The organism is Candidatus Edwardsbacteria bacterium RifOxyA12_full_54_48 (genome assembly GCA_001777915.1).
Classification (GTDB): domain Bacteria; phylum Edwardsbacteria; class AC1; order AC1; family EtOH8; genus UBA2226.
Map to the genome: position 1 here is coordinate 1 of MFFN01000002.1, position 57,671 is coordinate 57,671.

Genomic DNA, 57,671 nt, shown 5'->3' on the forward strand with positions numbered 1-57,671 from the left:
GTTCTTTCTGGCCCTGAGCGTGGAGTCGGGCATCATCCCCATCCGGGATGTGATCTTCGAGCACCGGATGTACCTGCCCCTGGCGGGCTATTGCCTCATTCTGGCCGGGGTCTTCTATCATTTCAAGGACAGGATCAAGCCGGGGATGTCTGTCATCATCTGGGCGGCCCTGATCATCGGCCTGGGGGCCTCGGCCTATGCCCGCAACCAGGTCTGGCGGGACGATCTGCTGTTGTGGCACGACACCGTCACCAAATCGCCCGACAAGGCCCGGCCGCACCTCAATCGGGGCAATGCCTTTATGAAGCTGGGCCGGTATGACCGGGCTTTGGCGGACTACCAGAGAGCGATCGAATCAGACTCCGCCTATGCCCAGGCCTACTATAACCGGGGTTTGATATATGCTGTCGGCCGGAAATATGATCCTGCCAGGCGTGATTTTGTAAAAGCCATCCGACTGAAACCGGAATATATATCAGCCCTCATCAATCTGGGCAATACCTACAACGACACCGGAGAATACCCCGCGGCGATAGAGTATTATAGCCAGGCCCTGAAAATAGACGCCAACGATGCCAACGCCTTGTGCAACCGCGGCCTGGCCTATTTTCGCATGGGAGATCGGACAAATGCCCTGAAGGATTACAACCGGTGCCTGGCAGCGGACAGCGATTTTATCAACGGCTATCTCAACCGGGGACTCCTGTTCCTGTCAGAGGATCACAATGCCCCGGCCCTAAGCGACCTGGACCGCTATATTTCCGTCAACCAGCATAACCCCCGGGTCTATTATTACCGCAGCCAGGCGCTTCTTAAATTGGGCGACACCGTTTCGGCCAGGGAGGATCTTAAGGTTTATAATTCATTATCAGGAAGCAAATAGGGGACGGATATGGAAACAGTGATACAGATCAAAGATCTTACCAAGGTGATCCAGCCGCACTTCTGGTCTAAGAAACAGATGATACTCCAGGGTCTGGACCTGGAGGTCCATTCCGGGGAGATCTTCGGATTTCTGGGGCCCAACGGGGCCGGCAAGACCACCACCATAAAATCGCTGATGGGTATCATCGGCCCCACCTCCGGGCAGATAAGGATCCTGGGGAGAGGCCCCCGGGATACAGCGGTCAAACAGCAGGTCGGCTATCTCCCGGAGACGCCGTATTTTTACGATCATCTTACCGGGCGGGAATTCCTGAACTTCTGCGGCCGTCTTTTTGCGATCCCCAAAAATGACCTCAGGGCAAAAACCAACCGACTGCTGGCCCTGGTCAAGATGGAGGAGGCGGCCGACCGCCAGCTGAGGAAGTACTCCAAAGGCATGCTGCAGCGGATCGGCCTGGCCCAGGCCCTGATCAACGACCCGAAACTGGTGGTGCTGGACGAACCGCTGACCGGCCTGGACCCGATGGGACGCAAGGAATTCAAGGACATCATTGCCGGGCTTAAGGAAAAAGGGACCACGGTGTTCTTCAGTTCCCATATCCTGCCCGATGCCGAGACCATCTGCGACCGGGTGGCCATCATCAATAAGGGGAAAGTGCTCAGGGTCGGCAGGCTGGACGAACTGCTGGATGCCAAGCTGAGATCGGTCGAACTGATCTGCCGCGGCCTGACGGCCGAAGGTCTGAATAAAATTAAAAAACCGGCAAGCACTTCAAATCAGAACGGCGATGAACATATTCTGACCTTTCCGGAGATGTCTCCCGCGAACAATGCGGTTCGGGAGGTCCTGGCTTCCGGGGGGCAGGTGGTCTCCCTGAACCCGCTCAAGGAAAGCCTGGAGGAATATTTTGCCAGGGAGGTAAGCAAAGATGCCTAAGATATTCGCCATCGCCAGGAATACCTTCACCGAGGGCATCCGGGCCAACACCCTTTATGTGATGATCGCCTACGGCCTGCTGATACTGCTGGGCCTGACCGCCCTGACCCCCCTGGCCCTGGGGGAGCAGGGGCGGATCCTCAAGGACCTGGGCCTGGCCGGCATAGAGGTGATGGGAATGATGGTGGCCATTATTGTCGGGACCACCCTGGTATACAAGGAGATCGAGAAACGCACCATCTATGTGCTGGTATCAAAACCCTTGTCCCGTTCCCAGTTCCTGGCCGGAAAATACCTGGGGATGGAGATGCTGTCCGCCGTGATGGTGGGCCTGATGACGGTCATTTTCTATGCCGGCCTGCTGATGATGCGGCAGGACAAACTGGCGGTATTCATGGTCCCGATATTTCTTATCTTCATCAAAATATCCATCATCAACGCCGTGGCCTTGTTCTTCTCCAGCCTGGCCTCGCCCATCCTGGGGGCGGTTTTCACCTTCTGCCTTTACCTGGCCGGGACCCTCAGCCGGGATATTTTGGAGCTGGCCCAGAGGCTGAGCATTCCCTCCGTCAGCCTGGCCGTGAAGGCGGTATATTACCTGCTGCCCAACCTGGGAAACCTGGATGTCAAGAACCGGATCATCTACGACCAGCAGATAATCTGGCCCCAGATATGGTGGGGGATAAGCTACAGCCTGGCCTACATACTTTCCGTCATGCTGATAACCGTAATGGCCTTTGAAAAAAAGGATTTCAAATGAGATCCCTGCCCAGGACATATCTTTCCCAGACCATATTATGGATGCTGCTGCTGGCATCGGGGCTTTTGGTATTCACCAGCCAGAACAGCCTTGACCGGATGAAGGCCGCCGATGGCCAGCAGGGGGAGCTGCTGTATTTCCCCTCGGCCCGCTTCACCAGGGCCGCCGCCTTCGGTTTCACCAACCTGGCGGCCGACGGGATCTGGCTGCAGATGATCCAGTATTACGGCCAGCATTCTCTGAGCGACCGGGAATACAAGTACCTGGGGCATATGTTCGATCTGCTGACCTACCTGGCGCCGCAATTCACAAAGGCCTACAACTTCGGGGCGCTGTTATTGGTAAGCGATGCCCGCGATCCGGCCGGAGCGTTAAAGTTATTGGATAAAGGGATATCTTTGAACCCGGAGGAATGGTCGATACCTTTTACCAAAGGGTTCATCAATTACATTTTTTTGGGCGATTACCGGGAGGCCGGCCGGTGGTTCACCATCTCCTCCCGCCTATCCGGCGCCCCGGAGATGGCCGGGCGTTTCGCCGCCTTCGCTATGAAAAAAGGCGGAGATATCAACACCTCCCGGGAACTGTGGATGGAGATCTACAACAAGAGCCGGAACCAGACCGAAAAAGAAATAGCCAAGATGTATATAGATGAGATCGACCGGCAGCTGATCATCGAGAAGCTCAACGGGGTCATCTCGGCCTACCATGCGCAAAAAGGCGAATGGCCGGGCGGGCTGCAGCAACTGGTGTCGGGCGGATATCTGAGGTATGTTCCCGCCGATCCCTTGGGAGGTAAATTCATATTGAACCGGGGGCGGGATAAGGTGATCGCCATAGGCGGCAGGAATAAGAAAAATAAGGTTGAATAGTTTTTAGTTATGTAATATCATTACCGGAATAAAACTTGATCAGGAAAGATCCAATCCGCAGATTACGCAGATGAACGCAGATAGATATAAAAGAAGGGATACTGATAAAAGGGATTTAGAGACCTATGCAATAATTGGTGCCGCAATGAATGTTCACAAAGAACTGGGGCAGGGGTTTTTAGAACCGGTTTATCAGGAAGCTTTGGCCATTGAAATGAAAAGGCTTGATATCCCTTTTCAACGTGAATGCACCATTCAGATATTTTACAAGGGCCAGAAAATGGATGCATTCTATCGTGCGGATTTCATTTGTTTTGGATCAATTATAACTGAAGTGAAGGCATTGTCAACTATGAGCGGCACCGAAGAAGCACAGGTAATAAATTATCTAAAAGCCACCGGCCTCAAGAAGTCTTTATTGCTAAATTTTGGCAAACCACGGCTAGATTATAAACGTCTTATCCTGACTAAATAGAATCTGTGCCACTCTGCGAACATCTGTGGATAAAACAAAGAGGTTACTTATGAACTGGAAGATATTCGGAGCGGCTTTCCTGACCCTGTTCCTGGCCGAGCTGGGCGACAAGACCCAACTGGCTGTCATCACCATGAGCGCCGAATCCAAAAGCTGGCTGTCGGTGTTCCTGGGCGGCAGCCTGGCATTGATATGCGTGACCCTGATCGGGGCGCTGTTCGGGCAGGCCATCATCAAGGTCATCCCGCAGAACATCCTGCATTACATCGCCGGGGGGCTGTTCATAGTGATGGGCATCCTGGCCATCCTGGGGAAATTATAAACCTTACCCACTAAAGTACACTAAATAACACGAAAATATATTTATTTTGGTTTTCGTGTATTTCGTGCCTGCGCGCTGAAGCGCTTTGGCGCGCAAGCGTGGGCAAAAAAAGTGGGGAAAATAATAACGGAGAGATATATGAAGTTTGCAGCCAAGATGGAGAAACTGAAGGTCGAGACCGCCTTCGAGATGATGGCCAAGGCCAAGAAACTGGAGGCCGAGGGCAAGAAGATCATCCACCTGGAGATCGGCGAGCCGGATTTTGACACCCCCAGGAACATCAAGGAGGCCGCCAAGAAGGCCCTGGATGCCGGCCAGACCCACTACGGGCCGTCGGCCGGCCTGCCCGAGCACCGTCAGGCCATCGCCCAGTATTACTCCCAGCAGATCGGTGTCCAATACGGGCCGGAGAACGTGGTGGTGACCCCGGGGGCCAAGCCCATCATGTCCTTCGCCATCACCGCCCTGCTGGAAGAGGGCGACGAGTGCCTGGTGCCGGATCCCGGCTTTCCCATCTACCAGTCCATGGTCAAGTTCAACGGCGGGGTGCCGGTGCCGCTGCCGCTGAGGGAATCCAACGATTTCCGGCTGGACGTCAATGAGCTTAAATCCAAGATCACCAAGAAGACCAAGCTGATCATCATCAACTCGCCCCACAACCCCACCGGCGGGATACTGACCCGGGACGACCTGAAGGCGGTGGCCGATATTGCGGTCAACAATAATATTCCGGTGCTGGCCGACGAGATCTACGACCGGATGATCTACGAAGGCCAGTTCGAGAGCATCGCCCAGTTTCCGGGCATGAAGGACCTGACCATCATACTCAACGGCTATTCCAAGACCTACGCCATGACCGGCTGGCGGGTGGGCTACGGCCTGATGCCGGTGGAGCTGGTGGGGCACATGGCCCAGCTGATGACCAACATCAACTCCTGCACCGCCACCTTCAGCCAGATCGCCTGCATCGAGGCCCTCAAAGGCCCGCAGGACGAGGTAACCGCCATGATGACCGAGTTCAAGAAGCGCCGGGATTTCATCGTCGACCGCATCAACCGGATACCAAAACTGTCCTGCCGCAAGCCGGCCGGGGCCTTCTACATCTTCGTCAACATCAAGCAGACCGGGATGGACTCCCGCAAGTTCACCGACTTTCTGTTGAACGACTGCGGGATCTGCGCCCTGGCCGGGGCCAACTTCGGGGCCGAGGGCGAGGGCTACGTCCGCTTCTCCTACGCCAACACCATCGAGAACCTGGCCGAGGCGGCGGATAGGATAGAGAAGGCCCTGTCCAGGAAGTAAATAAACCATCTATTGGGAGGACGAAATGGACGAGTTGACAGCTGTTAAGCTGGCGATACGTATGGAGGAAAAGGCCGCCCTGTTCTACAGCGAAGCGGCCAGGCAGACCAACGATCCCCAGGCCAAAAAGATCCTGGGGAAATTTTCGGAGGACGAAGAGAAGCATGGGCAGTTCCTTCAGACCCTGGTGGATAGCTATTACATCAAGAACGGGAGTTTCGATCCTCCGGATCTGACGGCCACCGAGTATCCAGTCAACAAAGACGGCCCGATCTACGGCAAGAGCATGAAAGAACTTTCCAGCCATCCGGAACCCGTGGCGGCGGCAGTGGAAAAATTCGCCCTGGCCGAGGGGGAGGCCATAGCACTTTACCGCAAGCTCTCCGCCGAGAGCCAGGACAAGGCCCTGTCCGAGTTCTTCGCCAAGCTGGCCGACTGGGAGCAAAGGCACCTGGACCTGCTGCGGAAGCAGGGCGAGTCCTTCAGGGCCCAGCGGACCTGACCAAGCCAGCCGACCGGACAGAAAAAGCTTTGGCCGATTAATTTTTACCGCAAAGACACGAAGATCGCAAAGGGTTTCAAAGAAATACTTTACACTATGGATAAAAATTATCTTTCCTGGTTCAAGGCCCTCGACATCGCCCTGCAGGACCGCAGGGACTGCTTTCATCTGTTGTCCAGCAACGTCTATGAACCGCTGGACATGCTGGAGAATCACATCAAGCAGAACTGGGACGAGCTGCGGCGGCTGCAATCATACAACAACGACTGGGGGCACCCGGTGCTCAAACAGCTGATAGCAGCCCGCTACGGGGTCAAGCCCGCCAATATCCTGCTGACCAACGGCTGCACCAACGCCACCTATCTGGCCATAATCTCCCAGGTCAAGCCCGGCGACACCGTCATCTGCGAGACCCCGGCCTACCAGCCGATGTGGCAGACTGCCGAGCTGTTGGGCGCAAAGGTCAAATGGCTGAAGCGCCGGCCTCCGCACTACGGGGTGGATCCCGATGAACTGGCCGGCCTGATCGATAAAAAGACCAGTTTGGTAGTCCTGACCAACCTGCACAACCCCAGCGGGGCGCATCTATGCAAAAAGGAACTGGCGAAGATAGCCCGGGCGGTGAGACGGAAGAACAGAAAGACCCGGATCCTGATGGACGAGGTCTTCCGCGACTTCGTGCCTGACCAGCCGGCCTGCACCATTGATCAGGTCTACCTCTCCACCGGCAGCCTGTCCAAGGTCTACGGGCTGAGCCACCTGGAATGCGGCTGGATCCTGGCCGATAAGAAGACCATCGATCGCATCTCTCCGTACTTCGTGCTGTCCGATGGCAACGGCTCGCGCTATCTGGAGTCCATGTCGGCGGTGGTGTTTGAATATCTCGACACATACTTATCCCGGTCTCAGGACATCGTGGCCCGCAACCGGAAGGAGCTGGTCAAGGCGGCCGGACCGCTGATAAAAGAAGGCCTGATATCAAACGACATTCCGGAACAGGGCTGCATATGGTTCCCAAAAATTGCCGGTTACAGGAATGCCGGCAAACTGACAGACCTGCTGGCCAGGAGATACCAGGTCTATGTGGTGCCGGGAAAATTCTTCGGCGACGCCGGCAGGATCAGGATCGGCTTTGGGGGTGAGGCCGCCTTGGTCTCCCGGAGCCTGAAAAAATTCACCGACGCCTTGCGGTTGGAAGATAAATCAGTGAGATGAGGTGAAACATGCCAAAGACCAAGGGAACCGGGATCGTCTGGCTGCGCGAACTGATCGAGTACCAGGGGGCGGAGGCCGAACAGCAGGTGGCCAAAGCCCTTTCACCGGAGGATTACAAGAACTACCGGGCCGCCATGCCCATTAACTGGATCTCCGAGGAATCGGCCACCAACATCTACCGGGCGGCGGGCAACATCCTTTTTGCCGAGAAGGCAAATGTACTGGAGGAAGTGGGCCGGGGGATGGCCAAGAACAACATGACAGGGATCTACAGCATCTTCCTGAAACTCGTCACCATTCCCTTCATGCTCAAGCAGGCCTCCCGGCTGTGGAAGACCTACCACGACTCCGGGAAGGCCTCGGTGGAGGAGGCCCAGGGCCAGAACCGGATCACCTTCAAGGTGTCCGACTTTTCCGAACTGCCCAAGGAGATGAGGCAGGTTTTGAGGGGCTATATCCTGGGGCTGTCGGAGCTGGTCAAGGCCCAGAACACCAGGGTGGAGCTTGATGAATCGGATCCCGGTGAATGGCGGTGGGTGATCACCTGGCAATAAAGGTATTTCCAACCGTATAAAATATATTGATAATTGGCCGCAAGTTTGATATCATTACGTTCAGTTGTTAGAACTTAGTTGCTGGATAGCAGTATTTCTTGGCGTGGGGCTGTAGCTCAGTTTGGTAGAGCGGCGCGTTCGCATCGCGTAGGTAGAGGGTTCGAATCCCTTCAGCTCCACCATGTTTAAAAGAGAACCCGGGGCTAACGTAGTTAGCAGGGTTCTCCGCCGGCAGCATATATACTCCAAAGGCAGACAATAGTCCGCCGCAGGAGGGCAGTAATGCTATGGGGTTGGGCGACGGCGGATGCGCCGCAGGCGCAGAATCCCTTCAGCTCCACCAGACTACGCCGTAAAAGCATAAATATTATGCAGGCTTCGTCTGGCGGGCCAGACCTCTCTCTCGATCACTCTCCGCATCGGGGAGGGAAGGGCGGGGTCGGATCAAAGGGATGCAAACTGATAAGGGGTTATATCGGCCTGCATTCGTTGCGATCAGTTTACATTAACAATATATATTTAAGGAGATGGAAATGGCAAAGAGGGTCTACAACTTTTCGGCCGGTCCGGGAATGCTGCCCGAGGCGGTGCTGAAGAAAGCCGCCGAGGAAATGCTGGACTACCAGGGCTCGGGAATGTCGGTAATGGAAATGAGCCATCGCTCCAAGGTCTACCAGTCCATAATCGACGGCGCCGAGAAGGCGATACGAGATCTGATGAACATTCCGGCCAATTACAAGGTGCTGTTCCTGCAGGGCGGGGCCTCCACCCAGTTCGCCATGATCCCCCTGAACCTGCTGAAGAAATCCAACAAGGCCGACTATGTCAACACCGGGGAATGGGCCAGCAAGGCCATCGCCGAGGCCAAGCGCTACGGCGACATCAAGGTGGTGGCCAGCTCCGAGCCGGAGGTGTTCAACCACCTGCCGGAACTCGATCCCAAGGAGTTCCGCCCCGACGCCGACTATTTCCATATGACCACCAACAACACCATCTTCGGAACCTCCTGGAAGAAATACCCCGACACCAAGGGCGTCCCGCTGGTGGTGGACATGTCCTCGGACATCCTGTCAAAGGTGGTGGACATCAGCCAGTTCGCCCTGGTCTATGCCGGGGCCCAGAAGAACATGGGTCCGGCCGGGGTGACCGTGGTCATCATCCGGGACGACATGATCGACTTCTCCAAGCCCGAGACCCCCACCATGCTGAAGTACAAGACCCACGTGGACGGCGCCTCGATGTACAACACCCCGCCCTGCTTTGCGGTCTACATGGTCAAGCTGGTGTGCGAGCATGTGCTGGCCCTGGGCGGTGTGGCGGCCATGGAGAAGATCAACAATCAGAAAGCCGGCCTGCTTTATGAGGTTCTAGACAATTCCAAGCTTTTCAAGTGCCATGTCCAGAAGAAGGAGGACCGCTCCCTGATGAATATCCCCTTCCGGACCCCGTCCGAGGAATTGGACAAGAAGTTCCTGGCCGAGGCCGCCAAGGAGGGACTGACCACCCTCAGCGGGCACCGCAAGACCGGCGGGATGCGGGCCAGCATCTACAACGCCATGCCGCTGGAGGGGGTGGAGAAGCTGGTGGAGTTCATCAAGAAGTTTGAAAAGGCAAATTCCTAGTGATCTGATATTGGACGCTGATCAACGCTGATTCTATCCGATAACTAAGGCTGGAATCTGTTCATAAACCGCCCCGCAAAAGCGGGGCGGTTTATGATTGACTTTTAACGGCCCTTTTGCTAATATAAATCAAGTTTTTATCAAAAGGAAAATAATGTGAAGACAAAACTTAACATGGTGTATTGGAAAAGCAAGAAATTCTGGGTAGGCAAACTAATGGAGTATCCGGAGATCATGACCCAGGGTTTGACCCTGAAAGAGTTAGAAGCCAACATGCGGGATGCCTACCAGGTGATGGTTCTGGACGACATTCCGGCCGAGCATAAGGTGAAGGAACTTGCCCTTACGATATGAAACGGAAGGACCTTATAAGGGTGCTTCATAAAGCCGGTTGTGAACTACAACGGAGCGGCGGTAGGCATGATCTTTACCTGAACCCCTGAACGGGCAAGAAACAGCCCATTCCCCGGCATTCCGAGATTGATCAGAACCTGGCCAAACATATAATCAAAATATTATCATAAACATTCAGGAGGCAACCATGTCCAAGAAGGTATTATTGGCCACCGAAAAGCCCTTCGCCAAGGCGGCGGTGGAAGGTATCTCCAAGATATTCGCCCAGGCCGGCTACGAGCTGGTCAAGCTGGAAAAATACACCGACAAGGCCGACCTGCTCAAGGCCGCGGCCGACGTGGACGCCATGATCATCCGCTCGGACAAGGCCGATGCCGCGGTGATCGAGGCCGGCAAGAACCTGAAGGTCATCGTCCGGGCCGGGGCCGGCTACGACAACATCGATCTGGCGGCGGCCAGCGCCAAGGGGATCTGCGCCATGAACACCCCGGGGCAGAACTCCAACGCGGTGGCCGAACTGGCCCTGGGAATGATGGTCTTCCTGGCCCGCAACAAATTCACCGAGGGCAACGGCTCGGAGCTGAGGGGCAAAAAGCTGGGCATCCACGCCTATGGCAACGTGGGCAGGCTGGTGGCCGGCATCGCCAAGGGCTTTGGCATGGAGATCTGCGCCTTCGATCCCTTCGTGGAAAAGGCCAAGATGGAGGCCGAGGGGGTCAAGGTCTTTGATAAGATGGAGGACCTCTATTCCCAGTGCGATTATGTCTCCCTGCACATACCGGCCAACGACCAGACCAAAAAGTCCATCAATTATGATCTGCTGGCCAAGATGAAGAAGGGTGCGGCCCTGATCAACACCGCCCGCAAGGAAGTGATCGACGAGGAGGGCCTGAAGAAGGCCATGGCCGAGCGGGAGGACCTGAAATACGCCACCGACATCGCACCGGACTGCCACGCCGAGATCGCAGAGAAGCTGGGCAACCGCTATCACGCCACCAAGAAGAAGATGGGGGCCGAGACCTCGGAGGCCAACATCAACGCCGGGCTGGCGGCCGCCAACCAGATCGTCAAGTTTTTGGAGCAGGGCGATAGGACCTTCCAGGTGAACAAATAATCCACCCAACCCTCCCCCGAGGGGAGGGATTTGGGAAAGGTCAAGACAGGGCCAATCGGGTCCTGTCTTTTTTATTGCTTTTTGGGCGATAATTGTCTAATATATACCCTGATCATATAATAGGTAATCTTATCAAAGCAGGCGGATAATGGGCGGATTTTTCGGAAATATTTCAAAGGCCGATTGTGTCCGGGATCTTTTTTACGGCACGGATTACCATTCCCATCTGGGCACCAAAAGAGGAGGGATGGCGGTCCTCACTCCCGGGGGTTTTACCAGGAAAATCCACAACATAGAGGCCGATTATTTCAGGGCGAAATTCGAACCGGAACTGGGTAGATTCAGCGGCAACAGCGGCATCGGAATCATCAGCGATTTCGACGCCCAGCCGCTGATAATAAAATCACACCTGGGGGAATTCGGCATCGTCACGGTCGGGAAAATGAGCAATTTAACCGAGCTGGAAGACCGGGCCTTTAAAAGCCACCAGCATTTCTCCGAAACAGGCGGCAAGGGAACCAGCCCTACGGAGCTGGCGGCCATGCTGATATCCGAGGGAAAAACTTTTGAAGAAGGGCTGGTCAACCTGCAATCCCTGATCAAGGGTTCATGTTCGGTTCTGCTGCTGACCGGCCAGGGCATCTATGCCGCCCGGGACAGATTGGGCAGGACCCCGGTCGTATTGGGCAGAAAGGACGGGGCCTGGGCCGCGGCTTCGGAATCCAGCTCCTTTCATAATCTGGGATACAGCATCGAAAGGGACCTGGGCCCCGGGGAAATTGTTTTGATAACGGCAGACGGCTGTGCCCAAAAGGCGAAGCCGGGCGATAAAATGCAGATCTGCTCGTTCCTCTGGGTGTATTACGGCTACCCCAGCTCGAACTACCAGGGGATCAACGTTGAACAGTGCCGATACAAATGCGGCGCCTTTCTGGCCCGGGATGATGACGCAAAAATCGATTACGTTGCCGGCATCCCTGATTCCGGGGTGGGCTATGCCATAGGATATTCCAACGGGAAACAGATCCCCTATATGCGCCCCTTGGTAAAATACACCCCGACCTGGCCCAGGAGTTTTATGCCCCAGAACCAGGCCACCAGGAACCTGGTGGCCAAGATGAAGCTGATCCCCAATCAGCAGATCATCAGGGATAAAAGCATTGCCTTCTGCGAGGACTCCATAGTCAGGGGGACCCAGCTGCAGGACAACGTTCAGGTTATTTATGATTTCGGGGCCCGGGAAGTGCATATGAGAGTGGCCTGCCCGACCTTGCTTTTCTCGTGCGATTTCCTGAATTTCTCCACATCCCATTCCATCCTGGATCTGGCCGGCAGAAGGGCGATTAAGGAACTGGAGGGGGCCGATGACAAACACCTCGCTGAATATGCATTGAATGGCTCGGAAAGAAATGCCGCCATGACGGAGAAAATACGGCAGCGTTTAAAGCTGAGCACCCTGAAATACCAGAGGATGGATGACCTGGTCAACGCCATCGGGCTTCCCAAAGAGGACCTTTGCACCCACTGCTGGGATAATAGCAGCTATTCTTGATTGCGCTGCATGCCCGCTTCATTTGCACCGATAATCTACCATGGCCTAAACCCAGACCCTTCCCGATGCGGGAAGGGTCTTTTTATAGGTTGAAATTTGGGCGAAAATGTAATAGAATTAACCTTCATTTGATCAAACAATAGTTTAAAATATAAACATCAGGAGCACACATGGCAATCGTTCTACCGTTCAAGGCGGTCCGCCCCAAAAAGGAGTTCGCCAGGGACATCGCCGCGCCGCCCTACGACGTGGTCAACAGCGATGAGGCCCGGGAGCTGGCCCAGGGCAACGACAAGAGCTACCTCCACATCAGCCGCCCGGAGATAGATCTGGACCCCAGGACCGACGAGCATGCCGACCAGGTCTACGGCCAGGGGAAGATCAATTTTGAAAAATTCAAGACCAACGGCTGGCTGTTCCAGGAGCAAAAGCCCTGCTTCTACATCTACAAGCAGATCATGGGCGGCCACCAGCAGATCGGCCTGGTGGCGGTGGCCTCGGCCGAAGACTATGATAAGGATGTGATCAAGAAGCACGAGCACACCCGGCCGGACAAGGAGGATGACCGCACCCGGCACATCGGCACCATCAATGCCAACACCGAGCCGGTGTTCTTCACCTATCCGGCGGTGCCGACCATAGACTCAATGATCAATGACTGGATCAAGCAGACCCCGGAATACGATTTCACCTCGGACGACGGAGTCAAGCACACCCTGTGGGTCTGCGATGACGACCAGGTCATCGAGGCCCTGAGATCCGAATTTGCCAAGATGAAATACATGTACGTGGCCGACGGCCACCATCGCAGCGCCGCCGCCTGGCGGTTGTGGAAGGAGCGTAAGGCCAAGAATCCCAAGCACACAGGGAACGAGGAGTACAACTTCTTTTTGACAGTGATCTTCCCCGACAACCAGATGAACATCATGGCCTACAACCGGGTGGTCAAGGACCTGAACGGCAATTCCAAGGACGAGTTCCTTGAGAAGCTCGGCCGGAAGTTCACCGTAAGCGAGAAGGCCCCGGATGTGCCGGGAGCCAATTTGAAATTTTCCATGTACCTGGACGGCAAGTGGCATCTGCTGGCCGCCAAGGACGGCAGCTATGATGACAAGGATCCGGTAAAACGGCTGGATGCCTCGATCCTTCAGGACAATTTGCTTCATCCTGTCCTGGGCATAGATAATCCCCGCACCGACCAGCGGATCAACTTCGTGGGCGGGATCCGGGGGACCAGGGAGCTGGTCAAATTAGTGGATTCCGGCAAATATGCGGTGGCCTTCTCCCTGCACCCGGTGAACATCAGACAGCTGATCAGTGTGGCCGATTCCGGTCAGGTGATGCCGCCCAAGAGCACCTGGTTCGAGCCGAAGCTGAGAAGCGGGCTGTTTGTGCATCAGTACGATTGACCTTTGCCAATCAACTAAAAGTTCCGATATAAAATTCGGAACTTTGTTGTTTTTATCTTAAAATATAGGCCGGTTTATGGTATAATAAATTTCAAAATTTAATATACCCGCCGGAACACAAATCCCCCGAGCCTATTTTTGTGCATTTAGTGGGGAATTTACTTAAGGATTTTTGAATATGTGCGGAGTTTGCGGGGTCTATAATTTCGACAAGGCTTCCGAGATGCTGTACCTGGGAATTTTTGCCCTGCAGCACCGGGGGCAGGACAACGCCGGGATGGCGGTCTGGGACGGCCGGGAGGTGAGGATCCACAAGGACAAGGGGCTGGTGTTCGACATCTTCAAGCCCGAGGTGCTGGCCGCCCTGCCGGGCCGGGTGGCCATCGGCCATACCCGGTACCCCACCGCCGGGGACAGCTCCCTGGTCAACGCCCAGCCCCATCATGCCGACACCAGGGACGGCCGGATGGTGATCGTCTCCAACGGCGACGTCACCAACATGCTGGAGCAGACCCGCTACCTTAAATCCCAGGGATTCACCCCCTATGGCTCCAACGATGCCGAGGTGATCGTGGCCTCGATCGCCTGCTATTACGAACAGAGCGGGGATGTCGCCCGGGCCATAGAGATGATGATGGACAATGTCCAGGGCAGCTATTCGGCCATTTTACTGTTCCGGGGTGATATGTACGTCTTCCGGGACCCCCTGGGCATCCGGCCGCTTTCCCTGGGGAAATCAGGCGAAGGAATGGTATTCGCCTCGGAGAGCTGCGCCATCGAGACCATGGGGGGCAGCTACCAGCGGGACATCGAGCCGGGAGAGCTGTTCATCGTCAAACCCGGCGGCACCGAGAGCCGGAGGCTTAAAAAGATGCCCAGCTACAAACACTGCGTGTTCGAGCACATATATTTTTCCCGCCCGGACAGCGTGGTCTACGGCGAGAGCGTGGCCCAGAAACGGTTCATGTTCGGCCAGAAACTGGCCCAGGAGAGCCGGGTGCTGTCGGAATTCGTGATGCCGGTGCCGGACTCCTCCAATAATGCCGCCCTGGGCTATGCCGACCAGGCGGGGATCCCCTTCAAGCTGGCCCTGATCCGCAGCCATTACATCGGCCGGACCTTCATCGGCTCCTCCCAGGCCATCCGGGATTTCGCCGTCAAGCTCAAGTTCAACCCGGTCAAGAGCCTGATCCGGGGCAAGAAGGTGGGGGTGGTGGATGATTCCATCGTCCGGGGCACCACCTCCAGGAAACTGATGAAGTTCATCCGGGAGGCCGGGGCGGAGGAGATCCACTTCCGGATAGCCTCGCCGCCCATAAAACATCCCTGCTTTTACGGGGTGGATACCCCCCGAAGGCACGAATTGATAGCCTCATCCCAGTCGGAGGAGCAGATAAAAGAGTTCGTGGGGGCGGATACCCTTTGTTACCTGTCCCTGGAGGGCCTGAAATCATGCCTGAAGGAGCCGGAGAACTACTGTTATGCCTGCTTGGACGGCCGTTATCCCATCGACCCGCCGCCCGACAAATAGTATTTTATATTTCAGGCCGGACCATAGGGTTAAAAAATAAATTTATTATAAAAAAATCTTGACTTTGGCCCCCAATTATGAGAACATTTTCAAAAAGAAGGAGTAAAAGTATGCTCAATCTCAGGAAGCTTGTTTTGTTACTGATTGTGGCCCTGATCCTGCCTGCTACAACATATGCCGGCGGCAAGTGGTATAACTACTACGAGGACGGTCAGAAATACATGAAGCTGGGCAGCTGGGACCGTGCCATTGACGAGTTCCGCAGCGCCGCTTCTTTGGAATTCAAAGATAAACCCCAGTTCCGGATGTACGGGATGCATTTCATGGACTATTTCCCCCACCGGGAGATGGGTATCTGTTATTACAACCTGGGCGACGCGGCCAATGCCAAGAAATCCCTGGAGCTATCCATGGCCTTTTCCCCCTCCAAACGGGCCCGGGAATATCTGGACAAGCTCTCCAGAGGGGATGCCCCGTCGGCCGCCTCGCTTACCCCCTACGTCGACCGGGATGAGGAAAAGCGCCTGGCCCGGGAGAGGGAGCAGATAGAGCGGGAGAAGAAACGGCTGGCCGAGCAGGCCGCCGCCCTGGAACGGCAGAAGAAGGAGGCCGATGAGTCCACCTCCAAGAAGGTGGCCATGGAAGAAAAGCGGATCGCCGCGGAAAGGGAGCGCCTGGCCCGGCTGGAGGCCGAGAAGACCGCCAGCAGATCCAGCGATGCCGGCACCCTGCCGGTGGGGGCCCTGACCTACGACCCCACCCGGGTCACCCAGGTGGGATCCCGGCTCTCCATAGCGGTTCTGCCCTTCGAGAACAAGGGGGGGGATGCCACCATCTCCAGCACCGTCCAGGACAAGATGATCACCTCGCTGTACAGCCTGAAAAGATTCAAGATCATAGAGCGGTCCCAGATCGACAAGGTGATGAACGAGCAGAAGCTGGGCATGACCGGGGCCATAGACCCCGACCGGGCGGTCAAGGTGGGCAAGATGATCGGGGTGGACGCCATTCTGATCGGCTCCATCTCCTCCACCGCAACCGGGGTGGGCATGGATGCCCGGCTGATAGACACCGAATCCGGGGTGATCATCACCGCCAAGGACGCTTACAGCCCCAAGAACTCCCTGCAGGACGTCAAGAACATGGCCACCGACATCTCCATTCAGGTCTACAACGACGTTCCGCTGGTGGAGGGTTATGTCATCAGGGCCGACGTGCCGACCATCGTGCTGGATGTGGGCTCGGCCAAGGGGATGCGCAAGGGCATGAAGATGGTGGTCTACAAGGAGGGCGACGCCATCACCCACCCGGTGACCGGGGAGGTCCTGGGGAAACAGGTCACCAAGATGGGCGAGCTGCTGCTGACCGAGGTCCAGGCCAAGATGTCAGATGCCCAGGTGGTGGAGAAGGAACCGGGCCAGACCTTTACCGTGGGCAACAAGGTGGTGGCCAAGTAGACCTCACCCCTTTGAAGGGTATTCTTCGACAGGATTTACATGATTTCCAAAACCGGGATCAAGGTGTACGTCTTCGTCAGGCTGGCACAATATGTCATTCCACACCATAGGCGCATTTCGGCTATATTGTCATTCCCGTGCAGACGGGAATCCAGTGTCTAAAAAATAATTTTAAATTTATAATTCGTAATTCATAATTAAGAAGGGAGGTGGGGTGCGTTCTTGTTAATGCCGATTAATTTGAAAACTTGGTAATTTAATTTTAATCAAATATTAATCTGGAGGAACTCACAATGCGCAAATTGGGTTTGGTTTTATTTGCATTCGGTTTTCTGTTTGCAAATGCCTACGCTTTGGATCTGAATATATCCGGAGCGGGCGCCCGAGCCAAGGGCATGGGCGGGGCCTTTATCGGCGTGGCCGATGACGCCACGGCCGTATCCTGGAACCCGGCCGGCCTGGCTCAATTGGACAAACCCGAAGCCTCGGCGGTGGGTTTATTCAATATGACCAAATTTACCAACACCTGGGATTATAACGACGGCACTGATCCAACTTGGAACTATAGTGGTGATGATGAAAATTCAGCCAAACATATCGCTCTGAATTTCTTCAGTCTGGTATTGCCCGTTAAGATGGCTGAGAGAAATTTGACCTTTGCAGTGGCCTATCAGCGGATGGTTGACTTCGGATCGGTGGAAAGCGACACTGGAACCAGTGCTTCGGGCCACTGGGAGCAGGAAGATAAGTTTACCGGAGGCATAGATGCCATAACTCCGGCCATTGCGATTCAGATCGTTCCCCAATTATCGGTCGGTTTGGCGGCTAATATCTTGGTCAACGGGGCTACCCTTACCCAGGATAGGGTATATGACAACAGCGCTTATTATTACAATTATGAGGAGTCGATGGACTTCTCCGGTTTCAGTATGAATGCCGGGGCTCTGGCTACTTTGAACAAAAATTTAAGCATCGGCGCTTCCTTCCGCTTTCCCTTTACCATGTCCCGGACCGGCAAATGGTCAGAGGAATGGTCATATATAAGCGGGTCCGGCACCGATGGGGAAAAATTGCTTGATCCCCAAAGAGAATGGACCATGCCAATGATGATCGGCACCGGCCTTGCCTTAAGACCCACCGAAAATCTGACTTTGGCCTTTGATTTTGAACATCGGGGATACAGCGGCACCGAATATACTTACTATTACGAAATTCTGGGCGTTGAGTATGATACCACTTACAATGCCGGCTGGATGAGCACTAATCAGTTCAGGGTCGGCTTGGAATATCTGTTCATAGGGCAAAACGCCATATTCCCGGTAAGGCTGGGCTTTAAAACCAATCCACAATTAGACCCCGAAGTTACTTGGAACCAGACCACCACCGGCTGGTCGGCTGACAGTGCGGCTGTTTCCGGCGCAGCTTTCACCGGTGGTTTCGGCATGAAGATGGGCAAGCTATGGTTCGACCTGGCATACGAAATGGGCATGACCACCACCACCTACGCGGAAAATTATCTGGACAACTCTGTTTACACCGAAGAAACCAAAGAAGTATCGCACAACATACTTGCTTCATGCATATTCCACTTCTAAAAAATAGTGCTGACTATTTAAAAACTTTTCTAATAAGGAGACAAAAATGTTCAAAAAGGTAGCTGCCACAGTAGTTCTAATAACTATGGCCATAGTCCCAGCCATTGCCCAGGACATCGATTTCAATATCATGGGGACCGGCGCCCGGGCCCGCGGCATGGGCGGGGCCTTCATCGGCGTGGCCGACGACGCCACGGCAGTGGGCTGGAACCCGGCCGGCCTGGCCCAGCTGGACAAGCCGGAGGCATCGATGGTGGGTCTGTTCAATATGAAGAAATTTTCCTATGAGTTTACTGTGGATGCTTACCCGGAATTAAATGACAGCTGGGACGAGACAGTAAGCCATATCGCCCCGGCCTTTGCCAGCTTTGTTTTGCCCACCAAAATGGCCGACAAAAACCTGGTTTTTGCCATAGCCTACCAGAGAATGATAGACATGGGCTATGTGAGAAAAGGCGATGATGAATATTGGGACGGCGTAAGCTGGGTTCCCTATGACTACGAGGAAAAGACCACCGGAGGCCTGGACGCCATCTCTCCGGCCCTGGCCCTGCAGGTGACCCCCCAGGTGATGGTCGGCATGGCCGGCAACATCCTGATCAACGGCTATAAGACCGAGTACAACGAGACCTATCCTGATTACCCATCCGATTCGTATGAATACACAATGGAATCCGATCTGTCCGGGTTCAATATGAATGCCGGTTTTCTGGGTACTTTCAATAAGGTGAACGTAGGCGCTATGTTCCGCTTACCATTTACCATGACCGAAAAATATTCAGAGGAAGAGAATTGGAGCTACGGCGGTGTCACCGGCAATTATTCTGAAACCTCCCCGGATATTGAGATCACGATGCCGTTCATGTTCGGTTTTGGCCTGGCCCTTAAGCCAACCGACAAGCTGACCTTTGCTGCAGATTTCGAGCGCCGTCCCTATTCCAGCAGTGAAGTGACCGTTGAAGGCGAAACCGACGAGATCGGGTACAAGGACTGCAACCAGTTCCGGGTGGGCTTGGAATATATCATGTCCGGCACCAATTCCGTTTTCCCTGTCCGGTTGGGCTTTAGAACCGATCCCCGGGTCTACACCGGCATGTACGGCGACGGGACAGATACCACCCAGGTGGTGGGCAAGGTTTTCACCGGCGGTTTCGGCCTGGTGATGGGTAAATTGATGCTGGACCTGGCCTACGAATTTACCATGGCCAATCATGTTGATGCCGAATTTGGCGGTTTTGCCATAAAGTCTGACGAAGCTTCCCACAACATCATGGCCTCGGCCATCATTCACTTCTAATATTTTCCCACGACGGCTTAAGAATTTTTAAAAGGAGACAGAAATGTTCAAGAAGGCAACCATAATCGCAGTAGCTCTTATAGCCCTGGCCGGGCTGTCCCTGGCCCAGGTGGAACAGCAGGTGCAGGGCGCCGGAATGGTGGATTGGACCACCCAGGCCGTCAAGTCCACCGGCATCGGGGCCATCAACCCCAAACTGCCACCCTCGGCCCAGCGCAAGAACGCCCTGCGGGCCGCCCAGCTGGACGCCATGCGCAACATGATGGAGACCCTCAACGGCGTGCTGCTGACCTCCGAGACCACGGTGGAGAACGCCATGATGAGCTCGGACATCATCAAGACCCGGGTGGAGGGCATCGTCCGGAACTTCCGCTTCACCTCCAAGCCCCGCTACATGTCCGACGGCTCGGTGGAGATCGACATGGAGATGCTGCTCAACCAGAAGGTGGGCGACGCCCTGTATCCCGAGACCATGGGCGGCAAGACCCCCACCTTTGCCAACCTGCCTTCCGATTTCAACTCCCAGGAGCCGGAGACCTACACCGGGCTGATCATCGACGCCTCCGGGACCGACGCCGTTCCGGCCATGGTCCCCAACGTGCTGGATGAGGCCGGCGAGGGCATCTACGGCCAGGAGTTCGTTCCCCGCGAGGCGGCCGTCAAGAACGGCGTGGCCATCTATGCCAAGAGCGTGGAGGAGGCCCGCCGCAATGTTGAGAAGGTGGGCACCAACCCGCTGATCATCATGGCCGTCCGCTCCTCGGGCCTCAACAAGGCCGACCTGGTGATCTCCGACGGCGACGTGGAGAAGGCGGCCCTGATCGCCGACAACACCGATATCTATGACAACTGCAAGGTGATCATCGTAGTCAAGTAATTTCCGGATAACCAAATGATTATGGGGAGAAGGCAAAAGGGGACCAAACCTGCTTCTCCCCGTAATTTATGCCAGACATAAATCCATTGGGAGGTTTTAGCGCATGATGAGGAAGCTACTATTGTTCATGGCCGCTGTTGCCATGGCCTTCTCCCTGTCATATGCCCAGGATGAACTGAGGGAGATCACCACCGACGGCACGGCGTCAATACTGAATAACGACAAGGCCATGGCCCGGGATGTGGCCATCCAGGACGCCCTGCGCAATGCGGTGGAGCAGGTGACCGGCGCGGTGATCAGCTCCAGCACGGTGGTGGAGAACGCCATGGTGATGGAGGACAACATCTACTCCAAGGCCAAGGGCTATGTCAAGGCCTACTCGGTGCTCAGCGAGGGCGAGGCCGACAACGGGATGACCTATAACGTCAAGGTCAAGGCCCAGGTCCGGGCCGGGGCCATCAAGGATGACATCGGCGACATCCTGCGGGGGGCCGGCAATCCCCGGCTGATGGTCCTGATCACCGAGCAGAACATCGGCCAGCACCAGTACAGCGGGCTGGATGTCAACCTGAATGTGGCCGAGAACGCCATCATGGAGAATATGCGCAACAAGGGCTTCGAGTTCGTGGACCAGGAGGCCAACGAGCGCAACATGCGCAAGGACAAGGCCCTGGCGGCCATGCAGGGGGACGCTGCCGCGGCTGCCTTCATCGGAGACCGGGCCGGGGCCGAGGTGATCATCACCGGCAAATCCTTTGCCAAGGAGGCCTCCGGGGTCAGCGACATGCTGGGCGGCATGAAGTCCATGCAGGCCACCGTCTCGGTCAAGGCCATCAACACCGACGACGGCCGGGTGCTGGTCTCCAAGAGCCAGAGCGACAAGACCATCCATATAGACGAGGTGGCCGGCGGCACCAAGGCCATCGAGATGGCCGCCAACAAGCTGGCCGATTACCTGGCCGACGAGATCGTCAAGAAGTTCACCCGGGGCTCCAACACCGTCACCCTCAACGTCACCGGGATCACCGATTATCAGATGTACACCGACCTGGTCAACATCCTGAAGTACGAGATCCGGGGCATCAAGGGGGTATCCGAACGGGAGATGGCCGGCAGCACCGGATTGATAGAGGTGGATACCAAGTTCAACAGCGGCCAGCTGACCTCGGAACTGCTTTACAAGACCTTTCCCAATTTCCGGGTCAGGATAATCAGCCGCACCGCCAACAAGATCAACCTGAAACTGGTGGCCCGAAAACAATAAAGGAGAATGGTACATGAAAAGAATCACAGCGATCTTCACCTTCATCGCCCTGGCCTGCGCGCTGGCATCCGGCCCGGCCCTGGCGGAGAAATCCGGCGGACTCAAAAAAAGGGTGGCGGTGGTGGATTTCGAGAATAAGACCGGTCACGGCGGCTGGCACATTGGCACCGGAATGGCCGACATGCTGACCACCGCCCTGGTGAAATCCGGCAGTTTCATGGTCATCGAGCGCCAGCAGCTGGAGCAGGTGATGAAGGAGCAGAAATTGGGCCTGAGCGGCGCGGTCACCCCCCAGAGCGCGGCCCAGGTCGGCAAGCTTCTGGGGGTGGAGCTGATAGTGCTGGGCAGCGTCAATGAATTCGGCCAGAAGGAATCCTCGGTGGGCGGGTCGGTGGGGAGCAAGGTCTCCAAGGGGATGTTCGGCCTGAATAAAGTGGGGGTGGAGACCAAGACCGCCCGGGTGGGGATGGATATCCGGCTGGTCAACACCACCACCGGCGAGATCGTGGCGGCCGACGGTTTTGCCGAGGAGGAGAGCAAAAAGGGGCTGGACGTGGGCACCGACGATTTTGCCTTTTCCAACGATTCCCGCTTTGACCAGACCCTGTCCGGCAAGGCCACCCGCAAGGTGGTCAATAAAGTGGTGGACATGATAACTTCGGCCATGAACAAGCTGCCCTGGAGCGGCAAGATCCTCAAGCTCAACGCCGACAAGACCATGATGCTGAAGCCCGGGGCAGAGGGCGGGGTCAAGGCCGGAGACATTTTCAACGTGTTCTCGCAGGGCGAGGAGATCATCGACCCCGATACCGGGCTTTCCCTGGGCAGCGAGGAGAAGCAGGTCGGCACCATAGAGGTGGTGGAGGCCAAGGACAAGTATGCTACGGCAAAAGTCATTTCAGGCTCCGGGTTCAAAACGGGCGACATGGTCAGGGAGAAATAATTTCCCCGACATAATCAAGGCTCTATTTTTAGGAGGATATTATGAAACATATTAAAAGCAGTTCCAACGGCATCATCTGGCTTTTTCTGATCACCGCCCTGGTGGTGATGGGCATGGTGTCAGGCCAGCTGATGGCCAAGACCTCGTCCATCGCCAAGATCACCTTCTATACCGGACAGGTTGAGGTCCAGAAACCAATGAAAGATGCCTGGAGCAAGGCCCTGTTCAACCAGTCCCTGCTCTCCGGCCAGAAGGTGAAGACCCAGGAGGATTCCCGGGCCGAGATCGGCTTCGCCGACGGCAGCATCATCCGGATAGACGGAAACTCCAAGCTGGACATCATCGACGCCAAAAAGGAGAAGAGCGGGGCCCAGACGGCCACCGCCAAGGTCTGGAGCGGCAAGGTGTGGGCCAATGTCAACAAGATGAGCAAGAAGACCAAGTTCCAGCTGGAATCGCCCACCGCGGTGGCGGCGGTGCGCGGCACCGTCTACCGGATGGCCGTCTCCGACGATCAGACCACCAAGATCGCCGTCTACAGCGGCGAGGTGGCGGTGGACAACAAGCCCCTGGTCAAGTTCATGGAGCAGAAGAAGGCCAAGGCCGGCGGGAAGCAGGGCGAGATCGAGGGGCCGACCCAGATAGCCGGGCCCAGCGAGGTGACCCTGGAGCAGTGGGTGCAGATCGTCAAGGCCCAGATGGAGATCACCATCCACCCCGACGGGAGCTACGACATCGTCAACTTCAATCCCATCATCGACAGCCAGGACGACTGGGTAAAATGGAACCAGGAGCGGGATAAGAAGCTGGGGATAAACCGGGATTAACCCTTATCAACTCTTCAGGGATTTTATGATGAACCGGCTGAAATTATTTTCACCAATAGCCATTGCTGCCTTGATCCTGGTCACCTGCGGACCTTCCACGGTCAGGCTCAAAAGGCTGGAGAGGGCTAACCTGCAGATACCGCCGGTCACCCGGCTGGCGGTGGTGGACTTCGACGACCCCACCCACCGCAGCCTGGGCCCGGCGGTGGGCAACGTGCTGGTATCCCAGCTCAACACCCAGGGCTTCTACCAGATCATGGAGCGGGGCAAGATCCAGTCGGTGATGAAGGAGCATGCCTTCAACATGACCGGCGCGGTGGATCCCGGCACCATCAAGGAGTTGGGCGCCATCCTGGGGGTGGACGCCATCATCACCGGCGAGATCATCTCCTACAACGTGGAGACCAACCGCCGCACCGAGATGGTGGAGCGGAAGACCGGCACCGGACGTTACCAGGAGGTGGAGAAGACCAATCCTTTCACCAAGAAGAAGTACAAGGTAAAAGAGGAGATCATGAAGACGGTGCTGGTTCCCGAGGAGCGCACCAGCAAGAGCGGAACGGTCTCCATCAACTACCGGATGGTGGACATCGCCTCCGGCAAGGTGGCGGTCAGCAAGACCCAGAGCTCCAGCTCCCAGCGCAGCTACAAGGACAACATCCCGGGAGACGAGCAGATATTAAGCGGGCTGCTGAACTCGGTCACCGAGGCTTTTGTCAAGGACATCTCGCCCCATTACATCGTGGTGGCCAAAAGGCTGCTCAAATCCAAGGCCGATCCCAACCAGATGGGCGCCGCCTACGCCAAACAGGGCGAGTGGAGACGGGCGGCCGAGATCTGGGAAAAGCTGTCGGCCGTGAACCAGAAGGACCCGGCCTTGTGGCACAACCTGGGGGTGGCCTATGAGGCCATGGGTGAGGTGGAGAAGGCCGAACTGGCCTACAATAAGGCCCAGGTCATCGAACCCGGCAACCGGCTGTATATCGAGGACACGGCCCAGCTGAGGAATGCCTTCCGCGGGGCCCTGCCGTCGGAGAACCAGCAGGTGGCCGTGGATAACGCCAGCGGGGTCAGATCCGTCTCAGCCGGTGACGGCAAGATCGTGCGGATCGAGACCACCGGTGAGATCTATGTCGACATCGGATCAAAATCCGGGCTTAAGGCGGGCGACCGGCTGCTGGTCTTCGGCCAGAGGGAGATCCGCAATCCGGATACCGGGGAGATCCTGGACGTGGAGCAGGTGGACAAGGCCGAATTATCCGTGACCAAGGTGATGTTAAACTCGGCTCTCTGCCGGACAACTAAGCAGCAGGTCGGTAATAAGTTAGCGCTGAAAGATAAAGTTAAGATCCTGAAAGCAGAAAAGTAATCCAGAACATTAACCTATATTCGATTGTTTGGGGAGATGAAAATCTCCCCATTATTATGTTTTATGAGAATTACATCAGTACGAAATAAAAGCTTGGGGCATAAAGCAGGCCTTCGGCCGATGTTTGACCTGCTTTCCATCAACGGCCATAAGATAAGCGACAACATCGATCTCCGTTTTCACCAGAGCGACGAACTGCTGGAGGTGGTCTATAAAAACAGTTCGGGCAAAATGAACCGCTCGCCGATAGAAAAGAACTATGATGACCAGCTGGGTGTCGTTCTGGAGGAGCCGAAATTTCATTCCTGCGGCAACAAATGCATCTTCTGCTTTGTGGACCAGATGCCGCAGGGGATGCGGCCGGCCCTGTATTTCAAGGATGAGGATTTCCGTCTGTCATTTCTATACGGAAATTACATCACCCTGAGCAATATCAGCCGTTCCGACCTGGACCGGATCAAGCAGCAGCGCCTGAGTCCCCTTTATATTTCGGTCCATGCCACCGATGTCAAGTTAAGGCGGAAGATGCTGGGAAGCCGGGCGGGGGATGAAATTTTAAAGGTCATGAAAGGCCTGATCGCCGGGGGGATCGAAATGCATACCCAGATCGTGCTGTGTCCGGGCATCAATGACGGGCGGCATTTGAAAAAAACCCTGTCCGACCTGTTGAAGCTATACCCCGGAGTAAAAAGCATTGCGGTGGTTCCGGTGGGCCTGACCAAACACCGGCAAAAACTTTTTCCCCTACGGGCCATCAACCGGGAATATTCCCAAGCACTGATCGAGGAGTATCAGGGATTGCAGAAACAGCTAAGGCAAAGGTTCAAAAGAACAATCCTTTACTTTGCTGACGAGTTCTATCTTAATGCCGGACTTGACTTTCCGGCTTCATTTTGGTATGATGATTATCCTCAGCTGGACAACGGGGTGGGGATGGTCAGGGATTTTTGGAATAGCTTTCGTGCCCTGTCGTCCGATCTCCCTGAGAGGCTTAAACGGAGAAAAAAGGTTATTTTCATATCCGGCACCTCCGGAGCCAGGGTGTTGAAGCCGGTGGCAGCCAGGCTCAACAGGATCGGCGGTCTCGACTGTTCGGTTATATTGGTGAAAAACCGGTTGTTCGGAGAATCGGTCACCGTCAGCGGGCTGCTGTCCGGCAGGGATATTCTTTCCTCCCTGAAAGCTGAAGGCAGAGGCTGCGATCTGATGGTCCTGCCGGAGAACCTGTTGAACCGCCAGGGAAAATTCATCGATGATCTGAGCCTGGGGGAACTCGGGAGAAGGCTCAAACCGGTCAAGGTGGTGGTCGGTCTGGAGGCATTGATCAAGGCAATCTGAACTTAATTTATGATTAAGTTGGGATATAAAATATTCCGGCCGGTGGATTGGCTGATGGTGGGTTTTCACCTGCTGATGACCCTGTTGACGCTGATCTTCAGGGAGAACATCGGCGATTGGCGGATCGCTTTCTGGAAGTATTTATTTTCCACTGCCGCCATGATATTGCTCCGGGTGATCAACCATCGTTTTGACCGGCCCGGGCTGAATTTTATCTCGGAATGGTACCCCATACTGTCATTGCCCTGGGTTTACAGCGGGACCAAGTATTTCGTCCACGCCCTGTTTCCCTGGACCATCGACGGCCTGCTGCACCGGGCCGATCTGGCCCTGCTGGGGGGCGACCCGACGTTGTTTCTCCGGAGTCTGGGAAGCCCCTGGTTCAGCGACCTGATGCAGGCCTCCTATTGTTTGTTCTTCGGCCTGATATTCTTCAGCTGTCTGATCCTCTATCTGAAAAAGGGCAGGTGGCAGTTCGAGAACCTGCAGATGATAATCCTCACCGCATTGTACGGAACGTATCTCCTGTTCATTCTGCTGCCGGCCCACAGCCCCCGTTTCATCTATTATCATGGCCTTCCGCTGAGCGGGGGATGGGTCACCGAGCAGGTCGGGATCTTTATAGGCAAAACGGCCCACCGGGGAGGGGCTTTCCCGTCGGGCCATGCCGCCGCCTCGGTGGCCATCTGCGTTTTCATGTGGCGTTACGCCAGGCTTTGGGCTCCATTGTTCATCATCATAACGCTGTTGCTTTTATTATCCACCGTTTACGGCGGCTACCATTATGTGGCCGACCTGCTGGCGGGGTTCGCCTACGGAGGGATCTCCTGCCTCCTGGCGATCCTCTGGAACCGGCACTGGCGTAAGAGCCTGAACGGAAATCTCAAATGAAGGCCGGATGTTCATATTTAAAAAAATAATCAGCGGCATCATAATGCCGTTGCCGGTGGCGATGCTGCTTCTGGCTGCGGGCATTCTGCTGATATGGCCGCTGAAAAAGAAGAGGGCTGGTTGGATCGTTGCCGCGGTATCTTTTTTATCCCTGCTGCTGCTGGGGTACGGCATAATCGGCGACATGATGTTGAGCGACCTGGAGAACAGATATCCCGCGCCGGTCGGCATCGAAACCCACGCCGGCGTCAAATGGGTGGTGGTGCTGGGCGGGGGTATGAACAGCGATCCCCGGCTGCCCGTCACCTCGCAGCTGAGCAACAGCTCGGCGGTGCGGACTATCGAGGGCATCAGGATCCACCGCCTTCTGAAGGGCTCCAGGCTGCTGTTCTCCGGCGGGCCGGTCTTCAACCCGGTCCCGGAGGGCCAGGGCATGGCCCAGCTGGCCCTGGCCCTGGGGGTGCCGCGGGGGGAGATGATGACCGAGATATTATCCCGCGATACCGAGGAGCAGGCCCGGCTGATCAAAGGACTGGTGGGGGCCGACAGCGTCTTTCTGGTCACCTCGGCGGTCCACCTGCCGCGGTCCATGGCGCTGTTCAGGAGGTCCGGGGTGGCCTGTATTGCGGCGCCCACCGACTTTCTGTATAAAAAAGAATTGCAGTTCAACCCCAGCCGATTGTTTCCCGGCTACGGCGGCTTCCGCAAAGCCGAGGCCGGCTGGCATGAATATATGGGGACGCTCTACGGCCGGATCACGGGAAGGATCTGACATCTGATGACACCAAACAGGCTGTTCAGGCATTTTTTAGCCACCACGGCGCTCCTGGTATCCGGCTGTTCTGTCTGCTGGGCCGGCAAAGAAGCCTTGGTGCAGCAGATCAATTCCTGGGGGCTGCCGGGCTGGCTGGTGACCATGATCATTGCCATGCTGCCGATCTTTGAGCTGAGGGGGGCCATTCCGGTGGCCTATCAGCTGCTGGGCATTCCGATCGTTCCGGCGGTGGCTTTTTCGGTGGTCGGCAATCTGATCCCGGTGGTCCCGATATTGCTTTTTTTGGGGCCGGTGTCCGGCTGGCTGAGAAAAGTTCCCCTGTTCGACCGGTTCTTTGAATGGTTGTTCTCCCGCACCAGGAGCCGGAGCGATCTGGTTAAAAAATACGAAATGGTGGGGCTGATGCTGTTCGTGGCGGTGCCACTGCCGGTCACCGGAGCCTGGACCGGGGCGGTGGCGGCCTTCCTGTTTGGTATAAAATTCTGGCCAGCGCTGCTTTTCATCGGCCTGGGGGTGTTGATAGCCGCAGGCATCGTAACTGCCCTGGTGCTGATGGGCATCTGGGGCGCAATCATTGCCGGCACGGTCCTTTCGGCATTGGCCGTTTCGGCCGCCTGGGGATCTTTTAGAAAGAGGAAACATGTCTAACCCAACCGTGGCCATCATCGGCCGCCCCAACGTGGGCAAATCCACCCTGTTCAACCGGATCCTCAAACGCAAGCTGGCCATCGTGGACGACCGGCCCGGCGTCACCCGGGACCGCAACTACGCCCTGGCAGACTGGAACGGCCGGGAGTTCTACCTGATCGATACCGGCGGACTGGTGCCCAACACCGAGGACCGGATGGAGAAGTCCATTAAACATCAGGTGGAGATAGCCCTGGAGGAGGCCGATGTGCTGCTGATGGTGGTGGACCGCCAGACCGGGATCACCGATATCGATTACCATGTGGCCAAGCTGATCCGCCAATTCGGCAAGCCGTATCTGCTGCTGGTCAACAAGGTGGACGACCAGAAGCACGAGGGCGATTCCTACGAATTCATGAAGCTGGGCCTGGGGGAGCCGCTGCTGATAGCGGCCGGACCGGGCCGGGCCATCGGCGACATGCTGGACAAGGTGGTGGAGATGCTGCCCAGAAACAGGGTCGCTCCCCTGGACCCGTCCACCATTAAAGTTGCGGTGCTGGGAAAACCCAACGTGGGCAAATCTTCCCTGATCAACGCCATCACCGGGGAGGAGAGGGTGATCGTGGACTCGGTGCCCGGCACCACCCGGGATTCGGTGGACACCATCTTCGAGTGGCGCAACCAGAAATACATGCTGATCGACACCGCCGGATTGCGAAGGAAAAGCCGGGTCAAGGATTCCCTGGAGTTCTACACCACCCTCAGGACCGAAAAAAGCCTGGAACGGGCCGACGTGGGGGTGCTGGTGCTGGACAGCTCCGAAGGGCTGTCCCATCTGGACCTGACCCTGGCTTCGATGCTGGAACACTCCAACAAGGCGGTGATGGTTGTGATAAACAAATGGGACCTCCAGAAGGACCCCAACAAGGCCAATTATCTGGGCTGGCTTAAGGAGCAGATGCCTTTTTTAAATTTTGCCGAGTTCGTTTTTACCTCGGCCACCGAGGAGCAGGGGATGCCTCAGCTGCTGCAGACCGTGATCTCGGTCTTCTATCTGTGGCGGAAAAATGTCGAGCCGGAGGCCCTGGCCCGGGCCTTCGACCAGGCGGTGGAGAAGAACCGGCCGCCCAGCATCAAGGGCAAGAGGATAGACCTGTACTCCATAACCCAGACCGACGTGGCCCCGCCCCGCTTCCTGATCAAGGCCTCCGAGCCGGAGCTGGTGGCGCCCAATTACCAGAAGTACCTCCACAAGCAGCTTCATGAGGGCCTGGGATTAAAAGGGACGCCCATCCGGCTGATGTTCAAGCGTTCCAAGCCGCCGGCCGACTGGAGCGAACGAAACTATGTGGATTACGGCGGCCGGCCGAGATACCATTCCTCCAAGGGGGAAGACTGACCTAATATGACAACCGCAAGATGAAGGTTGATGATCAAGTGCTGATAAAAATATGTTATATCGTATCGGCCTATCTGGCCGGGGGCGTCCCTTTCGGTTTTCTGGCCGGGAAGGTTTTCAAGAAGATCGATATCCGGGAGCACGGCAGCCGGAACCTGGGAGCCACAAATGTCTTCCGGGTGGTGGGGAAGGGGCCGGGGCTGGCGGTGTATCTTCTGGATGCCCTCAAGGGCTTTACCCCGGTGCTGATATCAAAGATGGTCTGGCCCAGCGCCAGCATTCCCGGCCAATGGTTCTATATCGCAGTGGGGCTGGCGGCCATTCTGGGGCATGTGTTCACCCCTTATCTCAGATTCAAGGGCGGGAAAGGGGTGGCCACCGCCTCCGGAGTCCTTCTGGCCCTGGAGCCGGCGGCCACCTTGATCGCTTTGGCCGCCTTCATCGCCGCATTATCGGCCTTCGGTTATGTTTCGCTGGGATCCATAATTGCCTCCCTGATCTTTCCCATGTCGGCCGCGGTGATCAGAATCGTGCAGAACCAAAATCCCCTGGTTCCCATCGTGGCCCTGGGGTGGTTGATCACGATATTGATAATGCTGACCCATAAGAAAAACATCATCCGGCTGCTCAACGGAACGGAAAATAAGTTCCGTTTCAAAAAAGATAAATTGCCATCGGACAATAAATGACGGGACGGAACAAAAAAAAGAGGGCCGCGGTCCTGGGAGCCGGCAACTGGGGCACCACCCTGGCGGTGATGCTGGCCGAGAAAGGATATGCTGTCCGCCTCTGGGAGTTTCGGGCCGAGGCGGCCAGGAAGATCCAGCAGGAGAGGGAGAACAAAGAGTTTCTGCCGGGCATCCCCCTGCCGGACAACATATCGGTCGATTCCGATATGGGAAAAACCTTATCTGATAACCAGACGGTCTTCTGGGTGTTGCCCTCCAAAGTGCTGCGTTCCGTCTGCCGGAATTCCGCGCTGCTTCTGGGGGAAGAGCGGCTGCTGGTAAGTGCCATCAAGGGGATAGAGGTATCCAGCCTGATGCGCTGTTCCCAGGTGCTGGAGCAGGAACTGGGGCAAAAAGCTTCCCGGCTGGCGGTGCTATCCGGGCCGAATATAGCGCCCGAGATCGCCCGGCATGTTCCCAGCACCACGGTGGTGGCCGCTAAGTTCCCGGAGGATGCCAAGGAAGTACAGGAGATGCTGAGGTCGCACTATTTTAGGGTGTATACCGGGGATGACATCATCGGGCTGGAGTTGGGGGGCTCTCTTAAGAACATCATTGCCATCGCCGGCGGGATAATTGACGGACTGGGCCTGGGGGCCAACACCAAGGGGGCATTGCTGACCCGCGGCTTGGCTGAGATCACCCGGCTGGGGGTGGCGCTGGGGGCCAGGCCGGATACCTTTGCCGGCTTGTCCGGAATGGGGGACCTGATCACCACCTGCTTCAGCCAGCAGAGCCGCAACCGCTCGGTGGGCCAGCAGATAGGGCAGGGACGCAAACTGGGCGATATTCTTAAGCAGATGTCAATGGTGGCCGAGGGGGTGGAGACCACTAAAGCCGCCCACCGGCTGGCCCAAAAGCACGGCATAGAGATGCCCATCACCCAGCAGATGTATAGGGTGCTGTTCGAGGATAAGGATCCAGCCGAGGCCTTAAAAGATCTGATGGGGCGGGATGCCAAGGCGGAACTATGGTGAGATACTGGCAGGTGACCCAAAGATACGGCTGCGATGTGCTGGAATTAAATTTCCTCAACGAATTCGGAATCAATCACGGCCTGGTGATCAAAACCCAAGGGCGGGATATTGACCAGGCCGGGGTCTACCGCTCCCTGTCGGCCCGGCGCAAAACGGTGGTCACCAGCCAGGTCCACGGCTGCGACATCTGCCGGGTGGACTCCAGGTTCGATAAATTCTATCCCGACCGGATCAAGGCCGACGGCCTGATGACCGACCGCAGCGATGTGGTGCTTACCATTCACACCGCCGACTGCCTGCCGGTATACCTGGCATCTTCGGACAGACGCTGCCTGGCCCTGGTGCATGCCGGGTGGAGGGGAACGGCCGCTAACTTTGCCGCCAAAGCGGTTGATGTTTTCTGCGACGAGTATGGACTTAGCCCCAGGGAACTGGTGGCCGCCATCGGCCCCGGCATCGAAGCCGGTTGCTACCAGGTGGGCTGCGATGTGGCCGGAAGATTCCCTCCGGAACATGCCAGCCCCGAGAATAACGGCAAATGGCTGTTGGATCTGCGAAGCGCCAACCGCGACCAATTGTTATCGTCCGGGATGAAACCCTGCAATATCTACGTCAGCGATTTTTGCACCAAGTGCCACCCCGATATGTTCCATTCCTACCGCCGGGAGGGAAAATTAAAAGGTAAGATGATCGCCTTTATGGAGGCCCCAGATGATTGAGCCGGTAGCCCAAAAAAACAAAGAAAAAACAAAGGCCTTAAAACGGTTGCCGGGCACCAAGGTTTATCACAATATCCGTGAGGTGGGCGAAATGACATCCCTGAAGCCCTATGTCCTGAGGTTCTGGGAGAGCGAATTCCCCCAGCTCCGGCCCCGCTTGAGCCGGGGCGGGAGGCGCCAGTATCAGCTGGACGACATCAAAATGGTGCTGATGATCAAGAAGCTGCTTTATGAGGACGGCTTCACCATCGCCGGGGCCAGGACCAGGCTGGCCGAGATCCGGGAGCAGGACCCCGACCAGATGGAGATCCCGTTCAACCAGTTCCGGGAGAGGTCCCAGCTGGGGCAGATAATTGAGGATTTGAGGGTAATGTTAAAATCGCTCTAGCCGGTTCATTTTCTGCTTGCTTTAGGAATGTTTTTACCGTATAATTAACCGGTTGTCGGGGTGTAGCGCAGTCCGGTTAGCGCACTTGACTGGGGGTCAAGGGGCCGGTGGTTCGAATCCACTCACCCCGACCATTTTGATGGATCAGGGCTAAAATTGCGATGATGGCAAAAATCTTAGGTAACTAAGGCTTTTGCCATTTTTACCAGCAGTCATAATAACAGGAGAAGGATGGCTTTTACCGAGTCGGAATTCCTATCCAATCTATGGAAAAAACTCAACAAGGTGCTGATCGGCGGGCCTAAAAATGTGGAGGATCCCCGCATCTTCCACAAGATATCCCTGGTGGCCCTGCTGGCCTGGATCGGGCTGGGGGCCGACGGCCTGTCCTCATCGTCCTACGGACCGGAGGAGGCCTTCCGGGCCCTGGGCAGCCACACCTACCTGGCTATTTTTCTGGCCCTGGCCACGGCCCTGACCGTTTTCATAATCTCCTATTCATATTCCAAGATCATCGAACACTTCCCCCACGGCGGCGGCGGATATATAGTGACCACCAGTACCCTGGGCAGTAGGGTGGGGGTGGTCTCCGGAAGCGCCCTGCTGGTGGATTACGTCCTGACCATAACCGTCTCCATCGCCGCCTGCAGTGCCGCCCTGTTCAGCTTTCTGCCGATGTCTTACCATGTTTACAAGATCCCGTTCTGCGTGGTGCTGATCCTGGCCCTGGTGATCCTGAACCTGCGGGGCGTCAAGGAATCGGTGATCATGCTGGCCCCGATATTCGGGGTGTTCTTGATCACCCACCTGGTGATGATCGGCTACGGCATCTCCAGCCATCTGTTTGATTTCGGCCCCATTGTCAGCAACCTGTCCGCCAATGTCCAGGCCGATATGAAGGCCATGGGGTTGATGGGGATCATGGCGATATTCGTCCGGGCCTATTCCCTAGGGGCCGGAACCTATACCGGCATCGAGGCGGTGTCCAACGGACTGCTGGTGATGCGCGAGCCCAGGGTCCAGACTGGAAAAAGAACCATGTTCCTGATGGCCACTTCGCTGGCCTTTGTGGCCGGCGGGCTGTTCCTGTGCTACATGTTGCTGAATGTTCATCCGGTGCCGGGGCGCACCCTCAATGCCGTGGTGGCCGGCATGCTCTTCGGGCACTGGCCCCTGGGCAACCTTCTGGCGCTGGTGACCATACTTTCCGAGGGAGCGCTGCTGTTCGTGGCCGCCCAGACCGGCTTCATCGACGGCCCCCGGGTGATGTCCAGCATGGCGGTGGATTCCTGGCTCCCCCACCGCTTTGCCTCGCTTTCGGAGCGGCTGACCATGAACAACGGGGTCATCATGATGGGAACGGCCTCTCTGGGTCTGCTCTTTTACACCGGCGGAGACATTTCGGTGCTGGTTATAATGTATTCCATCAATGTCTTTCTGGACTTCTCGCTATCCCAATTAGGGATGACCCGTTATATGATAGTTAACCGCCGCCACATGCCGCACTGGAAGCGCCAGGCGGCTGTCTTTGCCACCGGTTTGATACTGTGCCTGACCATATTGATAATTGCCGTGTACGAAAAATTTGCCGAGGGCGGCTGGATCACCTTGGTGATCACTTTTGTGATAGTGGTGGCCTGCTACCGCATCCGTAATCATTACGACACCGTCCGCCGGGGGGTGCGCAAGCTGGACGAGCTGCTGCTGGAGATCCCCACCGAAGGCACGCCCAATATGGATCCGCCAGATAAGAAAAAAACCACCGCTGTCATTCTGGTTGACGGTTACAACGGTTATGGAGTTCACCTTCTTTTGAACACCATCAGGAATTTCCCCCGGTTCTATCATAATTATATTTTTGCTTCGGCGGCGATAGTCGATACCGGTTCCTTCAAGGGGGCCGAGGCGATCGATGCCCTCAGGGAATCCACCGAGGAATCTTTGAGGAAATATGTCGACCTGGCCCGGCGGTTCGGGCTGCCCTCCGATTACCGGATGGAGGTGGGCACCGAAGCCGTGGAGACGGCCAGCCTGCTCTGCCAGCAGCTGGCCAGTGAGTATTACCGGACCACGGTTTTCACCGGGAAGCTGATCTTCCACAAGGAGAGCCTTTTCCAGCGGGTGTTGCACAACGAGACGGCCTACGCCATCCAGCGCCGGCTACAGTGGGAGGGGATCACCACCGTGGTGCTGCCCATCAGGACATCGCTCTGAGTGAGGTCACTGGGAAAATAATAACAATATCCAGAGTGCAATATCGTAATTGAAGGAGATATCTATGGATCCCAGAGTTAAAAGGCACGCCGAGGTGCTGATGAGATATTCGCTGGCCCTGAAGAAAGGCGACAAGCTGATCATCCAGGGCGAGCATTTCACCCTGCCCCTGATCAAGGAATGCTATCGCCTGGCGCTGGAGCTGGGGGCCCATCCCCAGGTCAAGATATTAAATTCCGAATTATCGGAGATCATGATGAAGCAGGGCAGCGACCAGCAGCTGACCTTCATCCACGAAAGCGACAAAGTGGCCATCAAGACCGCCGACGCCCTGCTGACCCTGATGGGCAGCGTCAACACCAGGATGATGAGCAACGTCGATCCCGACCGGCTCAAGGTCGCCAGCCAGGGCAACGCCGAGATATTCAAGCTATTCTTCGAGCGGATGGCCCAGAACGAGCTGCGGTGGTGCGGGACCATGTTCCCGGGCCAGTCCAATGCCCAGGAGGCCAGCATGTCCTTGTCCGAATATGAGGACTTTGTCTATAACTCCTGTTATTTGAACCTGGACGACCCGGTGGCCAAATGGCGGGAGATCGAGCGGGAACAGAAAAAGATCTGCGATCACCTGGACGCCAAAAAGGAACTGCAGATAATATCCCAGGACACCGACCTGAAGATGACCATCGCCGGGCGCAAGTGGGTCAACTGCTGCGGGCAGGTCAATTTTCCGGACGGCGAGGTGTTCACCGGGCCGGTGGAGGATTCGGTCAACGGGCATATCCGGTTCAGCTTTCCGGGCATCTATTCCGGCCGGGAGGTGGAGAACATCCAATTGACCTTCCAGAACGGCAAGGTGGTCAAGGCCACGGCCGACAAGGGAGAGGAGCTGCTGAACAAACTGCTGGATACCGATGCCGGCGCCCGTTTGGTGGGCGAGATCGCAGTGGGCACCAATTACAACATCACCAAATTCACCAGGAACATGCTGTTCGACGAGAAGATCGGCGGCACGGTCCACCTGGCCATCGGACGCTCCATCCCGGAATCGCTGGGCGTCAACCAGTCGGCCATTCACTGGGACATGCTGTGTGACATGAAGCTGGGCGGCAAGATACTGGCCGACGGCCAGATCATCTATCAGGACGGAAAATTCACAATTTAGAGCCGGCAATTTATTGAAAAAGCACATCTTTTTGATGTGCTTTTTTCTTTGAAATACAATAGACAAACCGGCAGGAATAAGTTATAATAAAATGTTATGAAAGTGTCTGTAATAATACCGGCTTACAACGCAGGAGACACCCTGGGAGATCTGCTGGCCGAGGCCGTTGAATGGGTGGATTTATGCGATGTCATGGTGGTCAATGACGGCTCGGATGACGCTACTGCTGCCATTATAGAAAGATCCCCGGTCATAAGCCTGGCCCATGTCGCCAACTGCGGAAAGGGCAGGGCACTGAGGACCGGGTTTGCCCATGCCCTGTCTTTGGGCTATGATGCGGTGATAACCCTGGATGCCGACGGCCAGCATGATCCCAGGTATATTCCGTCGATGATTGAAATTATGGATGCTGGACATTGGGACATTATTGTTGGTTCCCGCAGGAATGAGTTTGGAAGAATGTCATTTGCCCGTTACTTAAGCAACAACATCACCACGGTGGTGGTGTCGCTTTTGGCAGGTCATAAGATCGAGGACAGCCAGTGCGGCTATCGGCTTATCCGGCGGGAGGTGCTGGAAGCAATTGTTCTGGAAACTGACGGCTATCAGATGGAGTCCGAACTGCTGGTCAAGGCCGGGCGGAGGGGATTCACTATCGGGCAAGTTCCGATAGATATCAGAAGCTCTGCCACCAGCCATATAAGGCATCTGAGCGATACCTGGAAATTTGTGGTCATGGCAATAAAGTTACTTTGAACTTGATTTTAAATAGATGGATAAGTGCTCTGTCATTCCCGCGCAGGCGGGAATCCATGAAAAGACTGGATTCCTGCTCCCCGCCTCCGCGAGGACAAGCTTCGCAGGAATGGCGATTAATGATAATGTAATAAAACTATCAATGAAAATAAATAAATTCACCCTGATGAAGAAGAAACCCTTGATCCTGATCACCAACGATGACGGCATTGACGCCGCGGGCATCAAAGCTTTGCGCCTGAGCTTAAACAAGATAGCCCGGACCGTGGTGTTCGCCCCCCTGTCCGAGAAGAGCGGGGCCAGCCATTCCTTCTCCCTGCGCAAGCCGCTGGAGGTGGTGTGGCGCAACCGGACCACCGTGGCGGTGGATGGCACCCCCACCGACTGCGTGATGCTGGCCATTCGCGGACTGCTGAAGGAGAGGCCCGATCTGGTGGTGTCCGGCATCAACCACGGCCCCAACCTGGGCGACGATGTCACCTACTCCGGCACGGTGGCCGGGGCCACCGAGGGCACCCTGCTGGGCATCCCGTCCATCGCCGTGTCCTGCACCTCATGGAACGGCTGTAATTTCCAGGCGGCCGCCCATTATGCCCGCCGGGTGGCGGCCACCGCCCTCAAGCATGGCCTGCCCAAGAACACCCTGCTCAACGTCAACGTGCCCAGCCTGCCGATCTCCAGGATCAAAGGGGTCAAGATCACCAAGCTGGGCAAGCGGATCTACCGCGACGTGATAGTGGAGCAGAAGCACCCCGACGGCCGGCAGTATTTCATGATCGACGGGGCCGACCCCGACTGGGAGCGCCAGCCCAGGACGGATTTCGAGGCCATCGAGCAGAACTACGTCTCCATCACGCCGTTCCACCTGGACTGGACCAATCACCGGGCATTGGCCAATCTTAAAAAGTGGGAAACGATTCTGGCCAAAGATCGTCCGGGAAGATAATGTTAGCGGCAGTCAGTAATTTCGCCAGCGAAACTTTTTCCGCCCTGCGGGTGCGCAATTACCGCCTGTACTTCATAGGGCAGGGGATCTCCTTGAGCGGCACCTGGATGTCTACCATCGGCCAGGCCTGGCTGGTGCTCAAGCTGACCGAATCCGGCACCGCCCTGGGCCTGGTATCGGCCTTTCAGTACCTGCCGGTGCTGCTGCTGGGCCCGCTGGGCGGGGTGGTGACCGACCGGTTCCCCAAACGGAAGCTGCTCTATTTCACCCAGGGTGCTTTCTGCCTGCTGGATCTGATACTGGCGATACTGGTGGTCACCGGCAAGGTCCAGTTATGGATGGTCTACAGCCTGGCCCTGTGTTTCGGGCTGCTGGTGGCCGTAGACAATCCCACCCGCCAGTCATTTGTGCACGAGATGGTAGGCAGCAAATTCCTCCGAAACGCGGTCACCCTGAACTCCATGGAGATCAACCTGGCCCGGGTGATAGGTCCGGCCCTGGCCGGGGTGCTGATCGCCAGCGTTGGGATGGCTTCCTGTTTCTTCATAAATTCGTTTTCCTTTCTGGCGGTGCTGATCTGCCTGTTCCTGATGCGGAGCAAAGACCTTCATCCCATCCCGCCCATCCGGCAGTTCAAGGGGCAGTTGAGCCGGGGGTTCGCCTACATGTGGAAGACCCCGGTGATCCGGGAGGTCCTGATCATGATGGCCATCGTGGGCACCCTGACCTATGAGTTCCAGGTAAGCCTGCCGCTGATAGCCAAATATACCTTTCACGGCAATGCCCGGACCCTGGCCCTGTTGACCTCCGCCACCGGAATAGGATCGGTGCTGGGGGGTCTGTTCACCGCCAGCCGGGGGAAGGCCGGGACCTTTTGGGTGGCCTGGGCCAGCCTGGGCTTCGGCACAGCCATCCTGGCGGTTTCTGTTTTGCCCACTTTGGCTTTAGCCGCGACGGCCATGGTGATCGTCGGGATCTTTTCCATTGCCTTCAATTCGCTGGGCAACACCACCCTGCAGTTGGAATGCACCCCTGAAATGCGGGGCCGGGTGATGTCCCTGTGGGCGGTGACCTTCATCGGCTCCAATGCCATAGGCGGCCCGGTCATCGGCTGGGTGGGGGAACACGCCGATCCCAGGTGGAGCCTGGCCTTAGGCGGGATCGCGGCAATAGTTGCCGGGGTTTACGGGTTGATATCATCCAAAAAGGCCTATTCCAAAATAGATCTGGCTGTCGAGACGGCTTAATAAATTCACCACCACAACAGCCAAGGTTCGAAACGATAGATAATGTTAGCCGCCCTAAATAATTTTACCAAGGCCACCTTTTCGTCCCTGCAGGTGCGCAACTATCGCCTTTATTTCATCGGGCAGGGCATTTCGATGTGCGGCACTTGGATGCAGTCCATCGGCCAGGCCTGGCTGGTGCTAAAGATCACCGGATCAGGCACGGCCCTTGGCCTGGTGACGGCTTTTCAGTTTCTTCCGGTATTGCTGCTGGGGCCGATGGGCGGGGTGGTGACCGACCGGTTTCCCAAAAGAAAACTGTTATATTTTACCCAGACCGCTTTCAGCCTTCTGGCCCTTACCCTGGGGATCCTGGTGGCGGTGAACCGGGTTCAATTGTGGATGGTCTATCTGCTGGCTCTGGGCTTCGGCCTGCTGGCCGCCATCGACAACCCCACCCGCCAGTCCTTTGTCCACGAGATGGTCGGCAGCCAGCTGTTGCGAAATGCGGTGACCCTTAACTCCACCGCCATCAACCTGGCCCGGGTGATAGGGCCGGCTTTGGCCGGAGCGCTTATTGCCGGCGTCGGACTGGCCTCCTGCTTCATCATAAATTCGGTCTCCTATCTGGCGGTTTTGATCTGCCTGCTTATGATGCGCGACAGTGAGCTTAACGCCGCTCCTCCGATACGGGCCATGAAAGGGCAGCTGCTCAAGGGGTTTGCCTACATGTGGAAGACCCCGGTGATCAGGGATATTTTGATAATGATGGCGATAGTCGGGACCCTGGCATATGAATTTCAGGTAAGCCTGCCGCTTCTGGCCAAATATACTTTTCACGGTACCGCCGCCAGTTTTGCCATGCTGACCTCGGCCATGGGAATGGGGGCGGTATTGGGCGGGCTTTTTTCAGCCAGCCGGGGAAGATCCCGCCCGGTGTGGGTGGCCTGGGCCAGCCTGGCCTTTGGGACAGCCATTTTGATCGTTTCCTTGTCTCCCGGTCTATCTTTTGCCGCTATTGCCCTGGTGGCGGTGGGAATATTTTCGATACTGTTCACCTCTCTGGGGAATACCACCCTGCAGCTGGAGTGCCAACCGGCCATGAGGGGGAGGGTGATGGCCATTTGGACCGTGGCCTTTATGGGGTCTACCCCCATAGGCGGTCCGATCATCGGCTGGGTGGGGGAACATGCCAGCCCCCGGTGGAGCCTGGTGGTGGGCGGACTGGCGGCCCTTTTGGCCGGGGCCTATGGATTGATGTCCATCAGGAAAAATTATTCCAAAATAAACCCGGCCGCCGGGACGGCCCAAGATGGTCAATAAGATGCGGGTCGGCAGAAGAAAAGACTTTTAATGATAAATTATTTTTACGGACAGTAGATGAATTACGAGCTTTCACGAAAACAGATGGTGGATCAGCAGATCATCCGCCGGGGGGTGAACGATCCCAGGGTGATCGCCGCCATGCAAAAGGTGCCCCGGCATCTGTTTGTGCAGGAAGCCCTGCAATACCGGGGTTACGACGACAATCCCCTGCCCATCGGCCAGGCCCAGACCATCTCCCAGCCGTATATCGTGGCCCTGATGAGCCAGAACCTGAACATCAAGGGCGGGGAGAAGGTGCTGGAGATAGGCACCGGCTCCGGCTACCAGGCGGCGGTGCTGGCCGAGATGGGGGCCAAGGTCTTCACCATCGAACGGGTGGAGAAGCTGTACCACAATTCCCGGAAACTGCTGGAGGATCTTAAATACCACGATATAGCCGTCAAGCTGGGGGACGGCACCATCGGCTGGGCCGAGCATGCGCCCTACGACCGGATCATCGTCACCGCCGGGGCCCCGGAGGTTCCCAAGGCCTACTGGGACCAGCTGGCCGAGGGCGGCCGGATAGCCATCCCGGTGGGCGATGTCCATGTGCAGTCGCTGGTGCTGGTGGACAAGATCGAGGGCAAAGAGGTGAAGAGCCAGGTCTGCGGCTGCGTGTTCGTGCCGCTGATCGGGAAATACGGATGGCAGACCAATGGACAGTAGGATACGGATAGGGGTGATCGGTGCCTCGTCCTGTTCGGCAAAATTAGCCCAGGCGGCCTACACGGTAGGCAAGCTGATAGCCCAGAGCGGCGCCATCCTGATATGCGGCGGGATGGGCGGGGTGATGGAGGCCGCCTGCCGCGGGGCGGTCGAGGCCGGCGGGATGACGGTGGGGATACTTCCCGGCTCTTCGGCCAAAGATGGAAACGAATATCTGACCGTTCCAGTGGTGACCGGATTGGGCTACGCCCGGAATTCCATCGTGGTGCAGTCGGCCCAGGTGCTGATCGCCATCGGCGGGAAATACGGGACACTGTCGGAGCTGGCCTATGCCGCAGGGTTCGGGATACCGGTGGTCGGGCTTTCCACCTGGAAGATCCGGGCGCCGATAAAGCACGTGAAGACCCCGGAGGAGGCGGTGAGGATGGCGCTGAAGATGGTGGGGAATAAAATATGAAAAAAGCAATAATACCAATCATCATAGTTCTTGGTGTATTATTAATTTATATTAGTTTTAATTTTCCTAGATGTATAAAAGAATATACCGAGGAATCGGCTGTTATCGCAGTGAAAGAGAATTTATTGATTCTTGTAGAAGCAATTGAAAAATGGCATAGCGACAATGGTAACACGTTTCCCCATTCATTTAACGATATAAATAACTCAAACGGGAATGCATTCAAATCATATTTATTAAAACCATTAGAGCAGCCATACATATTTACATCAAAAAATATTAATAAATTTGTATACTTTAAAGACGATGCCTTGCCTAAAGATTTCAATGCTATTAGAAAACCTGGCATAATTTATGTGTTTTATTACAATAACAAATATGTTGTTTTGGGTTTTGGGAAGAAAAATCAAAATATAATACGATCCGATTCTGACGAATTTAAGCAGTTTTATGAGGTTTATATAAATGAGTATAAACGAATATATAAAAAATAATTATTTTAGTACGGGTATATTTTGAAACCATTCCAATTCTTTATAACAGACTATAACTTTAAATCATTTAATGTTTGATGAATAAAAGCCTATCAACCCGTATCACCGGCATGGTGCAGGGCGTGGGGTTCAGGTATTACGTATCGCAACAGGCCAGGCATCTTGGGCTGGCCGGTTATGTTCGCAACCTGCCGGACGGCTCGGTGGAGGCCGAGGTTGAAGGCGAAGAGGATAAGTTGAAACAATTCATCGTGGCGCTCAAGGCAGGGCCGTCCGGCGCGGTGGTGGAGGAGGTCAAGGTGGAGTGGGGAGAATACGGCGGGAGATACCGGGGGTTTAATATAACGCATTGACCACCCCTTTCATCCCCTCCTTGCACTTCGACAGGCTCAGTACAGGCTCAAGGAGGGGAAAGAGGGGAGGTCTAAAACCACCAACTCAACCCTTGAATTCCCTTCTCTTGCCAAGAGAAGGGCGGGGATGAGTTCAGAACCAAAGACGCCCCTCTTACTCACCCCTTGATAGGGGATATGCGGGCCGGGCAGGGCAACCCCTGGATTCCTGCTCCCCGCCTCCGCGAGGACAAGCTTCACGGGAATGACAAAAAACTTTGTGTCTTTTGTGCCCTTTGTGGTTAAAGTGCCTGGATTCCCGATTACTCGGGAATGACAAACGACTTTTGTGGATTGCTTCATCAGAAAAGCAGCGAAGTCCTTTCGCAATGATGTAAGAGGCGCGTCATCCTTAAGGTGTCACCCGTTCGGCCTGTTGGGCGGGCAGATTTCTCAGGGTGACGAAAGGATTCTTCGGCTTGCCGGGCAGGGCATTGGGCTCAGAATGACGAAAGGCCATTTGGCGGGGGTGAGGTCAAAACTCTCCCCTTGATAGGGGAGATGCGGGCCAAGCAAGAAAAGTCTTTGTGCCTTGGTGGTTAAAGTGCCCTGGATTCCCGATTGCTCGGGAATGACAATCGAAGTATTATGAAAATCAAACAAAGTATCATATAACTCATCAGGAGCAGAACATGGCAGTCAATCTGGAAAAATTCATCAGAGAAGTGCCGGACTTTCCCAAGCAGGGCATCGGCTTCAAGGACATCACCACACTGCTAAAGGACGCCGAGGGCTTCAAGCTGGCGGTGGACCAGCTGTCGGAGCAGTTGAAGGATGTCAAGATTGACGCCATCGCGGTGGTAGAGTCCCGGGGCTTTCCCTTCGGCTCGGCCCTGGCCTACAAGCTGGGCACCGGCCTGCTGCTGGTCCGCAAGCCCGGAAAACTGCCGGCCAAGACCATCCGCCAGGAATATGAGCTGGAATACGGCACCGACGCCCTGGAGATCCACCAGGACGCCATCAAGCCGGGACAGAATGTCCTGATCGTGGACGACCTTCTGGCCACCGGAGGAACGGCCATGGCGGTGGCACAATTGGTGGAGAAACTCCAGGGAAAGGTGGCCGCCATCGCTTTTGTGGTGGAGCTGGATTTCCTGAAAGGGCGGGAGAAGCTGGCCGGTCATAAGGTGGTTTCATTGGTGCACTATCAAAGCGAGTAATTGAAAAACAGGATCACATATCTTTTCCTGCTGGCGGCCCTTTGGCTGCTGATCGGGGCCGGTCAGGCCCGGGCCCAGCAGGCCTCGCCGGCCGACTCCGCCTCCGGGTATTTTCAGGAATACTTCTCCCGGCTGATGGAGGAGTGGCGCCTCAACCAGGTCCAGGAGCTGGCCAAACAGTGGGGCATTTCTGCGATGGGCACCAAGGGCATCAGGATGAACCGCAGCTTCTGGGAGGAACGACTGAGCCTGGTGATGTGGCTGCCCCGCAGCAGCCGGGGGCAGAGCCTGGTGCTGGAGTATCAGTTAAAAAAGCACTTCCTGGTCAGGGGGGAGATCGACCGGCATTCCCGAAGCGACAATGCCTGGCTGGACTTCATCTTCCGGACGGAATATTGAAGGGTTAAACTTTGGCAACGGTAACAGGGTCAAATATCCCTGTAAGCTGTTAGTTAAATTTATTTTAGGTGTCAACATGAAACGAATGATCGCGGCAATGCTCCTGGTCCTTTTGACCATTCCGGCCCTGGCCCAGGACGGCTATTTCGGCAAGAACAAGGTCAAATACAAGAATTTTCGCTGGGAGAAGATCACCACCGAGAATTTCGAGATCTACTATTACCAGGGCGGGCGGGAGCTGGCCCAGGTGGCGGCTCGGATGGCCGAGAACGCCGGGCGCAGGATATCCCAGGACATGGGGCACACCCTGTACAATAAGATACCCATCGTGTTGTACACCTCTCACAATGATTTCGCCCAGACCAACATCGCCCAGGATATCATAGACGAAGGGGCGGGTGGTTTCACCACTTTGCTCAAGAACCGGGTGGTGGTGCCCTATACCGGCTCCTATGCCGACCTGGATCATGTGATCACCCATGAACTGGTCCATGCCTTCATGTTCGACCTGTTCTTCGGGAAATCCATGGAATCCATCTTCTCCCAGCAGAGCCTGATGCAGCTGCCCCTGTGGTTCGTGGAGGGGATGGCCGAATACGAATCGCGGGGCTGGGATCCCGAGACCGAGATGATAATCAAGGACCTGGCGCTCAACCAGCGGCTGATCCCCATCCAGGAGCTGGAGGGATACGGCGGGAGCTATTTCGTCTACAAAGAGGGCCAGGCCATCATCAAGTTCATAGTCGAGAGGTACGGACAGCAGAAGATCGGCGAGATGTTCCACATGCTGAAATCCAGCCGCAGCATGGACAACACCTGCGAAAAACTTCTGGGCAGCAACGTCGAAAAGCTGTCGGAGCTGTGGCTCAAGGATATGCACAAAAAATACTGGCCCTATCTGGCGGCCAAGAAGGAGGTCCCGGACTTTGCCAAACAGCTGACCGAGCATGACGTTTTCAAGACCGGCTCCTATTTTAACCTGGCCCCCTGTTTTTCGCCCCAGGGTGACAAGATCGCCTACATCTCCGATCAGGACGGCCGGGCCGGGATATACATCATCTCCAGCATCGACGGCCACCGCATCAAGCATCTGGTCAAGGGCGAGCAGAACGCCCAGTTCGAGGCCATGCACCTGGCCTGGTTCCGGGGAGGCCTGAGCTGGTCCCCGGACGGCAAAAAGCTGGCCTTTGCCGCCAAATCCACCACCGGCGACAAGCTGTACGTGGTCCGGGTTGACAACGGCAAGATCCTTAAAAAACTGGAGTTCCCGATGGACGGGATCTATTATCCCAGCTGGTCTCCGGCCTCCGATAAGATCGCCTTCTGCGGACTAAAGGACGGCCAGTCCGACCTGTATGTGGCTGACATCGCCGACAGCCACAACGTGGCCTACAGCCTGGAGCGGCTGACCGATGATCAGTACGACGACCGGGAGCCGGAGTGGTCCCCGGACGGACGGGAGCTGGTTTTCGTCTCGGACCGTCCGGCCGGGGAAGACCAATCCGGCCTGGACACCATGTATTTCGGCCGCTACCGCCTGTTCTCCATGGATCCGGTCTCCGGCAGCATCGGCTGCCTGACCCCGGAGGAGACCATGGTCTCCCGTCCCAGCTGGTCGCCCAAGGGGATAGCCTATACCGCCATCCGCCGGGGGGTGAGCAACATCTTCGCCATCTCCGGGGACAGCACCCTGCAGCTTACCGATGCCATCACCGGCTGCCTGCAGTCCAAATGGTCCCGGGACGGCAGCAAGCTGGTCTTCATCGGGTATCACAAGACCGGATGGAACATCTTCACCATCAAGAATCCGCTGGACAAACTTCCGGGGATCGACAGCCAGAAGGTTTTCTTCTGGGCCTCGGCCGACACCGGCTGGTATCAGCCCCGGAAATTCGAACAGCCTTTGGCCGACAGCAACCGCTATAAGCCCGGCCAGGCCCGGACCAAATTTTCGGTGGACTGGGCCCAGGGATCTTTCAACTACAATACTTTAAGCGGGCTGGGCGGCCAGGCCGAGATCGTGGTCAGCGACGTGATGGGCAACCATCAGTTCTACTGGCTGTCGGACATGGTCATCAACCTGCAGAATTCGGATTATCAGCTGACCTATTTCTACCGCCCCCGGCGCTGGGACTACGGCATCAGCTACTACCAGTACCACAACTACTATCTGGCCTCCAACAACGACATCATCATCGAAAAGATCAACGGGGTCCAGGGGATACTCTCCTATCCCTTCAATCGTTACCAGCGGATCGATTTCATGGGCAGCTGGAGCCACTACAATGAGGAGCTTTACCATTATGAGAATTATCAATATTACACGTCTCCCGACGCCAACCTGAACGTGATCATCCCGGCGGTATCCCTGGTGCATGACAATGTCCAGTGGTCCTACTACGGCCCCCGGGAGGGCCGGAGGGCCATGGCCGCGGTGGAGGCCAGCAGCCGGAGCCTGGGCAGCGACCTGAACTTCGTCAATTATTTCACCGACATCCGGCAGTACTGGCCGCTTACCAAAAGGTCGGAATTCGCCCTGCGCCTGATGGGCGGCCTGTCGATGGGATCCGACGCCCAGTATTTCGAACTGGGCGGGCCCTATACCTTAAGGGCCTATGATTACAACGAGCTGGACGGCACCAGGATGGCCCTGATGAACCTGGAGCTGAGGGTGCCCTTCGTGGACCGGATCCAGATGGCCATCCCGCCCATATCTTTCTACGGCATCCGGGGAGCGATGTTCTTCGACATCGGGGCCGCCTGGTCCGACAGCCGGCAGTTTCAGCTCTTCCAGCGCGATCCCAACGCCCTGTTGAAAATGAAGGACCTTAACGGGAGCCTGGGGACCGGGATCAGGATGATAATATCGCCCTTCATGATGAAACTGGATTTCTCATGGAAGACGGACCTGTCCTCGATCTCCGACAAGGCCAGGATATCCTTCGTGCTGGGCAGCGAGTACTGATGCCGGTGAAGATAATCGCCGGAGAATTCCGGGGCCGGAACATCAACTGCCCGGAGGGCTGGGATGTCCGTCCCACCTCCAGCATGGCCCGGGCGGCCATCTTCAACATTCTGCAGCAGGGCGGCGCCTGCCGCCGGGCCCTGGACCTTTACGCCGGATCGGGCGCTCTGGGGATCGAGGCCCTGTCCCGCGGGGCGGAATCGGTAGTGCTGGTGGAGAAGGACCCTGGACCGGCCGGAGCCATAAAAGACAACCTGGCAGCCCTCAAGCTATACCCCCGGGCCAGGCTGTATGCCGGCGACGCTCTGGAATTTTTGAGGACCTGCGGGGAGCAGTTCGATCTGATCCTGGCCGACCCGCCCTATCCCGATCACTGCCTGCCGGATATCCTGGATGCCGTGGAGCGGAGCAGAACGCTGGCAGATTACGGCACCCTGGTCATCCAGCACTCCCTGAAGGAAAAATCCCCGGCCAGCTTCGGGGGGCTGAAAAGGTGGAAGAACAAAACCTACGGCAAGACCCAGGTGAGCTTTTACCGTTATAATGGGGAGGAATGAAATGGGAAACCTGGCAATTTACCCGGGGACTTTCGACCCGGTGACCAACGGCCACCTGGACATCATCCAGCGCGGGGCGGAGATCTTTGACCGGATAATCGTGGCGGTGGCCGCCAGCCGGAATAAAAACCCCCTGTTCTCCCTGGAGGAGAGGGTGGAGATGCTCAAAAAGACCGCCGCCGGATATAAAGGGGTGTCGGTGGAACCATTCGACGGGCTGCTGGTGGACTATGCCCGGTCCAAGGGGGCCCGGGTCATCATCCGGGGCCTGCGGGCGGTGTCCGATTTTGAATACGAGTTCCAGCTGGCCCTGATGAACCGCAAGCTGAACCCCGGGATGGACACCTTCTTTGTGATGCCCTCGGAGAAGTACGTATATTTAAACTCCGGCCTGATCAAGGAGATCTCCCGCATGGGCGGAGACATCTCTTCCCTGGTGCCGGATGAAGTGCTGAATAATTTAAAGGCGAAGTACCACAAATGAGTTTAGTAGACAAAGCAGAACTGGAGATCACCGCCGGGAACGGGGGCAAAGGAGCCATCAGTTTCCGCCGGGAGAAATTCGTTCCCAAGGGCGGCCCGGACGGCGGGGACGGAGGCAAGGGCGGCTCGGTGGTCCTGGAGGTCAATCCCAATCTGGTGACCCTACGGGATTTCAGATATCAGCACCGGTTCAAGGCCGGGCACGGGCAGAACGGGGCCTACAAAAAAATGTACGGGGCCAACGGGCCGGACTGCATCATCCAGGTCCCTCCCGGCACATTGGTTTACGACAAGGAGACCGGGGAACTGCTGGCGGACCTGATAGAGCCGGCCAGCCGGATAGTGGTGGCCAAAGGGGGCATCGGCGGCCGGGGCAACGCCAAGTTCGCCACCTCCACCAACCAGACACCCCGGGTGGCCGAGAAGGGGCAGATAGGCGAAAGTAAAACTTTGCTGTTGGACCTTAAACTGCTGGCGGACGTTGGTTTGCTGGGTTTCCCCAATGCCGGAAAATCAACCCTGCTGTCCTGCCTGTCGGAGGCCAGGCCCAAGGTGGGCAACTATCCCTTTACCACCCTTTCGCCCAATCTGGGGGTTATGGAGCTGGAGGGCTTCAAGACCTGCACGGTGGCCGATATGCCGGGGCTGATCGAAGGGGCCCACCAGGGCAAGGGGCTGGGCACCCGTTTCTTAAGGCACGTGGAGAGGACCAAACTGCTGGTCTATGTGATCGATGCTTCGGTGGCCGACCCCTGGAAGGAATACCGGGTGCTGAAGGATGAGCTGGTCGAATTCAATCCCGCTATCGCCAAAAGGCCTTCATTGCTGGTTCTTAACAAGATGGACCTGGTCAAGAAGAGACCATCCGCCCCCAAGGGATCAAAGGCCATTTATATTTCGGCTCTCAAGGCGGAGAACATCTCCCAGCTGAAAAAAGCCATCACCAAAGCATTGAGCAAGGTAAAAGATGACTGACCACCAGCTGACCGAGGCGGTGGAACTGCTGAAATCCCGGGATGCCAAAAAACGCATGACGGCGGTGGACATGGCGGCCGGGCTTAACAGCGCCGGGGCGGTGGCGCTTCTTATCAAGGCCCTCCAGGACCAAAGCTGGAGCCTGCGGGAATATGCCATCAAAAAAACGGCCCTGGCCGGGCATCAGGCCGTCCAGCCTCTGGTCAGGCTGCTGCGGGACGGCGTCTGGTACACCCGGGCCGCGGCCTTGCAGGCTTTGGAGCTTATCGGGGACATCGCTGCTTTGAATGCCGTCATGGGGCTTATCAAAGACCCCAACCGCAGCGTGGCCGAGGCCGCCCATAAGGCAGCGCTGGTTTTGTCCCGGAATGCGGAAAAGGAGATCTTGTATTCTGCGGCGGAAAAAATGTCCGCCGAACAGCGCGGCAATCTGGTAGATCTGATATCAAAATCCCACGCCGCCCTTGCGGAGGGCCTTCGGTCCCACTTGGACAACCTCCCCCGGGATGCGGCCCAGACGATCATTCCCGGTGCCGGGGACGAACCCGATGCGGCCGTGAGACTGCAGGGATTACGGCGCGAGCTAAAGGCCATATTAAGGCAGAACGACAGGATCGGCAATGAAGACGCATGAGGAATTGCTCTGGTGGCTGCGACTGCAGTCGGTCAAGGGAGTCGGCTCCATCAAGTTCAATGAACTGATCAGGGTCTTGGGCCATCCCCGAAAGGTGTTTGCTTCCGACGATTCAGCGCTGTCCCAGGTTCCCAAGATAGATGCCAGGGTCATACAGGAGATCCGAAGCTTTAAATTCGTGCCGGGCTATGCCGAGGAGCAGTTGGAGAAGGCCGATAAGCTGAGGGCCGACATCCTGACCATGGACGATCCGGAATATCCGGACAATCTTAAAAATTTCACCGATGCCCCGCCAATTCTGTTCGTCCGGGGCTCCCTGAAAAGCTCCGACCAGAGGGCGGTGGCCATAGTCGGCTCCCGCAATGCCACCACCTACGGCAAGAACACCTCCTCGGGGATGGCCCGGGAACTGGCTTCGTTGGGGATCACGGTGGTCAGCGGAATGGCCCGGGGCATCGATTCTGCAGCCCACCAGGGAGCGCTGGCCGCCGGAGGCCGGACCATTGCCGTGCTGGGCTGCGGGGTGGACATCGCATACCCGGCCGAAAACAGAAAGCTCCGGGATTCCATCATGGAGAGCGGGGCGGTGCTCTCGGAATACCCCATCGGCGAAAAACCGCTGCCGGCCCATTTTCCCAACCGCAACCGGATCATCACCGGGCTCTCGCTGGGGGTGCTGGCGGTGGAGGCCCGGGAGGACAGCGGGGTGTTCTCCACCGTCCGGTGGGCGGCCGAACAGGGCCGGGAGGTCTTTGCGGTGCCCGGCCCCATAACCTCGGCCACCAGCCTGGGGCCCAACCAGCTGATCAAGCAGGGGGCCAAGATGGTCCTCAACATAAGCGACATCCTGGAGGAGTTGAATCTATCGGGTCCCGATAAAATGCCGCCCAAAGAAACTCGTCCTGAAATAGAACTGGAGGGCGATGAGGGTTCGGTGTTCGCCAGCCTGGCCGATGATCCCCGGCATATAGATGTCATAGCCCGAACGGCAGAGCGCAGTTCCTCGGACACTCTGAGAATACTTTTTACCCTGGAGATGAAGGGTTTGATACGGCAGCTGCCGGGAAAGATGTTCGCCAGGATATGATGCCATTTTCAGATCATTGATCATGAAGATCAATTTAATGAAACTGCCAGCAATCTACGGCATGGCCGGGGCCTTGGCCGGATATTTTTTGCTGCATCCGGCCTCGATGTTCATCCACAGCATCGGGGTGGCGGTATTTCCCGAGGATGGCCGATCGGTGGACGAAATGGTCGGCAAGGCCGGCGCCGCTTTGTATATCGCCAAGGATCTGGGGCGGAACCGGGTTGTTTCCGGATGATCAACTCATAAAGGAAGGGATATGACGAAGGTTTCATTGGTAAAATGCAGTTCCTACCAACCCCACGAAGTCAGGGTCGCCGTAAAGCGCTCGCTGGATCTTCTGGGGGGCATCTCCGCTTTCGTGAAGCCCGGACAAAAAGTGCTGTTAAAGCCCAATCTGCTTTCTTATCACCATCCCGACAAGGCCGTCACCACCCATCCGGCGTTTCTGGAGGCAGTGCTGGAACTGGTCAAATCGGCCGGCGGAGTCCCGGTGGTGGGCGACAGCCCCATCGGTTCGGCCCGGCATATAGAGGAGTACTGGAAAGTGACCGGATTCCAGGAGGTCTGCCGGCGGCAGGGGGCGGAGCTGGTGGCTTTTGAAAAATCCGGGGTCTATAAGAAAAACCTTAACGGCCGGAATTACCATATCGCCAGGCCGGTGCTGGATGCCGAGGTGATGATCAATCTTCCCAAGCTCAAATCCCACAGCCTGACCCTGCTGACCTGCGCCGTCAAGAACATGTATGGCGCGGTGCCCGGACTGAAAAAGTCGATGTATCACCGGGAGGCGCCCCTGCCCATGGAATTTTCAAAATTACTGCTGGATATATACACCCTGGCCAGGCCGCAGCTGAACATAATCGATGCGGTCATCGGCATGGACGGCAACGGGCCCTCGGCCGGCGATCCCAAGCCTATCGGAATGATCATGGCCGGGGCGGATGGCGTGGCCATAGACTGTCTGGCGGCCCATCTGATGGGAATGGATCCCCTGAAGGTGCCGACCAATCTTTTAGCCCGGAAAATAAATCTGGGCGAGACCCAGCTTGAGAACATCGAAAGGCTGGGCGATGCGATCGAGGTGAGAAACGATTTCCAATGGCCGTCCACCTGGGCCTACTCCCTGATCCCGTCTTTTTTGGCCCGACATATGGCCAAACTTTTCTGGATACGGCCGGCCATCGATCCCGCCAAATGCGTCAACTGCGGGGCCTGCGTAGAAAGCTGTCCCACCAGCGCCATCTCCTCCGGGGAACCGACCCCGGTTTTCAATTACAAGCTCTGCATCAATTGCCTGTGCTGTCAGGAGATCTGCCCCCAGCAGGCGGTCCATCCCCGGCGAAGCCTGATAGCGAAGATGGTCCGATGAGCACCATCAGACCCAAACACCGGCTGGAATATGCTTGGCTGGCATCATTGGGTTGGATGGCCCGGGTCCTGCCCGAAAAGACCGCGGCAGCGGCCGGCGCCCGATTGGGCGGGCTGGCCTTTGATGTTTTCCGGATCCGACGGAAAGTGGCGCTGGATAACCTGGCCCAGGCCTTTCCCGAAAAAAAAACCGGCGAGATCAAGGATATCGCCCGGAGCCTGTATCGCAATCTGGGAAAGAACCTGCTGGAATTCTTAAGGTTTCCCAAACTGACCGGCGGGGACATAAAAAACAAAGTAAAATTAATCGGGCAGGAGCATTTAGACCGGGCGATCAAAAGCGGCCAAGGGGCCTTGCTGATCAGCAGTCATTTCGGCAACTGGGAGCTTTATTCTGCATCCATCGCAGCCTACGGATACCCCCTCTCGGTGGTGGTGTATGAGCAACACAATCCCCTGGCCGACCGGATGATGAACCAACTCCGCCGGGCCAAGAATATCGAGGTGATCTTCAAACCGGACGCCCCCCGGGCCATACTGAAGGCCCTGGCCCGGAACCGTTTTGTGGCCATACTGATCGACCAGGATGCCGGGCCGGACGGGGTGTTCGTGGACTTTATGGGGCGACCGGCCTCCACCGCCAAGGGCCCGGCGGTTTTCGCCATCCGGACCGGAGCCCCGCTGCTGACCGGGGTGATCGTCCGGCAGGGTGATGGCGGGCATGTCGGCTATATCGAGCCCGCGGTCTACGCCGAGCCGGCAAAAGACAGGGAACAGGAGACGCTCAGGCTGACCGCCTGGGTCACTGCGGTCATGGAAAAGTATGTCCGGAAATATCCCGACCACTGGTACTGGGTGCACCGCCGTTGGAAAACGAAACCCCTAAAATAAAAATATATGGATAAAATAAATTTATTACATTTGGTTCAGCAAACTATAGAAGAAATGGACCAGCCGGGTTATAGTTTGACTTCTGTTGTGAGAAAAGCTGTTCGCATTTCTTCCATGCAAAAGGATTATTTTAATCAATGGTGGTTAGAAAATGAATTGGTCCCCTATGGAGATAATGATGCAAAAGAAAGAATTAAGATTAGAATTGCTAAATATATTAGTAAAGATAAAATTGCAGACTATCAAAAGCAAACAGCTTATATGTATCAAAAAAGCAGAAAACAAGTGAGGATTAAAAACAATGAAATGGTGGATACGGGTAGTTACAATGCAATGAGTGTTAAAGAAATCGAACAAGCGATTGTTTTAATAGATAATTATATTACGAGTTTAATACAACAAATAAATAATGTGGATGATTATTCTCATATAAAAAAATCAAAGCAGAGCGAATTAATAAGTCAGGGTAAAAACATTTTACTAAATGAACAGATAAAAGAACAACGGGAATTGTTGCAAGATTATAAAAGAATATTGGACCGTATAGAACATAGGGTATTTAGTTATTTAAGCAATAAAGAAAAACAATTATTTTTAAAGGAGTATAACACTAATGTTTTTGATAAATATCAACAACAAGTAGATACTAGACTAATTTCTATAGCCCCTGATGCTATGGAACAGTTACGGGAATCATATAAAAGAGTTGATGAAAATAATGCTGAAGCATGGAGTCAAGCGGCTGTATCTTGTCGCAGGGTGTTAAAAACATTAGCTGATATAGTATACCCATCCGTAGTGGGCAAAATAAAATGTAATGATGGAAACGAACGAGTATTGGATGATGCAAATTTTAAAAATAGATTGTGGGAATATGTCTCTCAAAAAATAAGCGGGACAAAAACTGGTGAGTTATTATTGGTGCAGCTTAATGATTTGGGAAATAGAATTGATAGATTATATGATTTATCGTCAAAAGGCACTCATGATAAAATTAATAAGAATGAAATATACCAATGCATAATACAAACATATTTAACAGTTGGTGATATTTTATTTTTATATGATAAATAATTTCGTAAGGTGATAATTCATGAGATTTATAATTATTTTATTTGCATTTATGATATTGGCCGGCTGTGCCAAGAAGACCGAGAGCAATTCCGGAGACAACATGCCGATAGACACTTATCGCCAGGGTATAGACCGGGCCCAGGAGGTTAAACAGAAATCCGATGAGCGGGCTAAAAATCTTGATTCCATTTCTCAAGGAGATCAATGATAATCATCTTGATGCTTAAAATATCATGCCCATAAAAGTATTGCCCATAGACATAATCAACAAGATCGCCGCCGGGGAGGTGGTGGAACGCCCGGCATCGGTGGTCAAGGAGCTGGTGGAGAACAGCCTGGATGCCGGAGCCTCGGCCATAGAAGTGGAGATAAAGCAGGGGGGCCTGCAGCTTATTCGGGTCTCCGATGACGGCAGCGGGATGGACCCCGCCGAGATGCGTTTGAGCCTGGAGCGCCATGCCACCAGCAAGATCACCGGCTATGACGATCTGTTGTCCATCGCCAGCTACGGATTCCGGGGCGAGGCCCTGCCCAGCATAGCCTCGGTCTCCCGGCTGACCATGTCATCCCGCCCGGAAGGGGGCTCCTCGTCCTGGGTGATAGAATGCGACGGCGGAGGCATTGTCAATCAAAAGGCCAGCGCCGCAAACCAGGGCACCACCATTACCGTGGAGGAGTTGTTTGCCAAGGTCCCGGCCCGGAGAAAATTCCTCAAAGCCGAGGTGACCGAGGCCCGCAAGGTGGCCGATGAGGTGGTCAGCCAGGCCCTGGCCAATCCGAAAGTGTCGTTTCGGCTGGTGATAGACGGAAAACAGAGCTTTGATTACCCGGGGGGAAATTTGGAGCAGCGGCTGGAGGATGTTTTGACCGCCGAGGTTTTTCGCAGCATGCTGCCGGTGGATTTCGGACAAAGGCCCCTGGCCGTCAAAGGGTTTGCCTTGAGCCCCGACAAGCTGCTGGCCCGGCGCCGGGACCAGTACCTGTTCGTGAACGGCCGGCGGATATCCGATCGGCTGGCGGGTTCGGCCATCTACCGGGGCTACGGCCCCAGCCTGCTGGGCAGGCACCCGTCCTATGTGATCTTTCTGGAGATATCGCCCCGGCAGGTGGATATCAACGTCCATCCGGCCAAGCGCGAGGTGCGGTTCCGGGATGACGGACTGGTGTTCAACACCGTCCGTTCCGCCATTCACCGGGCTATGTTCCAGGAGCAGGGCGGACCGGATAGTTTATCGCCCGGCAGTTTCGGCGGCTTCTTTGGATCAAGCAGCCAACAGTATGCCGGCAAAGAGGCTCTGAGCCTGGAGGATAAAAAAGCCGTATACCAATTGTACGGTTCGGAGGAGCCGCAGGCGGTGGGCGATCTGTTCGGCGTGGCCGAGCCCCGTTCCGGGAACCTTTCTCTGGTCAGCTACTGGCAGGCCCATAACCGGTATATCTTTGCCGGGATCAAGAACGGCATCATCATGGTGGACCAGCATGCCGCCCATGAGAGGGTGCTGTTCGAGGAACTATTGAAATCCCGGGAGAAAAGGCTCTCCCAGCAGCTTCTCTTCCCGGTTTCGGTGGAATTGAATCCCTCGCAGAAGATAGCCTTTGAGCAATTTCAGGACATCTTCGCTTCATTCGGTTTTGACATCAAACAGTTCAGCGGAAACACCGTCGTCATCGAGGGCCTGCCGGCCGCGGCCGGCGACCGGGTGGAGGGAGGGGAGCTGATCAGGAACATTCTGTCCGACCTCTGCCAGAACCCGGCCGCCACGTTGGAGCCGGCCGAGAAGCTGGCCATGTCCTTTGCCTGCCATGCGGCCGTCAAGGCCGGCCAGCCGCTTTCCCAGGAGGAGATGAACCGGCTGATAGACCGGCTGTTCGCCACCAGTTCTCCCTACCTGGACCCGCACGGCCGTCCGGCGGTGATCCGCCTTACCCTGGACGACCTGGAGCGGAGATTCGGCCGGATATGAATCCGGTGATGGTCATCGCCGGGCCGACCGCCGTGGGGAAAACCCCAGTGGCGTTGGATCTGGCTGAAAAAATCGGTGCCGAGATAATCTCGGCTGACTCCCGGCAGGTATACAAGTATCTTGATATCGGCACCGCCAAGCCATCCAGGTCCGAAAGGCAAAAGATCAAGCATCACCTGCTGGATTTTCTGGAGCCGGATGAGATCTACAGCGCCGCCCGTTTTGCGGCCGATGCCCGGGCGGTAATGGACCGGCTGGATGAGCAGGGCAAAAGGTACATCATTGCCGGCGGCTCGGGGCTTTACCTGAAGGCCCTTATCGAGGGCCTGTCGCAGATCCCCGGGGCCGATGAGAATATCCGGCGGGAGTTGGATTCGCTGCTGGCGGCCAAAGGCAAGGGAGCATTATATGAGATGCTTAAAGAACTTGATCCAGAATCAGCTCAAAAAATAAAACCCCACGATGCCGTCCGGACGATCCGGGCCATCGAGGTATTCAGGCTCTCCGGCATAAAAATGTCGCAGTGGCAGAGGAAGGAGCGGATCAGGGATAAGCGGCACTATCGGCTGGTGGTGCTCAACCGGGAGCGCGATCCGCTCTACCGCCTGATAGAGATCAGGGTGGACCGGATGGTTGCACAGGGATTGTTCGAGGAAACAGCCAGGGTGCTCAGGATGGGATATCCTCCGGATAGCAACTCGCTTAATACGGTGGGATATAAGGAAGCCATAGCTTTTATCAACGGGGCAACGGACCGCAATACTGCGGCCGGCCTTATCAAGCAGAATACCAGGCGCTATGCCAAGCGTCAGCTGACCTGGTTCCGCGGCATGCCCCAGGCGGAATGGCTGGAGGTCGATAAAAGCGGAGGCCTGGAGAAGATCGCCCAAGAACTGAATCGGTAAGATTCCTCTGCAATACTAACCACTGAATCACGGAGATTTTTTTAAACACGGAATAATATCAAATAAATCTTCATTTTCTTAGTAATGCACTTCCTGAAATTCAGAGTTTCCGTGCCTGCCCGCTGTAGCGCGGAGTTTACACCGATGAAAGAGGTGGCGCGCAAGCGTGGTAAAAGGTACTTTTAAAGAAGTCACAATAAATATTCAAGAAAGCCGGATTGAGAGCCATCAAATATTCCATATTGCTGATATCTGTCCTGGTAAATTGGAATGCGCCGGTCTTTGCCGGATCAGTGCCGTTGAACGGGGATTGGCGCTTTTTGCAGACAGCCCATTTCAAGGTATACTACCAGACAGGCCAGGAGCAGTATGCCCAGAAGGTGGCCAATAAGGCCGAGGATGTTCATGTCACGTTGGTGGGATTTTTGAAATGGCTGCCCTATGGCCATACCAATGTTATAGTGGCCGATCACACCGATATCGTGAACGATTATGCCACACCTCTTCCCAAAAGGACCATAATAATCCATCCCGCCCAGAACGTCGGGGATCGTAATAACTTCGGGGACTGGCTTTACGAAGTGCTGGTCCATGAATATACCCACCTGCTTCAGATGGACATGCAGAGCGGCATCCCGGCCGGGTTCA

Annotated in this window: 58 protein-coding genes, 2 tRNA genes and 1 pseudogene (1 of these 61 running past the window's edge); 60 read left to right on the forward strand and 1 reads right to left on the reverse strand. The window is 55.9% G+C overall.

Features of this window, described 5'->3' with window-relative positions; translation table 11 throughout:
- The 45 genes and pseudogenes from A2273_05915 to A2273_06135 all read left to right on the forward strand — a co-directional run bounded on the left by A2273_05915 (position 1) and on the right by A2273_06135 (position 42,519).
- Positions 1–883: pseudogene (locus tag A2273_05915) on the forward strand (hypothetical protein).
- Positions 884–892: 9 nt separating this feature from the next.
- Complete coding sequence (locus tag A2273_05920) at positions 893–1,822, forward strand: hypothetical protein (GenBank protein ID OGF08477.1); 930 nt, start codon at positions 893–895, stop codon at positions 1,820–1,822.
- On the forward strand, positions 1,815–2,582 hold the full coding sequence (locus A2273_05925) for a hypothetical protein (protein OGF08478.1): 768 nt from the start codon (positions 1,815–1,817) through the stop codon (positions 2,580–2,582). Before A2273_05920 ends, A2273_05925 begins: the two co-directional genes overlap by 8 nt.
- A complete protein-coding gene (locus tag A2273_05930; GenBank protein ID OGF08479.1) occupies positions 2,579–3,454 on the forward strand; it encodes a hypothetical protein in 876 nt (291 codons plus the stop codon). The genes A2273_05925 and A2273_05930 overlap by 4 nt, the downstream gene beginning before the upstream one ends.
- A 70-nt stretch (positions 3,455–3,524) precedes the next feature.
- The gene (locus A2273_05935; GenBank protein ID OGF08480.1) at positions 3,525–3,929 is read left to right on the forward strand and encodes an NADH:ubiquinone oxidoreductase; all 405 of its coding nucleotides are present in this window, start codon (positions 3,525–3,527) and stop codon (positions 3,927–3,929) included.
- 49 nt (positions 3,930–3,978) lie between these two features.
- Positions 3,979–4,251 (forward strand): hypothetical protein, encoded by a 273-nt coding sequence (locus A2273_05940; protein ID OGF08481.1) that lies wholly within the window; start codon positions 3,979–3,981, stop codon positions 4,249–4,251.
- A gap of 138 nt (positions 4,252–4,389) precedes the next feature.
- Positions 4,390–5,553 carry an aspartate aminotransferase gene (locus A2273_05945; GenBank protein OGF08482.1) on the forward strand — a complete coding sequence of 388 codons (1,164 nt, stop codon included), beginning with the start codon at positions 4,390–4,392 and terminating at the stop codon, positions 5,551–5,553.
- 61 nt (positions 5,554–5,614) lie between these two features.
- The gene (locus tag A2273_05950) at positions 5,615–6,055 is read left to right on the forward strand and encodes a hypothetical protein (protein OGF08483.1); all 441 of its coding nucleotides are present in this window, start codon (positions 5,615–5,617) and stop codon (positions 6,053–6,055) included.
- 96 nt (positions 6,056–6,151) lie between these two features.
- Positions 6,152–7,270: a hypothetical protein gene (locus tag A2273_05955; GenBank protein OGF08484.1), complete on the forward strand. Its 1,119-nt coding sequence runs from the start codon at positions 6,152–6,154 to the stop codon at positions 7,268–7,270.
- Positions 7,271–7,278: 8 nt separating this feature from the next.
- Positions 7,279–7,824: a hypothetical protein gene (locus A2273_05960; GenBank protein ID OGF08485.1), complete on the forward strand. Its 546-nt coding sequence runs from the start codon at positions 7,279–7,281 to the stop codon at positions 7,822–7,824.
- Between the two features lie 105 nt (positions 7,825–7,929).
- Positions 7,930–8,006: transfer RNA gene (locus A2273_05965), tRNA-Ala, on the forward strand.
- 351 nt (positions 8,007–8,357) lie between these two features.
- Positions 8,358–9,446: a phosphoserine transaminase gene (locus A2273_05970; GenBank protein ID OGF08486.1), complete on the forward strand. Its 1,089-nt coding sequence runs from the start codon at positions 8,358–8,360 to the stop codon at positions 9,444–9,446.
- A 174-nt stretch (positions 9,447–9,620) separates the two neighbouring features.
- Positions 9,621–9,800 (forward strand): hypothetical protein, encoded by a 180-nt coding sequence (locus A2273_05975; protein ID OGF08487.1) that lies wholly within the window; start codon positions 9,621–9,623, stop codon positions 9,798–9,800.
- Between the two features lie 187 nt (positions 9,801–9,987).
- Positions 9,988–10,914, forward strand: a complete 927-nt coding sequence (locus tag A2273_05980) for a 3-phosphoglycerate dehydrogenase (protein OGF08488.1) — start codon at positions 9,988–9,990, stop codon at positions 10,912–10,914.
- A 148-nt stretch (positions 10,915–11,062) separates the two neighbouring features.
- The gene (locus A2273_05985; protein ID OGF08489.1) at positions 11,063–12,466 is read left to right on the forward strand and encodes an amidophosphoribosyltransferase; all 1,404 of its coding nucleotides are present in this window, start codon (positions 11,063–11,065) and stop codon (positions 12,464–12,466) included.
- 170 nt (positions 12,467–12,636) lie between these two features.
- Positions 12,637–13,875, forward strand: coding sequence for a hypothetical protein (locus A2273_05990; GenBank protein ID OGF08490.1), 1,239 nt, complete (start codon positions 12,637–12,639; stop codon positions 13,873–13,875).
- A 178-nt stretch (positions 13,876–14,053) separates the two neighbouring features.
- A complete protein-coding gene (locus tag A2273_05995; GenBank protein ID OGF08491.1) occupies positions 14,054–15,406 on the forward strand; it encodes an amidophosphoribosyltransferase in 1,353 nt (450 codons plus the stop codon).
- A gap of 110 nt (positions 15,407–15,516) precedes the next feature.
- Positions 15,517–16,863: a hypothetical protein gene (locus tag A2273_06000; protein ID OGF08492.1), complete on the forward strand. Its 1,347-nt coding sequence runs from the start codon at positions 15,517–15,519 to the stop codon at positions 16,861–16,863.
- A 293-nt stretch (positions 16,864–17,156) separates the two neighbouring features.
- Positions 17,157–18,458, forward strand: coding sequence for a hypothetical protein (locus tag A2273_06005; protein ID OGF08493.1), 1,302 nt, complete (start codon positions 17,157–17,159; stop codon positions 18,456–18,458).
- A 46-nt stretch (positions 18,459–18,504) separates the two neighbouring features.
- Complete coding sequence (locus A2273_06010) at positions 18,505–19,755, forward strand: hypothetical protein (protein ID OGF08494.1); 1,251 nt, start codon at positions 18,505–18,507, stop codon at positions 19,753–19,755.
- Positions 19,756–19,798: 43 nt separating this feature from the next.
- Positions 19,799–20,632 (forward strand): hypothetical protein, encoded by an 834-nt coding sequence (locus A2273_06015; GenBank protein OGF08495.1) that lies wholly within the window; start codon positions 19,799–19,801, stop codon positions 20,630–20,632.
- Between the two features lie 121 nt (positions 20,633–20,753).
- Positions 20,754–21,896, forward strand: a complete 1,143-nt coding sequence (locus A2273_06020) for a hypothetical protein (GenBank protein OGF08496.1) — start codon at positions 20,754–20,756, stop codon at positions 21,894–21,896.
- A 13-nt stretch (positions 21,897–21,909) separates the two neighbouring features.
- The gene (locus A2273_06025; GenBank protein OGF08497.1) at positions 21,910–22,839 is read left to right on the forward strand and encodes a hypothetical protein; all 930 of its coding nucleotides are present in this window, start codon (positions 21,910–21,912) and stop codon (positions 22,837–22,839) included.
- A 41-nt stretch (positions 22,840–22,880) separates the two neighbouring features.
- Entirely contained in the window at positions 22,881–23,666 is a 786-nt protein-coding gene (locus A2273_06030; GenBank protein ID OGF08498.1) for a hypothetical protein, read from the forward strand.
- 28 nt (positions 23,667–23,694) lie between these two features.
- A complete protein-coding gene (locus A2273_06035; protein OGF08499.1) occupies positions 23,695–25,035 on the forward strand; it encodes a hypothetical protein in 1,341 nt (446 codons plus the stop codon).
- A gap of 36 nt (positions 25,036–25,071) precedes the next feature.
- The gene (locus A2273_06040) at positions 25,072–26,373 is read left to right on the forward strand and encodes a hypothetical protein (protein ID OGF08500.1); all 1,302 of its coding nucleotides are present in this window, start codon (positions 25,072–25,074) and stop codon (positions 26,371–26,373) included.
- A gap of 9 nt (positions 26,374–26,382) precedes the next feature.
- Positions 26,383–27,264, forward strand: a complete 882-nt coding sequence (locus A2273_06045) for a hypothetical protein (protein ID OGF08501.1) — start codon at positions 26,383–26,385, stop codon at positions 27,262–27,264.
- Positions 27,265–27,271: 7 nt separating this feature from the next.
- Complete coding sequence (locus tag A2273_06050) at positions 27,272–28,036, forward strand: hypothetical protein (GenBank protein OGF08502.1); 765 nt, start codon at positions 27,272–27,274, stop codon at positions 28,034–28,036.
- A 54-nt stretch (positions 28,037–28,090) separates the two neighbouring features.
- Entirely contained in the window at positions 28,091–28,687 is a 597-nt protein-coding gene (locus A2273_06055) for a hypothetical protein (protein ID OGF08741.1), read from the forward strand.
- Complete coding sequence (locus tag A2273_06060) at positions 28,680–30,065, forward strand: ribosome biogenesis GTPase Der (GenBank protein OGF08503.1); 1,386 nt, start codon at positions 28,680–28,682, stop codon at positions 30,063–30,065. The genes A2273_06055 and A2273_06060 overlap by 8 nt, the downstream gene beginning before the upstream one ends.
- A 20-nt stretch (positions 30,066–30,085) precedes the next feature.
- A complete protein-coding gene (locus tag A2273_06065) occupies positions 30,086–30,754 on the forward strand; it encodes an acyl-phosphate glycerol 3-phosphate acyltransferase (GenBank protein OGF08504.1) in 669 nt (222 codons plus the stop codon).
- Positions 30,751–31,770 (forward strand): glycerol-3-phosphate dehydrogenase, encoded by a 1,020-nt coding sequence (locus tag A2273_06070; protein OGF08505.1) that lies wholly within the window; start codon positions 30,751–30,753, stop codon positions 31,768–31,770. Before A2273_06065 ends, A2273_06070 begins: the two co-directional genes overlap by 4 nt.
- A complete protein-coding gene (locus A2273_06075; protein OGF08506.1) occupies positions 31,764–32,489 on the forward strand; it encodes a hypothetical protein in 726 nt (241 codons plus the stop codon). The genes A2273_06070 and A2273_06075 overlap by 7 nt, the downstream gene beginning before the upstream one ends.
- Positions 32,482–32,877, forward strand: a complete 396-nt coding sequence (locus tag A2273_06080) for a hypothetical protein (protein OGF08507.1) — start codon at positions 32,482–32,484, stop codon at positions 32,875–32,877. The genes A2273_06075 and A2273_06080 overlap by 8 nt, the downstream gene beginning before the upstream one ends.
- 56 nt (positions 32,878–32,933) lie before the next feature.
- Positions 32,934–33,011, forward strand: a tRNA-Pro gene (locus A2273_06085).
- 97 nt (positions 33,012–33,108) lie between these two features.
- Positions 33,109–35,091: an amino acid transporter gene (locus A2273_06090; protein OGF08508.1), complete on the forward strand. Its 1,983-nt coding sequence runs from the start codon at positions 33,109–33,111 to the stop codon at positions 35,089–35,091.
- Positions 35,092–35,155: 64 nt separating this feature from the next.
- Positions 35,156–36,256: a peptidase M29 gene (locus A2273_06095; protein ID OGF08509.1), complete on the forward strand. Its 1,101-nt coding sequence runs from the start codon at positions 35,156–35,158 to the stop codon at positions 36,254–36,256.
- 96 nt (positions 36,257–36,352) lie between these two features.
- Complete coding sequence (locus A2273_06100; GenBank protein ID OGF08510.1) at positions 36,353–37,012, forward strand: hypothetical protein; 660 nt, start codon at positions 36,353–36,355, stop codon at positions 37,010–37,012.
- 166 nt (positions 37,013–37,178) lie between these two features.
- Positions 37,179–37,958 carry a 5'/3'-nucleotidase SurE gene (locus A2273_06105; protein ID OGF08742.1) on the forward strand — a complete coding sequence of 260 codons (780 nt, stop codon included), beginning with the start codon at positions 37,179–37,181 and terminating at the stop codon, positions 37,956–37,958.
- Positions 37,958–39,205, forward strand: coding sequence for a hypothetical protein (locus tag A2273_06110; protein OGF08511.1), 1,248 nt, complete (start codon positions 37,958–37,960; stop codon positions 39,203–39,205). The genes A2273_06105 and A2273_06110 overlap by 1 nt, the downstream gene beginning before the upstream one ends.
- Before the next feature lie 42 nt (positions 39,206–39,247).
- Complete coding sequence (locus tag A2273_06115) at positions 39,248–40,507, forward strand: hypothetical protein (GenBank protein ID OGF08512.1); 1,260 nt, start codon at positions 39,248–39,250, stop codon at positions 40,505–40,507.
- 57 nt (positions 40,508–40,564) lie between these two features.
- Positions 40,565–41,215 carry a protein-L-isoaspartate O-methyltransferase gene (locus A2273_06120; GenBank protein ID OGF08513.1) on the forward strand — a complete coding sequence of 217 codons (651 nt, stop codon included), beginning with the start codon at positions 40,565–40,567 and terminating at the stop codon, positions 41,213–41,215.
- Positions 41,205–41,672, forward strand: a complete 468-nt coding sequence (locus tag A2273_06125) for a TIGR00725 family protein (protein OGF08514.1) — start codon at positions 41,205–41,207, stop codon at positions 41,670–41,672. The genes A2273_06120 and A2273_06125 overlap by 11 nt, the downstream gene beginning before the upstream one ends.
- Complete coding sequence (locus A2273_06130) at positions 41,669–42,166, forward strand: hypothetical protein (protein OGF08515.1); 498 nt, start codon at positions 41,669–41,671, stop codon at positions 42,164–42,166. The genes A2273_06125 and A2273_06130 overlap by 4 nt, the downstream gene beginning before the upstream one ends.
- Before the next feature lie 77 nt (positions 42,167–42,243).
- A complete protein-coding gene (locus A2273_06135; GenBank protein OGF08516.1) occupies positions 42,244–42,519 on the forward strand; it encodes an acylphosphatase in 276 nt (91 codons plus the stop codon).
- 36 nt (positions 42,520–42,555) lie between these two features.
- Here A2273_06135 and A2273_06140 read toward each other — a convergent pair whose 3' ends face one another.
- Positions 42,556–42,888 carry a hypothetical protein gene (locus tag A2273_06140; protein OGF08517.1) on the reverse strand — a complete coding sequence of 111 codons (333 nt, stop codon included), beginning with the start codon at positions 42,886–42,888 and terminating at the stop codon, positions 42,556–42,558.
- Between the two features lie 302 nt (positions 42,889–43,190).
- On the opposite strand from A2273_06140, the gene A2273_06145 reads away from it, so the two are divergent.
- From A2273_06145 to A2273_06215, 15 genes are all read left to right on the forward strand, one after another.
- On the forward strand, positions 43,191–43,718 hold the full coding sequence (locus A2273_06145; protein ID OGF08518.1) for an adenine phosphoribosyltransferase: 528 nt from the start codon (positions 43,191–43,193) through the stop codon (positions 43,716–43,718).
- Entirely contained in the window at positions 43,719–44,117 is a 399-nt protein-coding gene (locus tag A2273_06150; protein ID OGF08519.1) for a hypothetical protein, read from the forward strand.
- Positions 44,118–44,202: 85 nt separating this feature from the next.
- Positions 44,203–47,082: a hypothetical protein gene (locus A2273_06155; protein OGF08520.1), complete on the forward strand. Its 2,880-nt coding sequence runs from the start codon at positions 44,203–44,205 to the stop codon at positions 47,080–47,082.
- Positions 47,083–47,087: 5 nt separating this feature from the next.
- Complete coding sequence (locus A2273_06160) at positions 47,088–47,639, forward strand: 16S rRNA (guanine(966)-N(2))-methyltransferase RsmD (protein ID OGF08743.1); 552 nt, start codon at positions 47,088–47,090, stop codon at positions 47,637–47,639.
- Positions 47,626–48,123, forward strand: coding sequence for a pantetheine-phosphate adenylyltransferase (locus tag A2273_06165; protein ID OGF08521.1), 498 nt, complete (start codon positions 47,626–47,628; stop codon positions 48,121–48,123). Before A2273_06160 ends, A2273_06165 begins: the two co-directional genes overlap by 14 nt.
- Positions 48,120–49,097, forward strand: a complete 978-nt coding sequence (locus tag A2273_06170) for a hypothetical protein (GenBank protein OGF08522.1) — start codon at positions 48,120–48,122, stop codon at positions 49,095–49,097. The genes A2273_06165 and A2273_06170 overlap by 4 nt, the downstream gene beginning before the upstream one ends.
- Positions 49,090–49,731, forward strand: a complete 642-nt coding sequence (locus A2273_06175; protein OGF08523.1) for a hypothetical protein — start codon at positions 49,090–49,092, stop codon at positions 49,729–49,731. Before A2273_06170 ends, A2273_06175 begins: the two co-directional genes overlap by 8 nt.
- Positions 49,718–50,818: a DNA protecting protein DprA gene (locus A2273_06180; protein OGF08524.1), complete on the forward strand. Its 1,101-nt coding sequence runs from the start codon at positions 49,718–49,720 to the stop codon at positions 50,816–50,818. Before A2273_06175 ends, A2273_06180 begins: the two co-directional genes overlap by 14 nt.
- Before the next feature lie 22 nt (positions 50,819–50,840).
- A complete protein-coding gene (locus tag A2273_06185) occupies positions 50,841–51,056 on the forward strand; it encodes a hypothetical protein (protein ID OGF08525.1) in 216 nt (71 codons plus the stop codon).
- Between the two features lie 21 nt (positions 51,057–51,077).
- Positions 51,078–52,190, forward strand: coding sequence for a hypothetical protein (locus tag A2273_06190; protein OGF08526.1), 1,113 nt, complete (start codon positions 51,078–51,080; stop codon positions 52,188–52,190).
- Positions 52,187–53,080, forward strand: a complete 894-nt coding sequence (locus A2273_06195; GenBank protein ID OGF08527.1) for a hypothetical protein — start codon at positions 52,187–52,189, stop codon at positions 53,078–53,080. The genes A2273_06190 and A2273_06195 overlap by 4 nt, the downstream gene beginning before the upstream one ends.
- Positions 53,081–53,086: 6 nt before the next feature.
- Positions 53,087–54,154, forward strand: coding sequence for a hypothetical protein (locus A2273_06200; protein OGF08528.1), 1,068 nt, complete (start codon positions 53,087–53,089; stop codon positions 54,152–54,154).
- 233 nt (positions 54,155–54,387) lie between these two features.
- Positions 54,388–56,118: a hypothetical protein gene (locus A2273_06205; GenBank protein OGF08529.1), complete on the forward strand. Its 1,731-nt coding sequence runs from the start codon at positions 54,388–54,390 to the stop codon at positions 56,116–56,118.
- On the forward strand, positions 56,115–57,023 hold the full coding sequence (locus A2273_06210; protein ID OGF08530.1) for a tRNA (adenosine(37)-N6)-dimethylallyltransferase MiaA: 909 nt from the start codon (positions 56,115–56,117) through the stop codon (positions 57,021–57,023). The genes A2273_06205 and A2273_06210 overlap by 4 nt, the downstream gene beginning before the upstream one ends.
- Positions 57,024–57,241: 218 nt before the next feature.
- A protein-coding gene (locus A2273_06215) for a hypothetical protein (GenBank protein OGF08531.1) crosses the window boundary here: on the forward strand, positions 57,242–57,671 show its 5' end (the start). The gene runs 2,357 nt beyond the window's last position; 430 of the gene's 2,787 nt are visible here — the first part of the coding sequence; the start codon lies at positions 57,242–57,244; its stop codon lies off the right edge, out of view.

What these genes read in the sequence shown, in the direction of transcription:
- A2273_06030 (OGF08498.1), top strand. Translation starts at nt 22,881, where the DNA reads ATGAAACATATTAAAAGCAGTTCCAACGGCATCATCTGGCTTTTTCTG.
- A2273_06185 (OGF08525.1), top strand. Translation starts at nt 50,841, where the DNA reads ATGAAGATCAATTTAATGAAACTGCCAGCAATCTACGGCATGGCCGGG.
- A2273_05930 (OGF08479.1), top strand. Translation starts at nt 2,579, where the DNA reads ATGAGATCCCTGCCCAGGACATATCTTTCCCAGACCATATTATGGATG.
- A2273_06070 (OGF08505.1), top strand. Translation starts at nt 30,751, where the DNA reads ATGACGGGACGGAACAAAAAAAAGAGGGCCGCGGTCCTGGGAGCCGGC.
- A2273_06120 (OGF08513.1), top strand. Translation starts at nt 40,565, where the DNA reads ATGAATTACGAGCTTTCACGAAAACAGATGGTGGATCAGCAGATCATC.
- A2273_06200 (OGF08528.1), top strand. Translation starts at nt 53,087, where the DNA reads ATGGATAAAATAAATTTATTACATTTGGTTCAGCAAACTATAGAAGAA.
- A2273_05975 (OGF08487.1), top strand. Translation starts at nt 9,621, where the DNA reads ATGGTGTATTGGAAAAGCAAGAAATTCTGGGTAGGCAAACTAATGGAG.
- A2273_05985 (OGF08489.1), top strand. Translation starts at nt 11,063, where the DNA reads ATGGGCGGATTTTTCGGAAATATTTCAAAGGCCGATTGTGTCCGGGAT.
- A2273_06210 (OGF08530.1), top strand. Translation starts at nt 56,115, where the DNA reads ATGAATCCGGTGATGGTCATCGCCGGGCCGACCGCCGTGGGGAAAACC.
- A2273_06090 (OGF08508.1), top strand. Translation starts at nt 33,109, where the DNA reads ATGGCTTTTACCGAGTCGGAATTCCTATCCAATCTATGGAAAAAACTC.
- A2273_06145 (OGF08518.1), top strand. Translation starts at nt 43,191, where the DNA reads ATGGCAGTCAATCTGGAAAAATTCATCAGAGAAGTGCCGGACTTTCCC.
- A2273_06100 (OGF08510.1), top strand. Translation starts at nt 36,353, where the DNA reads ATGAAAGTGTCTGTAATAATACCGGCTTACAACGCAGGAGACACCCTG.
- A2273_06170 (OGF08522.1), top strand. Translation starts at nt 48,120, where the DNA reads ATGAGTTTAGTAGACAAAGCAGAACTGGAGATCACCGCCGGGAACGGG.
- A2273_05950 (OGF08483.1), top strand. Translation starts at nt 5,615, where the DNA reads ATGGAGGAAAAGGCCGCCCTGTTCTACAGCGAAGCGGCCAGGCAGACC.
- A2273_06025 (OGF08497.1), top strand. Translation starts at nt 21,910, where the DNA reads ATGAAAAGAATCACAGCGATCTTCACCTTCATCGCCCTGGCCTGCGCG.
- A2273_06000 (OGF08492.1), top strand. Translation starts at nt 15,517, where the DNA reads ATGCTCAATCTCAGGAAGCTTGTTTTGTTACTGATTGTGGCCCTGATC.
- A2273_06195 (OGF08527.1), top strand. Translation starts at nt 52,187, where the DNA reads ATGAGCACCATCAGACCCAAACACCGGCTGGAATATGCTTGGCTGGCA.
- A2273_06125 (OGF08514.1), top strand. Translation starts at nt 41,205, where the DNA reads ATGGACAGTAGGATACGGATAGGGGTGATCGGTGCCTCGTCCTGTTCG.
- A2273_06130 (OGF08515.1), top strand. Translation starts at nt 41,669, where the DNA reads ATGAAAAAAGCAATAATACCAATCATCATAGTTCTTGGTGTATTATTA.
- A2273_06105 (OGF08742.1), top strand. Translation starts at nt 37,179, where the DNA reads ATGAAGAAGAAACCCTTGATCCTGATCACCAACGATGACGGCATTGAC.
- A2273_06155 (OGF08520.1), top strand. Translation starts at nt 44,203, where the DNA reads ATGATCGCGGCAATGCTCCTGGTCCTTTTGACCATTCCGGCCCTGGCC.
- A2273_06065 (OGF08504.1), top strand. Translation starts at nt 30,086, where the DNA reads ATGAAGGTTGATGATCAAGTGCTGATAAAAATATGTTATATCGTATCG.
- A2273_06115 (OGF08512.1), top strand. Translation starts at nt 39,248, where the DNA reads ATGTTAGCCGCCCTAAATAATTTTACCAAGGCCACCTTTTCGTCCCTG.
- A2273_05955 (OGF08484.1), top strand. Translation starts at nt 6,152, where the DNA reads ATGGATAAAAATTATCTTTCCTGGTTCAAGGCCCTCGACATCGCCCTG.
- A2273_05980 (OGF08488.1), top strand. Translation starts at nt 9,988, where the DNA reads ATGTCCAAGAAGGTATTATTGGCCACCGAAAAGCCCTTCGCCAAGGCG.
- A2273_05960 (OGF08485.1), top strand. Translation starts at nt 7,279, where the DNA reads ATGCCAAAGACCAAGGGAACCGGGATCGTCTGGCTGCGCGAACTGATC.
- A2273_06175 (OGF08523.1), top strand. Translation starts at nt 49,090, where the DNA reads ATGACTGACCACCAGCTGACCGAGGCGGTGGAACTGCTGAAATCCCGG.
- A2273_05995 (OGF08491.1), top strand. Translation starts at nt 14,054, where the DNA reads ATGTGCGGAGTTTGCGGGGTCTATAATTTCGACAAGGCTTCCGAGATG.
- A2273_05990 (OGF08490.1), top strand. Translation starts at nt 12,637, where the DNA reads ATGGCAATCGTTCTACCGTTCAAGGCGGTCCGCCCCAAAAAGGAGTTC.
- A2273_06015 (OGF08495.1), top strand. Translation starts at nt 19,799, where the DNA reads ATGTTCAAGAAGGCAACCATAATCGCAGTAGCTCTTATAGCCCTGGCC.
- A2273_05945 (OGF08482.1), top strand. Translation starts at nt 4,390, where the DNA reads ATGAAGTTTGCAGCCAAGATGGAGAAACTGAAGGTCGAGACCGCCTTC.
- A2273_06180 (OGF08524.1), top strand. Translation starts at nt 49,718, where the DNA reads ATGAAGACGCATGAGGAATTGCTCTGGTGGCTGCGACTGCAGTCGGTC.
- A2273_06050 (OGF08502.1), top strand. Translation starts at nt 27,272, where the DNA reads ATGTTCATATTTAAAAAAATAATCAGCGGCATCATAATGCCGTTGCCG.
- A2273_06165 (OGF08521.1), top strand. Translation starts at nt 47,626, where the DNA reads ATGGGGAGGAATGAAATGGGAAACCTGGCAATTTACCCGGGGACTTTC.
- A2273_05920 (OGF08477.1), top strand. Translation starts at nt 893, where the DNA reads ATGGAAACAGTGATACAGATCAAAGATCTTACCAAGGTGATCCAGCCG.
- A2273_05970 (OGF08486.1), top strand. Translation starts at nt 8,358, where the DNA reads ATGGCAAAGAGGGTCTACAACTTTTCGGCCGGTCCGGGAATGCTGCCC.
- A2273_06190 (OGF08526.1), top strand. Translation starts at nt 51,078, where the DNA reads ATGACGAAGGTTTCATTGGTAAAATGCAGTTCCTACCAACCCCACGAA.
- A2273_06080 (OGF08507.1), top strand. Translation starts at nt 32,482, where the DNA reads ATGATTGAGCCGGTAGCCCAAAAAAACAAAGAAAAAACAAAGGCCTTA.
- A2273_06005 (OGF08493.1), top strand. Translation starts at nt 17,157, where the DNA reads ATGCGCAAATTGGGTTTGGTTTTATTTGCATTCGGTTTTCTGTTTGCA.
- A2273_06010 (OGF08494.1), top strand. Translation starts at nt 18,505, where the DNA reads ATGTTCAAAAAGGTAGCTGCCACAGTAGTTCTAATAACTATGGCCATA.
- A2273_06205 (OGF08529.1), top strand. Translation starts at nt 54,388, where the DNA reads ATGCCCATAAAAGTATTGCCCATAGACATAATCAACAAGATCGCCGCC.
- A2273_06045 (OGF08501.1), top strand. Translation starts at nt 26,383, where the DNA reads ATGATTAAGTTGGGATATAAAATATTCCGGCCGGTGGATTGGCTGATG.
- A2273_05925 (OGF08478.1), top strand. Translation starts at nt 1,815, where the DNA reads ATGCCTAAGATATTCGCCATCGCCAGGAATACCTTCACCGAGGGCATC.
- A2273_05935 (OGF08480.1), top strand. Translation starts at nt 3,525, where the DNA reads ATGAACGCAGATAGATATAAAAGAAGGGATACTGATAAAAGGGATTTA.
- A2273_06110 (OGF08511.1), top strand. Translation starts at nt 37,958, where the DNA reads ATGTTAGCGGCAGTCAGTAATTTCGCCAGCGAAACTTTTTCCGCCCTG.
- A2273_06095 (OGF08509.1), top strand. Translation starts at nt 35,156, where the DNA reads ATGGATCCCAGAGTTAAAAGGCACGCCGAGGTGCTGATGAGATATTCG.
- A2273_06035 (OGF08499.1), top strand. Translation starts at nt 23,695, where the DNA reads ATGAACCGGCTGAAATTATTTTCACCAATAGCCATTGCTGCCTTGATC.
- A2273_06060 (OGF08503.1), top strand. Translation starts at nt 28,680, where the DNA reads ATGTCTAACCCAACCGTGGCCATCATCGGCCGCCCCAACGTGGGCAAA.
- A2273_06040 (OGF08500.1), top strand. Translation starts at nt 25,072, where the DNA reads ATGAAAATCTCCCCATTATTATGTTTTATGAGAATTACATCAGTACGA.
- A2273_06135 (OGF08516.1), top strand. Translation starts at nt 42,244, where the DNA reads ATGAATAAAAGCCTATCAACCCGTATCACCGGCATGGTGCAGGGCGTG.
- A2273_06075 (OGF08506.1), top strand. Translation starts at nt 31,764, where the DNA reads ATGGTGAGATACTGGCAGGTGACCCAAAGATACGGCTGCGATGTGCTG.
- A2273_05940 (OGF08481.1), top strand. Translation starts at nt 3,979, where the DNA reads ATGAACTGGAAGATATTCGGAGCGGCTTTCCTGACCCTGTTCCTGGCC.